Source organism: Vibrio tritonius (genome assembly GCF_001547935.1).
In the GTDB taxonomy this organism is placed as follows: Bacteria; Pseudomonadota; Gammaproteobacteria; order Enterobacterales; family Vibrionaceae; genus Vibrio; species Vibrio tritonius.
Window position 1 is genome coordinate 3,283,039 of the sequence record NZ_AP014635.1, and the last position, 57,671, is coordinate 3,340,709.

Here is a 57,671-nt window from a genome sequence, read left to right on the forward strand (position 1 = left end):
TGTCGCTGCCGCTCGACTTGCATGTGTTAGGCCTGCCGCCAGCGTTCAATCTGAGCCATGATCAAACTCTTCAATTAAAAGTTTTTTCGGCTCAATGAATACTGAATACATTACTAAGTAATGTTGAATTGACTGTGCCGATAATAAATTATCGATTGGTCACTCAGTTCATTGAAACCATTTTGCTTCCTAAGAAGCTATGATTATCATCAACGAGTGCCCACACAGATTGATAGGTTTAAATTGTTAAAGAGCTTTGCTTTCAGTGTCTTAGCACTTAGGCAGGACGCGTATGTTACGCTACCCACTTTGAAAGTCAACATAAAATTCTAATCAACTTAAAACTTTATGGTGACTTGCTTGATATTTCATCAAGCAAGCGAGATTAAAGCCTGGCGATGTCCTACTCTCACATGGGGAAGCCCCACACTACCATCGGCGCTAATTCGTTTCACTTCTGAGTTCGGCATGGAATCAGGTGGGTCCAAATCGCTATGGTCGCCAAGCAAAATTTTGTCTGGAACAAAATTTAACGCACTTTAGTGCGGCCCGAAGGGTCAACTACAAGGATGTAGTTGATAAATTCTATTCCTAAATCTGGAAAACTGATTTTATAAAGTTCAAACACAATCAAATGTCTTAATCGAGTCCGTCAAAACCCTTTTGGTGTTGTATGGTTAAGTCTCACGGGCAATTAGTACAGGTTAGCTCAACGCCTCACAACGCTTACACACCCTGCCTATCAACGTTCTAGTCTCGAACAACCCTTTAGGACGCTTATAGCGCCAGGGAGAACTCATCTCAAGGCTCGCTTCCCGCTTAGATGCTTTCAGCGGTTATCGATTCCGAACTTAGCTACCGGGCAATGCGTCTGGCGACACAACCCGAACACCAGAGGTTCGTCCACTCCGGTCCTCTCGTACTAGGAGCAGCCCCTTTCAATTCTCCAACGCCCACGGCAGATAGGGACCGAACTGTCTCACGACGTTCTAAACCCAGCTCGCGTACCACTTTAAATGGCGAACAGCCATACCCTTGGGACCGACTTCAGCCCCAGGATGTGATGAGCCGACATCGAGGTGCCAAACACCGCCGTCGATATGAACTCTTGGGCGGTATCAGCCTGTTATCCCCGGAGTACCTTTTATCCGTTGAGCGATGGCCCTTCCATTCAGAACCACCGGATCACTATGACCTGCTTTCGCACCTGCTCGAACCGTCATTCTCGCAGTTAAGCGGGCTTATGCCATTGCACTAACCTCACGATGTCCAACCGTGATTAGCCCACCTTCGTGCTCCTCCGTTACTCTTTGGGAGGAGACCGCCCCAGTCAAACTACCCACCAGGCACTGTCCTTATCCCGGATAACGGGACCAAGTTAGAACATCAAACATACAAGGGTGGTATTTCAAGGATGGCTCCACAAATACTGGCGTACTTGCTTCATAGCCTCCCACCTATCCTACACATGTAGGCTCAATGTTCAGTGCCAAGCTGTAGTAAAGGTTCACGGGGTCTTTCCGTCTAGCCGCGGGTACACTGCATCTTCACAGCGATTTCAATTTCACTGAGTCTCGGGTGGAGACAGCGTGGCCATCATTACGCCATTCGTGCAGGTCGGAACTTACCCGACAAGGAATTTCGCTACCTTAGGACCGTTATAGTTACGGCCGCCGTTTACCGGGGCTTCGATCAAGAGCTTCGACCTAAGTCTAACCCCATCAATTAACCTTCCGGCACCGGGCAGGCGTCACACCGTATACGTCATCTTACGATTTTGCACAGTGCTGTGTTTTTAATAAACAGTTGCAGCCACCTGGTATCTGCGACTCTCAATAGCTCCATCCGCGAGGGACTTCACCGTCGAGAGCGTACCTTCTCCCGAAGTTACGGTACCATTTTGCCTAGTTCCTTCACCCGAGTTCTCTCAAGCGCCTTGGTATTCTCTACCCGACCACCTGTGTCGGTTTGGGGTACGATTCCTTACAATCTGAAGCTTAGAGGCTTTTCCTGGAAGCATGGCATCAATGACTTCACATCCTTAGATGCTCGACATCGTGTCTCGGCCTTAAGAGTATCCGGATTTGCCTAAATACTCAGCCTACGCACTTGAACCTGGACGACCGTCGCCAGGCCCACCTAGCCTTCTCCGTCCCCCCATCGCAATTGTAAGAAGTACGGGAATATTAACCCGTTTCCCATCGACTACGCTTTTCAGCCTCGCCTTAGGGGTCGACTTACCCTGCCCCGATTAACGTTGGACAGGAACCCTTGGTCTTCCGGCGTGGAGGTTTTTCACCCCCATTATCGTTACTCATGTCAGCATTCGCACTTCTGATACCTCCAGCATGCTTTACAACACACCTTCAACGGCTTACAGAACGCTCCCCTACCCAATACGATAAATCGCATTGCCGCAGCTTCGGTTTATAGCTTAGCCCCGTTACATCTTCCGCGCAGGCCGACTCGACTAGTGAGCTATTACGCTTTCTTTAAATGATGGCTGCTTCTAAGCCAACATCCTAGCTGTCTAAGCCTTCCCACATCGTTTCCCACTTAGCTATAATTTGGGACCTTAGCTGGCGGTCTGGGTTGTTTCCCTCTCCACGACGGACGTTAGCACCCGCCGTGTGTCTCCCGGATAGTACTTACTGGTATTCGGAGTTTGCAAAGGGTTGGTAAGTCGGGATGACCCCCTAGCCTTAACAGTGCTCTACCCCCAGTAGTATTCGTCCGAGGCGCTACCTAAATAGCTTTCGGGGAGAACCAGCTATCTCCGAGTTTGATTGGCCTTTCACCCCTAGCCACAAGTCATCCGCTAATTTTTCAACATTAGTCGGTTCGGTCCTCCAGTTGATGTTACTCAACCTTCAACCTGCCCATGGCTAGATCACTCGGTTTCGGGTCTATATCCAGAGACTGAACGCCCAGTTAAGACTCGGTTTCCCTACGGCTCCCCTAATTGGTTAACCTTGCCACTGAATATAAGTCGCTGACCCATTATACAAAAGGTACGCAGTCACCCCACAAAGGAGGCTCCTACTGCTTGTACGTACACGGTTTCAGGTTCTATTTCACTCCCCTCACAGGGGTTCTTTTCGCCTTTCCCTCACGGTACTGGTTCACTATCGGTCAGTCAGGAGTATTTAGCCTTGGAGGATGGTCCCCCCATGTTCAGACAGGATATCACGTGTCCCGCCTTACTCGATTTCACTGAATATACGCTAACGGCTACGGGGCTATCACCCTGTATCGCGGTCCTTTCCAGAACCTTCGCCTGACGCATATAAAGCTTAAGGGCTAATCCAATTTCGCTCGCCGCTACTTTCGGAATCTCGGTTGATTTCTTTTCCTCGGGGTACTTAGATGTTTCAGTTCTCCCGGTTCGCTTCATTAACCTATGTATTCAGTTAATGATAACTGCTTATGCAGTTGGGTTTCCCCATTCGGAAATCGTAGACTCAAGTGGCTCTTACTGCCTCATCTACGCTTATCGCAAGTTAGTACGTCCTTCATCGCCTCTGACTGCCAAGGCATCCACCGTGTACGCTTAGTCACTTAACCATACAACCCAAAAAAGTTTCGAGTTGATGAATCAAATCACCAAGGTTTGTCTGCATAACTCTTTGCTTTCACTTTGAAAAGTGAAGACAAAAAGGACATGTTGCAGACTCGATATTGCCGGACTCAATTTTGAACATTTACTTAAAAAGTAAATCCAAGAACACTTGAATGTGTTTTTGTTTGTCTTCTTAAAGAAGACAATTGAGAACTTTACAAACAATCTTCTATTTCATTGAAATAAAACATTGTTTTGTCAGCTTTCCAAATTGTTAAAGAGCAAAAGTACATTTAAGCACTTTCTAAAGATTTTCGGCGTCACTAATTCTAACCACGTACGTGTTACTGAAGTGGTTTGGAATTCGTTTCCAAAAATATTTAGAGAGTGGTGGGCGATACCGGGTTCGAACCAGTGACCCCCTGCTTGTAAGGCAGGTGCTCTCCCAACTGAGCTAATCGCCCACATTATTTGATTTCCTGTGGTAGGAAATGGTGGGTCGTACAGGATTCGAACCTGTGACCAATTGATTAAAAGTCAACTGCTCTACCAACTGAGCTAACGACCCGTGGTATCCCGTAGGGGAGTCGAACCCCTGTTACCGCCGTGAAAGGGCGGTGTCCTAGGCCTCTAGACGAACGGGACACTAAGATACTCTTTGCTTTTTCTAAACCGTATCAATCTGTGTGAACACTCATCGCAATAATCTTTCGTATTAAGGAGGTGATCCAGCGCCAGGTTCCCCTAGCGCTACCTTGTTACGACTTCACCCCAGTCATGAACCACAAAGTGGCAAGCGTCCTCCCGAAGGTTAAACTACCTGCTTCTTTTGCAGCCCACTCCCATGGTGTGACGGGCGGTGTGTACAAGGCCCGGGAACGTATTCACCGTGGCATTCTGATCCACGATTACTAGCGATTCCGACTTCATGGAGTCGAGTTGCAGACTCCAATCCGGACTACGACGCACTTTTTGGGATTCGCTCACTTTTGCAAGTTGGCCGCCCTCTGTATGCGCCATTGTAGCACGTGTGTAGCCCTACTCGTAAGGGCCATGATGACTTGACGTCGTCCCCACCTTCCTCCGGTTTATCACCGGCAGTCTCCCTGGAGTTCCCGACATTACTCGCTGGCAAACAAGGATAAGGGTTGCGCTCGTTGCGGGACTTAACCCAACATTTCACAACACGAGCTGACGACAGCCATGCAGCACCTGTCTCAGAGTTCCCGAAGGCACCAAAGCATCTCTGCTAAGTTCTCTGGATGTCAAGAGTAGGTAAGGTTCTTCGCGTTGCATCGAATTAAACCACATGCTCCACCGCTTGTGCGGGCCCCCGTCAATTCATTTGAGTTTTAATCTTGCGACCGTACTCCCCAGGCGGTCTACTTAACGCGTTAGCTCCGAAAGCCACGGCTCAAGGCCACAACCTCCAAGTAGACATCGTTTACGGCGTGGACTACCAGGGTATCTAATCCTGTTTGCTCCCCACGCTTTCGCATCTGAGTGTCAGTATCTGTCCAGGGGGCCGCCTTCGCCACCGGTATTCCTTCAGATCTCTACGCATTTCACCGCTACACCTGAAATTCTACCCCCCTCTACAGTACTCTAGCCTGCCAGTTTCAAATGCTATTCCGAGGTTAAGCCCCGGGCTTTCACATCTGACTTAACAGACCACCTGCATGCGCTTTACGCCCAGTAATTCCGATTAACGCTCGCACCCTCCGTATTACCGCGGCTGCTGGCACGGAGTTAGCCGGTGCTTCTTCTGCAGCTAACGTCAAACGAATGCGCTATTAACACATCCGCCTTCCTCACTGCTGAAAGTACTTTACAACCCGAAGGCCTTCTTCATACACGCGGCATGGCTGCATCAGGCTTGCGCCCATTGTGCAATATTCCCCACTGCTGCCTCCCGTAGGAGTCTGGACCGTGTCTCAGTTCCAGTGTGGCTGATCATCCTCTCAGACCAGCTAGGGATCGTCGCCTTGGTGAGCCCTTACCTCACCAACTAGCTAATCCCACCTGGGCATATCCTGACGCGAGAGGCCCGAAGGTCCCCCTCTTTAAGCCGAAGCTATTATGCGGTATTAGCCATCGTTTCCAATGGTTATCCCCCACATCAGGGCAATTTCCCAGGCATTACTCACCCGTCCGCCGCTCGCCGCCCATAATCGCCCCCGAAGGTTTGTTTATGTCGCTGCCGCTCGACTTGCATGTGTTAGGCCTGCCGCCAGCGTTCAATCTGAGCCATGATCAAACTCTTCAATTAAAAGTTTTTTCGGCTCAATGAATACTGATATTTCAACCGAAGTTGAAATGAATTGACTGTGCTAAGTCCGAAGACTTAATTGGTCACTCAGTTCATTGAAACCATTGTGCTTCCTAAGAAGCTATGATTATCATCAACGAGTGCCCACACAGATTGATAGGTTTAAATTGTTAAAGAGCTTCTAGCTGAACCAAGGGTTACATCCTTCGTTGCTAGGGGTGCGTATGATACGCTTTAATTTTTATGAGTCAACAACTTTTTAAAAGTTTTTTCTCATCACCTTTTCACTATTTGTGAATCACGTTGTTAATTGCTTACTCCGTGTCGGTGAGGCGGCATTATAGGGAGCTCACCATGAATGACAAGTGTTTTTTTGAAAAATAAAACTGTTCGATTAAAAAGGCATCAAATCACGTTTTATCGAATAAAATATCAACATTTGAGGGGGGTCACAGCATTTGGTTGGAAAAAAACCAAGCATATACGTAAGATTCATGTGTCTATTTTGTTAATTATGTACACGCCTCTTACATTTATCAGATAAGTAGCATTCAATATGAACTCTAAAAAATCTCTTTTGATTACTGTTGTTTTTGCATTGGTAGGTGCGTTTCTATTTAGTCAAATAGAAATACAACCTGCTGTTAGTTTCTTGATTGGTGTGATCGTCACCTTTTTTATTTGCAATTTTTTATTCAATACCAACAACGCACCTCAAACAAACACAACACTTGGTACAACAACTCTCTATGTGGGAAACCTACCTTATAAAGCAAACGAATCGAATGTCCGTGATTTATTTGCTGAGCATGGAGAAGTCTTCGCCGTACGATTGATGAAGGATAAACGCACAGGTAAACGTCGTGGATTTGGTTTTGTAGTGATGTCATCGGTTACTGCTGAGAACGCCATAACAAAATTAAATGAAGCCGACTATATGCAAAGAACCTTGAAGGTTCGCGTTGCTAATGACCCTAAACATCCGAATGAAGATATGTCTGAATAGGTTTAAAGCCCAATAAGGACAAACGTTCATTTAGCGCACCTTCTTCCCAAGCTGGTGCGCTACTGTAGATCTTATTGAGTAATTTGCTTGGAGGGTTATTATCAGGACTTCGCTCAGGGCAAAGCAGTGACTCAACCCTTCTTGCTATTGCTTCCCCTGAATCCACCAGCGTCACGCTATTCCCAAAAACCGATTGAATTTCATTTTTAATCAATGGGAAGTGAGTACACCCCAGTACTGCTACATCAATCTTTCCAATAAGTGGCAGTAGTACTGATCGCAGCTCTTGCTGGTTAACTTCTTTTCCTCGTAGCTTTTCTTCAGCCATATCAACAAGCCTTGTGGAACCGAGTAGCTCAACTTTCTTATCTTGAGAAAAATGGCGGATCAATTCATGAGTATATTGCCTAGTCACTGTCGCAGGTGTCGCAATTAGGCCTACGGCAAGATTTGCAAGTAAAGAAGCCGGTTTTATTGCAGGAACAACCCCGACAATAGGCATTGTTAATTTAGCCCTTAATCGAGGCAAAACAATCGTACTCGCCGTATTGCAAGCAATCACGACCAAATCGATTCTTTCTTTGTGCACCAACTCCGTGACAAACCGTTCCACTCTTTCAAGTAAAATATCTTGTGTCAGCTCTCCATATGGATAAGCCGCATTATCGAAAAAATAGACAACATCTAATTGGGGTAAGCGTTCTTGAATCTGCTGGTAAACAGATAGCCCCCCGACTCCAGAGTCAAAAATCAGAATTTTGTGTCGATTGGTATTAGTCACAGTTTATAGGCTCAATCATTAAATCCGCGTTGATCATACTCTCTCTTTTCCCTATCGCAATGGTCAAGCTGATATAAAAAAACCGCCCAAAGGCGGTTTACTTAGTTAAAACTTATACTCTGCGCTAGCAAAAACATTTCGGCCATCAGCCATGTAGTAATAACTACCAGAACCTAAGCCTGTCACATATGACTCGTTAAAAGCATTGCTGACTTTTACACCCATACTAAAATGGTCTGTAAAGTGGTAACGTGTCGCCAGATCAACAGTGGTATATGAACCCATCTTATCGTTATTATTATCTCTGCGGTCACCCACATAATTAGCAACCATCGATAGGTCAAATTTAGCGATGTTGTAGCTCACCAGCCAACTAAAGTTCTGCTTACCACGACGTGCCAACTGCTCATGCGTTTCTTTATTAATTGGATCTTTCCATTCTGCCGATAATTTATGCTCTATTGACCATGTATCAAAAATAGCTGAGACTTCCAAACCTTTTATTCGAGCTTTATTCACGTTAGCAGGGATCCAAGCGCCACCAGCCCCAACTGGAGCCCATTCAATTAGGTTGTCAATGTCTGTTTTATAAACGGAAACTTCCCAATCAATCCAGTCTGAATAACCACGTAACCCTAGCTCATTGGAGATCGATTCTTCCGGTTTTAGTTCCGGATTACCCTGACCAGGCCAGTACAAGTCGTTAAATGTTGGTGCTTTAAACCCAGTACCTGAATTTGCCACAACCTGAAGGCTATCCATTAACTGATATCCCAGCCCAACATTCCAAGTAGAATGTCCGCCAAATGAACTGTCATCATCATGCCGAACACTTGCCTCAGCGGTAAATTCATTAACACTGATTAGTGAAGTAAGGAAACCTGCTTTGTTATCCTTACTGGTATCGTCGTAATCCGTAGTACTGGTACCACCACGATGCGCTTTAACTTTTGTGTAATCCAATCCAATATTCACAGCAACTTCATCAACTGGGGTCAGTGTATTCAGCCAAACAACATTGTTACGACGAGTAAACAGCGCACTTTTTCCTGAGGAGCCATTTGCATCGCCATCCCACGCTTCGTTGTGCGCAGTAGATACCGTCAATTTCGAATTATAATTGTCGACTTGAAAATTCACTCCACCGATTAGACTGTAAAAGTCGTTATTACTCTCTTGCTTTGGACCACCATACTGACTGGCATATTCATTGTCTGATTCCTGCTTATAAGCACTCCCTTCCAAACGCCACTGGTCATTGAACTGATGGTTTACGCTACCAAAAAAGCTCGTTGAATCATAACCGTGCTTATCTTCACTTGGTGCAAGTTGATACACACGGTGACCATCACTCTTTTCCTTCGCAGCAATAAACGAACCATGTGTTTGTTCATTAAGTTGGCCAGAAGAGTGCCAACCTAACAGCTTATGGTTGTTATCACCGTAGCCTATCGTCGCTTTATGCAAAGATTTTCCTTTACCTGCAGTCGTAATACTAATCACACCACCCAGAGCATCAGAACCATAGATAGCCGCTCTTGGCCCTCGGATCACTTCGATTTTTTCAATTGCAAAAGCAGGGATTAACCCAATAGATGCACCACCAGAAGTAGCAGAATTAATTTTAACACCATCAACCAGTACTAAAGTATGCTGCGTTGAGGTGCCACGTATGTATATAGACGTATCCTGAGCTTTACCTCCCAAAGAGTTGATCTCGACACCGGGTAAGGTTCGAAGCACTTCAAGGGCACTATCAGCTTGCATGCTTTCTATGTCTTGGCGGGTTATAATGCTTACAGATGCTAAAACAGCAGACTGGGGCTGTTCAAAACGGTTCGCAGTAACGACTACCGTCTCATTTATTGAAGAAGATTGACTATTTGCCGCATGTACATGCGCCGCAGTTGACACCACTGCCACTGCAATAAGAGATTTTTTCATGACTTTACTTGGTCCTAAATCGCGTAAAAAAGCTGAGCAGGATCTATGTGTCCTTTTATGTGCTCAGTTGTTGGCAGGTATTCGGACTTAAGAGCTGTTATCCTACTTACTCGACTTCCCACAAAAAGCAGTGTCATCAAATGAGCTTTCGTTCTCTATTACCGCTGCGCGTCAGTTCTGGAGTTACACCAGATTCCCTTTTAAGTGCAAACGAGATTTTCTCGTTTGCACACCAACTCAATTGGATAGTAAGAACCAAATTAAAGATTGTCTAATAAAGTCTATTAGACTTTACTTTTTTATTGATAAAACGAATTAGATTAGGACAAAACTGGACATAAGCTTTGTATTGAATAAAATCTGCGCTCTGAAATCACGCACACCATAAAAAGGTAATGTAATGGCGACTCTTGATGTCAACCCTAACCGCTACTCTGAACAGTTAGCCGAAAAAGTATCACGTCTAAATGAGATGTTTACTCCGTATAACGTACCCGAGTTAGAAGTATTCGAGTCTCCAAATCAGTTTTATCGTATGCGCGCAGAGTTTCGTGTATGGCACGAAGGCGACGATCTTTACTACATCATGTTCAACCAAGAAACTCGTGAAAAATATCGAGTTGACCAATTCCCAGCAGCAAGCGAATTGATCAACGAGCTTATGCCATGCCTTGTCGAAGAACTAAAGAAAGAAGATGTCTTACGTCGCAAGCTTTTCCAAGTCGACTTTCTCTCAACTCTGAGCGGCGAAATCCTTATTTCGCTACTGTATCACCGTCAATTAGAACAAGACTGGATTGATCAGGCTAAAGCGTTAAAAGAAACGCTGACGAAAGAAGGTTATAACATCAACCTGATTGGTCGTGCCCGAAAAATGAAGATCGTGCTAGACCGCGATTACGTCGTAGAAAAACTGCATGTAAATGGTCAGCCATATATCTATCAACAGGTAGAAAACAGCTTTACGCAACCCAATGGTCAGGTTGCTCAGAAAATGCTGGAATGGGCTGTAGATTGCACTCAAGGCAGCAAAGGCGACCTTCTTGAATTGTACTGTGGTAACGGCAACTTCTCTTTAGCGCTAGCACAGAACTTTGAGCGAGTATTGGCAACTGAACTGGCTAAACCATCGGTTGACTCAGCACAATACAACATCGCCGCAAACAAAATCGACAACGTACAAATCATTCGTATGTCTGCAGAAGAATTTACTCAAGCAATGGAAGGCAAGCGAGAATTCCGTCGCCTAAAAGACAACGGTATCGATCTAAAAAGCTACAACTGCAACACTATTTTTGTCGATCCACCTCGTGCGGGCATGGATGAAGATACTTGCAAAATGGTCCAAGGTTACGAACGTATCATGTACATTTCATGCAACCCTGAAACGTTAAAAGAAAACTTAGATATTTTGTGTGAAACACATAAAATCACACGTTTTGCGCTATTTGATCAGTTCCCATACACCCACCATATGGAAGCTGGTGTGTTCTTAGAACGAAAATAGTTTGCATAAAAAAACGAGCCAACGGCTCGTTTTTTTATTTTTTATCCTTGGGTGAAAGAAAACCAAGTTTCTTGCCTACCCACAGCACTAACACCAATAAAATAATTAGCGAAAAGAAATTTGACCCGGATTCAGGGTACTGAGCTTTAATGAAAGCCGAATGCCCAAACGCGCCAACAAAAAAACACGCCAAACCAACTAAAGGTACATCCTCAGCAATAGGATGACGTAAGTATTCCTGATACAGCGCCTGCAGAGTTAACACTAAAGCAATTAGAGGGAAAATTGAAAATGAGACTTCATTCATCGTAAGCCACGAAAGAATGGCATCTGCACACATCCCTGCAATGAGCGCAAGAACTAACGTTTTTCTCTCCGAACCTGGATTGGACTTGTCATTTTGCGTCGACATTTTTTTCATCCTTTACTAGATTGTGTTCACGTTCTTTCCGATACCAATGTGCACCTTTGGCAATCATTCGTAACTGCCGTATCAAACGAATTGCCAGTTCTTCTCGTTCTTGACGATTAAGATCTAACGCCTCTGCACCGGAAGAAAATACCAAAGTAACCGAAGCTTGTGCTTGAGTTTCTGCTTCACTGCGATGCATCCCCATCACAACAAGGTACTCCGCTAATTCAGCGGAGAAGTGCTGAATTTCTCTGGCAACAGCGGCGCGGAATTCAGCAGAAGTGCCGGAACGTTCACGAAGCAACAAGCGAAATACGTTTGGACTATTAGAGATAAACTCCATGAAAGTTTCAACCGATGTGCGAATCACACTGCCTTCTTTCACAATCCGTTGGCGAGCTTGGCGCATAAGTTGACGCAGCAGTAAACCACCTTCATCAACCATAGTTAAACCCAATTCGTCCATATCTTTAAAGTGACGATAAAATGAAGTCGGTGCAATTCCGGCTTCTCGAGCAACCTCTCGAAGACTTAAATTCGAGAAACTTCTCTCGGCGCTCAATTGACTAAATGCCGCGTCAATAAGCGAACGACGAGTCTTTTCTTTTTGCTGGGCGCGGATTCCTGTGGATTTCATAGGGAATCATTTCTCGATTAAGGAAACTATGGACCATACTATAACCTGATTATGCACATTGTCTAAGTAACAAAATAAGTTGCCTAATTCGAAAAGGGCCTTATCTGCCAACTAAGACAACTGGCTGTTATTTACCATCAAAACATGATGTTAAACGAACAACTAAGATAATGCTTTTCCAGAATCATTATCCATCGTAGCAGGTGATGTAACAGATTAAATAACCGAGAACGCGTGATCCTCGCCACTGTGCTACGTCTGTTACGTTTTCATACTTTTCAAGTGAGTTAATATAAAGAAACAATAATGTAAACAGCAAGAAAGGATTTCCAATGACACCCAACAACCATTTTGACGTAATTGTCATCGGCAGTGGCCCTGGAGGCGAAGGTGCCGCTATGGGTCTAGCTAAAGCAGGAAAGAACGTTGCCATAATTGAAAAAGAAAATAGCGTTGGTGGCGGGTGCACACACTGGGGAACAATACCTTCCAAAGCGCTACGTCATGCTGTTAGCCGCTTTATTGAATTCAATAATAATCCCCTATTTTGTAAAAATCGTTCCAGTCTGCACGCTTCCTTTTCCGATATTCTCGGCCATGCAAAAAGTGTTATCGATAAACAGACTCGCCTAAGACAAGGTTTTTATGATCGTAACGACTGTAGTCTAATATTTGGCTCTGCGAAGTTTGTTGATGCAAACACCATTGCAGTTCAAGACATCGAAGGCGGTATTGAACACTATTCTGCAGACAAATTTGTCATCGCAACAGGCTCACGCCCATACCGGCCTAAAGATGTTGATTTCAATCACCCTCGAGTTTACGACAGTGATTCCATTCTTAGCCTTAACCACGACCCACGCCATATCATCATCTATGGCGCAGGCGTTATTGGATGCGAATATGCCTCTATTTTTCGCGGTTTAGGGGTTAAAACAGACCTAATCAACACTAGAGATAGACTACTTTCTTTCTTGGATAACGAAATATCAGATGCACTTTCTTACCACTTCTGGAATAGCGGCATCATTATCCGTAATGATGAAACCTATGAATCAGTGGAAGCCAAAGATGACGGTGTGATCTTGAACTTAAAATCCGGCAAGAAAATGAAAGCAGACTGCCTTTTGTTCGCTAATGGTCGCACTGGTAACACAGATCAGTTAAATCTATCGGCGGTTGGAATTGAAGCCGACGCTAGAGGTCAATTGCACGTAAATCAGAACTATCAAACTGGGGCAGAACACATTTATGCCGTCGGCGATGTGATTGGTTATCCGAGTCTGGCAAGTGCAGCTTATGATCAAGGGCGATTCGTTGCTCAGGCTATTGCCTTTGGCCAAGCATCAAGCCAACTCATTGAAGATATACCCACTGGTATTTACACTATTCCTGAAATTAGTTCCGTTGGCAAAACTGAACAAGAATTAACAGCCGCAAAGATCCCTTATGAAGTAGGTCGTTCATCATTTAAACATCTCGCTCGAGCTCAGATTGCAGGTAAAGATGTCGGTAGCCTAAAAATCCTATTTCATAGAGATACTAAACAGATTTTGGGCATCCACTGTTTTGGTGAGCGTGCGGCAGAAATCATCCATATCGGCCAAGCAATCATGGAACAAAAAGGCAAAGCCAATACCATCGAATATTTCGTTAACACAACGTTCAACTATCCAACGATGGCAGAAGCTTATCGTGTTGCAGCTCTCAATGGTCTAAACCGCTTGTTTTAACCATATTTCTAATTACAGCCCTCGCCTAACTAAGTAGTGAAACGGGGGCTTATTTTTCTTATATCAAAAAACGTTGCCGACGCCATTGAAGCGTCATTACCACTCCAAGAGTTAAACCTCGCAAAGCCATAAAGCTTAGCATGGCAAACCACAGACCATGATTACCCCATGACAATGTTGCACCAAAAGCAATAAAGAAAGCCAAAGCCGCAACAAACATACTATTACGCATCTCCTTTCCCTTCGTCGCACCAATAAACACACCATCCAAAAGGAAACACCACATACTGATTAAAGGCATCGCTACCAACCAAGGAAGGAAGATCATTGCTCGTTGATGCACAACAGGTATATCCGTAATCAACCCAACTAAATGATCTCCCATAAAGCCAAATAAACAGGTTAAACAAAGGCAAATCACTAAACTCCAAAATGCAGTGCCAATCATTGCCTCTTTCAATTTCTCAGCGCTTTTCGCACCAATGGCTTTCCCCACCATTGCCTCCATAGCATAGGCAAACCCATCCATACCGTAGGAGATGAACATCAGGAAACTCATTAACACGGCATTGGCGGCAACAGTTTGGTCACCCATCGCCGCTCCCCTAAATGTCATGAAACTAAAAACCAACTGCAAACAAAGAGTACGAAGAAAAATGTCTCGGTTTAACTTGATAAAACGCCCTAGCCCATGACTGACCTGCTGCCACAAAGCGCTAGGCATTGGCAGGTGTTTTTTTCGCCAATAGCGAATCACACAACACAGAGCAAACACAGTCCCTACGTAATCAGAGATCACAGAAGCAAGAGCAGCCCCTTCTACTTTCCAATCCCAAGCCACCACAAACAAAAAATCTAAGCAAATATTGACGACGTTAGTGATAATGACCATCCACATAGGCGCTTTCGCATTTTGGGTTCCCAATAACCAGCCGAGTAATACATAGTTAGCTAACGCGGCTGGTGCGCTCCATGCACGAACAGTGAAATACTCGAAACCATAATGTTTGACTTCATCACTGGCTTGGCTCCAATCAAAAATGACTTGAGCAACCAAACGATGAATAAGCAAAAAACCTACAGCTAGCACCAGAGACATCAACAAACCTTGCACCAGAACACGAACCAATTGGTGGGCATCATCTCCCCCCACAGCTTGAGCGGTGAGTCCCGTAGTCGACATACGCAGAAAGCCTAACAACCATAAGGTAACACTGATCATGGTGCTACCCAGAGCTACTCCGCCCAAATACCAGGCATGCTCTAAATGACCAATAACGGCAGCATCGATTAATCCCAATAAAGGAACAGTAATATTGGATAACACCATAGGGATCGCAAGCCAGAAAACTTGCTTATGCATGGTTCGGTTCGCTAATGTTTGAAGAATAAATTGCACACTTTGCCCTCTTATTTGTTAAGCAAAGTGTATCGAAGTAATAAGAATTACACTATGAATGTCGTTACCAACGCAAAGTGGTAACGATAGGCGTTAATCGGTACTTATAATGAGACAACTTACTAAGCCATCGTTGCCACAGCTTCCATCGAGGGCAATAACGATCAAATGGAGAAAGAACTGCGACGCTCGTCAACCAAGGCAAACAGTTAAGCATGGCATCTTTGGCACTCGCAAAACCATGCTGATACTCGCCAGAGCCCATCCTTTGGCCAAGATAAGAGGCACTCTTATCCCCTGCCAACACAACACAAGCAACGGCACTCGAAAAATGCAGACCTAACGCATGAACAAAATCGGCTACCTGTGACGCATTACAGTCGAGTAAAGCATGCTCACATACGATCATTACTGGGGCATATTCTGGAACAGGAAGAGAATCAAACCAATTTAGCTGAGTCACACTACCACAGACATTATGATATCGCTCACTAGCGTGGAAAAGTTTCTGACGCCACAACAATGTTTCACTAACATCTAACTCAATCCAATGACAACGGCCATTATCAATACGATAAAAACGAGTATCTAAACCAGCACCGACATTGACTATCCAGCCATCTGGATGAGCCTCTAGGAAACAACGAACTTGTTGGTCACAGAGTTGTGTAAGCGTAGCATGAAGTAATTGCTTTTGATTAATATCGCCAGCTAAGCATTCAGGAGCAAGCTGACAACGCAAACATGCTGTCGCAGCAATGGGATCATAAATCAGTCCATTATCCGCCAAGCTCTCTCTACTGCGTAACCACAAAGGTTGGACGAGATTAGTTGGGATCTGATAACGTTTGAGGGATGAATTGAAATCAGTAGACATTATCATCTTCCTTATGAAATCACAGAAAGATGATAATGAATATCAATTAGATTGGCAAGTTAATGAGAATAGATCTCAGATAAAAATCACATCCAATCCGTATTACGGATAATACCGACAGCAATACCTTCGATGGTAAGTTGCTGACAGGTAAGATCGACTTCGATAGGTGAAAAATCGTCATTTTCTGCATGCAGTAATACAGTGGAACCATTACGTTCTAGCCGCTTAACTGTCACGTCATCCTCAACACGAGCAACGACCACCTGACCATTACGCACATCTTGTGTTTTGTGTACTGCCAACAGATCACCATCCATGATCCCAATATTTTTCATACTTTCACCATGAACGCGCAATAAAAAGTCGGCGTTTGGTCTAAACATATTAGGATCAACTTGGTAATGGGCTTCTACATGTTCCTGGGCCAGAATAGGTTCACCAGCAGCCACTTGGCCAATCAAAGGTAAACCAGAACTATCTGACGAATCATTGGCAGAAGACTCTAGAAGAATTCGGATGCCGCGAGACGCTCCGGGAACAATTTCAATGGCTTGCTTTCTTGCCAAAGCTTTTAAATGTTCTTCAGCAGCATTCGCTGAACGGAACCCCAGCTCACGAGCGATTTCCGCACGTGTTGGTGGCATTCCTGTTTCATCGATTTTGCTTTTGATCAGGTCAAAAACTTCTTGTTGGCGTGGCGTTAACGGCTTCATAATTCACCTGTCTGTTTATACAGTTGCCTGTGAGTATATCCAGTATTTGGCGAAATGAAAAGCCAATTGGTTACTTTTTAATTGATCGGCTTAAAAGAACACAATATCAATCCAAATGTATCCGGCGATCAGCATGGCAATAAACACCGCTGCCGATCCCATATCTTTTGCTCGACCAGCAAGCTCACTGTATTCACTACTGATTCGATCGACAACTGCTTCGATAGCACTATTCAGTAGCTCAACTAACATCACGAGCAAAATTGAACAAATCAATAGAATGCGTTCAATGTGCGTCACATCTAACCAACAAGCTAATGGAATCAAAATACACGCAAGAATCACTTCTTCACGAAATGCAGCCTCATTTTTAAATGCAGCCATCACACCTTGATAAGAATATTTTCCTGCCTTGATTATTCGCTTTAATCCTTGGGGATTTTTTTTGTACACAGATGACTCCATAAAACGCAAAACAATAACAACATTTCACTACATGTTGACTTAGATATTCGCCAATTAAGTTAACAGGTTTGACCAGTTCTGCTATTCTTGCACCACAAAAACCGTCAAATTCGCGCATATTATGATGTACCCTGCTACATAAGCAAGGCTCTGATATGCATAAAGAATAATAGCAATTTCTTGAGGCTCAGAACTTTATGTCTTCTGGACACACCTTAACTCGTTCACTATTAGCATTTCCGTTAAAAGCACTGGTGAAAGGCTCCGTTATACCATCGAAACCTATCGATGACTTGGGTATCAATACTATCAAACCCATCGTCTATGCCCTACCATTTCGTTCTAACGTTGATCTGCTAACCTTGCAACGATATGCGTTGTCGCTCGGTTTACCTGACCCACTAGAACCTCTTGAAATCAATGGCCATACTTTCAGACGTTATGTCTATATTTCCTCTCGACCAGGTGTATTCAAAAAACATAGTCATATTCCAAGTAATTCGATCCAACAGTTCTCTGCGCTGCTAAAAGAGCATCAAAACGACAGTGAGTTGGATGTGCAAGTCTTACCAATCACGGTACTGTGGGGACGAAAACCTGGCAAAGAAGGACAACACAAGCCGTATCTGCAAGCATATAACGTTTTGCAAAAAGGCTATGTTGTGATGAGTTCAGGTCGTGACTGCCTAGTCAGATTTAGTCCTGTCGTATCGATGCGTTCCATGGCCGACACCCATGGTACTGACACAGCTATCGCCCATAAATTGGCCCGCGTTGCCAGAATCCATTTCTCACGGCAAAAACTGGCGGCCTCTGGTCCTAACTTGCCAGAGAGATACCGCTTGTTTGAACGCTTGATGAACTCACCTGCGATCGTCAAAGCGATTGAAGATGAAGCAAAAAGTAAAAATATCTCCTTAGATAAAGCCCGTGCAGAAGCATTAAAGATTCTTGATGAAATAGCGGCTAACTTCTCCTACTCATTAGTAAAAAAAGGCGACAAATTATTAGGTTGGCTTTGGAACCGTATTTACCAAGGTCTAAACATTAATAATGCAGCCTCCGTGAGACGACTTGCTCAAGATGGGCATGAAATTGTTTATGTCCCTTGCCATCGTAGTCATATGGACTATTTGCTGCTTTCCTATGTTCTTTTCCATGAAGGCATGGTTCCACCACATATTGCAGCGGGGATTAACCTTAACTTTTTCCCTGCAGGCCCTCTATTTCGCCGTGGCGGTGCGTTCTTTATTCGTCGCAGCTTTAAAGGCAATAAACTCTACTCTTCAATTTTCCGTGAGTACTTGGCCGAGCTTTTTGCTAAAGGCTATTCGGTAGAATACTTCAGTGAGGGAGGACGCTCTCGCACAGGTCGTCTACTTCCAGCGAAAACAGGTATGTTGGCTATGACGATTCAAGCGATGTTGCGTGGCTTGAATCGCCCAGTCACCCTAGTCCCAGTGTATATCGGGTATGAGCATGTGATGGAAGTCGGTAGCTATGCCAAAGAGCTGAAAGGCAGTCATAAAGAGAAAGAAAACGCAGGCTTGGTTATTCGTACCATTCGTAAATTACGTAATTTTGGCCAAGGCTATGTGAATTTTGGCGAACCTATTACGCTTAATCATTTCTTAAACGAAAAGTGTCCTGATTGGGCGCAAGAGATTGACCCACTGGGTACCAGTAAACCACAGTGGATGACACCTGTAGTTAACGAACTCGCAGACAAAATGATGACTCACATCAACAGTGCTGCTGCCGCGAATGCAATGACACTCTGTGCCGCCGCCTTACTAGCCTCTCGCCAACGCGCATTGTCACGGGATAATTTAATCAAGCAGATCGAATGTTATCTTGAGTTATTACGTCAGGTGCCCTACTCATCAACATGCACTATTGCCCAAGGCAGTGCTGCTGAGTTAGTTGAGCATGCCTTGTCGCTTAATAAATTTGTCGTCGAAACAGACAACATCGGAGATATCATCTCATTAGATCGTAAACAATCGATTCTAATGACTTACTACCGTAACAACATTATTCATTTACTGGCATTGCCTTCGCTTATTGCCCAAGTTGTCATTCGTTATCAATCTATACCAAAACAATCCGTTATTGATACCGTGCAACGAATCTACCCGTTTTTAAAACAAGAACTGTTTATTGCCCACGACAGTACCGCGATTCCAGGTTTGGTTGAAAATTATCTTCTTGAACTTGAGCGACAAAACCTAATCACGATTGAGGCAGAAAGCGTCAATCTCAATCAAAGTCATACTCAAGTCTTGATGCTACTTGGCCGTACTATTTCAGAAACACTGCAGCGCTATGCGATTACGTTGAACTTACTTGCAAGTTATCCAGAGTTGAGTAAAACCAATTTGGAAAGCCATAGCCAAGAAGTTGCTCAGCGATTAGGACGATTGCATGGTATTAACGCCCCTGAGTTCTTTGATAAGGGTGTGTTCTCTGCTTTATTTGTAACGCTAAAACAACAAGGTTATATCGATTCTGATGGTAACTGTCAGTTAGAGCACAGCAAAAAATTTGCTGATGAACTCAATCAACTGCTTTCCCCCGAAGTGCAATTAACGATTCAAGAAAGCATTTACCAAGTAGAGCTTAACTGATTAATTAAAAGAAAAAAAAGGCATCTCAATTGAGATGCCTTGTTCTTTAGATTGCTAAATTCAATACAAAAATGAGATCAATAAACCCACTGCTATCGCCATGCCCACATAATTGTTATTGAGGAAAGCGGTGAAACAGAGTTCTCTGTTACGATGACGAATCAAGTGTTGCTGATAGACAAATAAGCCTCCAGCCACCAATAGAATCCAGTAATAGATAACCCCCAATTGCAACTCCCTACCGAGCATAATCAGCATCACTAAAGTGATCAATTGCAGCACCCCAATAATCAGTTTGTCGAATCGACCAAACAGAATCGCGGTTGATTTGATACCTATTTTCAAATCATCATCTCGGTCCACCATTGCGTACTGTGTGTCATAAGCAATCGTCCAAAGTACATTAATAGCAAACACAAACCATGCAAGCGTAGGCAGTTCACCAGATTGTGCAGCAAATGCCATCGGGATTGACCAACTAAACGCAAGACCCAAAAACAGTTGAGGTAAGTTAGTGTAACGCTTCATAAAAGGATAAATAAACGCAAGAACAATACCAAAAAACGACAACTGAATCGTTAGTGAGTTCATGGTTAGAACGAGAAGAAAAGAGAGTAAAGAGAGCCCCAGAAATAGCGCTATCGCCTCTTTTGAACTGACCACTCCAGAAGGTAAAGGACGATTGCGAGTGCGCTTAACAAAACCATCCACTTTTCTATCGGCAAAATCATTAATCACACACCCAGCAGAGCGCATTGAAAAAACACCAATAATAAATACCACCAATACTTTCCAATCTGGAATTCCTTTTGCCGCCAGAATCAAAGCCCAGATTGTTGGCCACAATAACAACAAAGAACCTATTGGGCGATCCATACGCATTAACTGCCAATATGCGCGAGCCTTAACCAAGGACATCAGATTCTCTCCTTTGAATACACTGGGGATTTCGGCAAAAACAGTTCTGCCACCAACATAGGTTTATGATTCATCCATAACCGGGAGCGTCGAGCTAACAAACGGCCGTGTGGGGTCTTCACCCACCCAACTTGTAGCGCGTCACGATAGACATTATCAGCACTGAAAACAGTAAGTCCAAGTGGCCTATCACCTTGCTTAGAGAGATCATGCTGTGGATCACGAATTGTGCTTTCGGGAATCAAAGTTCGCCCGATCACCCAAGGTGTATTATCGCCTTGCAAAACCACCTCCCTTAACCAACAATTTTCTGGTAACAACAGTGATTGTTCATCATCCGATAAACAATCTTGTGCAATAGGTTGATTATTTAACACATTCACTTTAAGTTGTTGGCAATGCTGAGCTAACAGGCGCGATAAAGAACCTTGTTCCAAGACAGTTTGCACGTGTATACCCTCCGGAAAAGAAAAACCTTTAGGTTCTTCCCAGAGTATCGAGCGTATTGCAGATAGATAGAGCGAAGTTGACTGATTCATACTAATATTTCTATATGACGGATAACCCGCCATATGGCAAAGTTCAATAGTGCCGAAGCACTGCTACACTTTGTCTATTTTAATGGATTAATAACCCTTATTGTAACAAGACTCGAGCCTTTCGAATATCGCCAACCGACTAAAGAAAAGACGACAATTATGTTAAAACGTTTGCTAACTGGAAGTTTACTCGCCATCACTCTGGTTGTTCCTTTTACCTCGATGGCAGAACAAGAATCATCGACCCCTAAGTTAGCCTACTTCACTTTAGAGCCTGATCTTACGACTAACTTTTATACCAAGGGCAAAAAGCTTGGCTATATCCAAGTAAGAATCGACATCATGGTCGCTAGTGATGCGGACCTCCCGATAGTAGAAAGGCATCAACCACTCATTCGAGATGCCGTAGTGGAGTTACTAGGCGAACAAAGTGAAGACAAAATTAAATCACTAGCGGGTCGTGAAGACTTACGTAAAACACTAGTGGAAAAACTCAATAATATTCTACTCCCAGAAACGGGTAGAAGAGTTATCGCCGATCTGCTGTTCACTAAATACATGTACCAATAAATCCAGTCTCCCCTCTAATACTCTTTTGCATTAGAGGGGGTCTTCATCCGCCATGCATCACCTAACCCAAGGACAATACCAGCGACTAAACCGGCTAAATGAGCGGTGTTGGCGATTGCCATAAATGGCTGAACAAACCCTAAAACTAACCAAATCAGCATAAAAACAATCACCGAGTTAGGTAAATTTAAGCCACGATTAGGCGCTTTCCAGTTCATCATCCAGATGTATCCTAGTAACGCATATACAACACCTGATAAACCACCAAAATTAGCACCATCAACCCAATACTGTGCGGCACCTGATACTGCGGCAGACACGACAAAAACTTTTGCAAGACTCAGGCTGCCAATCCGTTTTTCAATGTTCCCACCAAGATCCCACCACCAAAGTAAGTTAAATGCGATATGCATTACCGAAAAATGCAACAATGCATGACTCACCCAGCGCCACAATTGCCACTGTTGATCTTCATACGCGGGAAAATGAAGTTGCTGAAAAATAACTCGTCCCAAGCCAAACTGCTGCAAGAGAAAAATAGCAATTGCAACGATCATAATAAGCAAGGTAAGTGGCCCTGCTCGGTTTTTTATCATACCTATTAAACTAGGAGACCGATAAGAAAATTGGGGAGCTTGATCGTGAGTGATCGTCCACGACGCTTCCTGATATTTAGGATCATCAGGGTGATGCAAAAAATGCTGCAATTCGGAAACGACATCATCCTGAACGGTATCATCCATTAACCATAACGAAAACTGATCGGCTCCTTCAGAAAATAATTGAATCTTAATATCGCGCGTCGCCATATAGTCAATAAAGGCTTGCGCCATACGAGGATTATTTAGAGTGATCAGTTTTATCATAGTGACTACATGCTCTTTTCTACGGGTAAGTTTGCTCGGTGCCAAGCTTCAAACCCACCATCAACACTATAAACGTGCTCAAATCCTTGATTAACAAGATATTGAGCTGCGCCTTGGCTACTGTTTCCATGATAACACATGACCAAAACCGGTTGGTCAAACTCAATACCTTCCATGAAAGCATGTAATGTTTCATTGGTTAAGTGAAATGCTGTCTTAGCATGCGCAACTTGATAAGACTGAGGATCGCGAATATCGACAAGAACCGCACCATTACTCTCAATTAAGCTTTGTGCATTCTCTACATCAATATGTTTAAACTGGTCCATGAGCTGACTCTCAATATTAGAATTTTGATGGGACACATTGTAACCTATCCAATCATCAACAAGTACACTGGCATAGTAAGGTTATCCTCACTCTAAAACTTTAGTCTAAATTGTGGATAAATCTGTGGATTGCGTTGATAAGGTGTCTAATTGAATTTCGATCCACAACATCTTGTAATGATCCTTATTTTGTTGTGTGTAAAACAAAAAATATCCCCAAATAAAAATCACCGTTAACCCCTTTATTTACCCTGTTTGATGACAGTTCACAAATAATTTTGTCACAGACTTATCCACAGACTTAACGCGAATTTTTGATCTCATTTTGTGATCGGAAAATAAAAAAGGCTGAGATCAACGATCTCAGCCTTTTAAACATGTTGAGCTTGTCAGTAGAAACTAAAACTCACCAACAGCTTCTTTCAATTTCTTCATAGCGTTCTTTTCAAGCTGGCGAATACGCTCAGCGGAAACACCATAGGCATCAGCCAAATCTTGTAATGTTGCTTTTTGGTCGTCTAACCAACGTGAACGTACGATATGCTGACTACGTTCATCTAGAGTAGCAAGAGCAGCGGTTAAACGTTGTGTTGTATGATCTTCCCAGTTTTGTGCTTCGATATTGTCAGCAAGATCAGAATTCTTATCTTCTAAATACAACACTGGTGCCGTGTAAGACGAACTCTCATCATCATCAGCAGACATCTCAAACGTCGCGTCTTGAGCAGCTAATCGAGATTCCATCTCACGAACTTCCGAAGGTTCAACACCAAGTTCTTTTGCTACCGTTTCGACTTCACCATTATTGAACCAACCTAAACGTTTTTTCGATTTACGTAGGTTGAAGAACAATTTACGTTGAGCTTTAGTGGTCGCAATTTTCACAATACGCCAGTTACGCAAAACGTATTCGTGAATTTCAGCTTTAATCCAGTGCACAGCAAACGAAACTAGCCTTACCCCAACTTCAGGGTTAAACCGTTTTACTGCTTTCATAAGGCCGATGTTACCTTCCTGAACCAAATCTGCCATAGGTAAACCATAACCAGAGTAACCTCGAGCCACATGAACAACGAATCGAAGGTGAGAAAGGATTAAGCCTTTCGCTGCCTCAATATCACCTTTGTAATGTAACCGCTCTGCCAGCGACCGCTCTTCCTCTGCCGTTAGCATTGGGTAGCTATTCACTGAACGAATATAGCTATCTAAGCTATCTTGCGTTACTAGAGCCATTGGATACGTTGGGTTAGTCATTCAATTCCTCATCAATTTCTGATCTGGAGCTACTATAAACCAGTTATGCTGAACTCAAAATGAATAGAGTTCAAGCTCAATCGGTTATTATGCATAAACAATTATAATAAACAAGTCAACACTTGTTAACATATTGTCTGCACTTCCACTACTAAGACTCAAAATGCTTAAACTGGTTCAATCTCTTTTAAATGGCGATTCGCTGACACTTTTGCGGCGACACAGCCAATCAAAGTGCCTAACATTAATAGCAACAACGACTCGTCCCAACCCAATCCAAGTAAACGAAAATGGCTATCGTAGAGTCGGGCTAAATCTTCAACAGCACTATTCAAGAGTAATGTAATAATCGCTGTCATAAACCAAGCAACAATAGAACCTAAAAAGCCAAACCACATCCCTGAATAAACGTAAGGACGCAAGATAAAGCTATCTGTCGCTCCAATAAGCTTCATGGTTTGAATTTCATTTTTATTCGATTGGACATTAAATCTTAGGGTATTACCTACGATCAAAAACACCGATGCTAGCATTAGAACAGAAAGGCTAAGCACCAAAATGCTCGCAAGATTTCGAATCGCATCTAACCGTGATAGCCAATCTTCATCAAGTCTAACGTCGGTGACATTTTCCTGCTTTTGGATATCAGTCGCGATCGCTTTAATTTGTTGTTTCTGCTCCACCTTTGGAGTAATTAACAGCACCGCTGGCAATACATCTGCATCAAGCAAACTGATGGCTTGCTCGAAGCCAGCATTTGAACTGAGATCCTTAAGACCTTGTTCTGAAGAGATATACTCAACTTTAGCTACATCATCACGCCGCTCTAAATCATCTTTTAGCAGCATGATCCGCGCTTCAGGAGTACCTTCAGCTAAATAGACACTGATTTGCGAAGAACTTGCCACTTGATGAGAAACCGACGCGATATTTTTACTAATAAGATAAAAACAACTCGGCAACGTTAGGGCCATTGAAATCACAGCCAATGTCAGTAAATTGCCTAAAGGTCGCTGCCACAACTGATGAAACGACGCTTTCGCCTGTTTTATCTGAACTTTAAAGTAACCATCCGTTTTCATCCGCTTACCTGGATTAGACTTAGGTCCTTTTCTTGATTTCAACTTATTGGCCATAATCTTGCACCTCACTCAAAAAGCCTTGGTTTAACTCAAGGTGTCGATATTGAGGACGAGTGTTAACCAAATTAATGTTATGCGTAGCGAGGAGAATGGTGACTCCTGCACGATTGAATTCTTCAAATAACCGCAAAATACGATTAGATAATTCTGAGTCAAGGTTTCCGGTTGGCTCATCAGCCAATAGCAACGTGGGTCGGTTTACGACAGCACGAGCAATACCAACTCGTTGCTGCTCACCACCCGACAGCTGGCTAGGGAGGCAACGGGCTTTATCGAGTAAACCCGTTTTATCCAAGGCCGCAGAAACTCGTCGCTTAATCTCAGCTTCACTAGCTGATTCAATTCGCATAGGGAGAGCAACGTTTTCAAAAACCGTGCGATCCATAAGCAAGCGATGATCTTGAAAAACAATGCCAATATTTCGCCGTAAAAAAGGAATATCCCGGTTAGGAATACGAGTGATATCGTGATTATTGAAGCTAATTTTGCCATCGGTTGGACGTTCAATCGCACAGATCAGTTTTAACAACGTACTTTTCCCTGCACCAGAGTGTCCTCCTAAAAAGGCCATCTCTCCCCGGCGTAAGTGGAAATCTACTTTTTGCAGAGCTTGCCGCCCACCCCTATAGGCTTTACTCACTTGCTGAAATCTAATCACACATTATTCCTCATAGGCCCGCGTCAGGAATTCCTATTTAATTATTCGTCTCGGCTAAATAGCGCATCGATAAATTGCTGAGTTTCAAAAGGTCGTAGATCGTCTATCCCTTCACCGACACCAATGTAACGAATTGGAATCTGGAACTGATCTGCCAACGCAAAAATAACCCCGCCCTTAGCAGTACCATCCAATTTCGTCAGAGTAATCCCCGTGAGTGGTGCAGCTTCAGTAAATAACTTGGCTTGGCTAATCGCATTTTGACCAGTACCGGCATCTAACGTCAGCATGATCTCATGGGGAGCGCTATCGTCGATTTTCTTCATGACGCGCACAATCTTACGCAACTCTTCCATTAGGTTGCTCTTGTTTTGCAAACGACCTGCAGTATCAGCAATCACCACATCGTAACCACGTGCTTTTGCCGCTTCGATAGCATCGTAAATGACAGAGGCACTATCTGCACCTGTATGTTGCGCGATAACAGGAACGTTGTTACGTTGACCCCAAACTTGCAACTGTTCCACCGCAGCAGCGCGGAAAGTATCGCCTGCCGCTAACATCACTTTCTTACCATCCGCTTGGAACTGCTTAGCAAGCTTACCGATGGTGGTCGTTTTACCTACACCATTTACACCTACCATCAAAATGACATAAGGAGTTTTGGCTTGGTCGATAACCAGAGGCTGTTCAACCTTAGCAAGAATTTCAGCCATCTCTTCTTTAAGCAGGCCATATAAAGCTTCACCGTCACGCAACTCTTGGCGCGATGCTTTCTCTGTCAGGCTATTAATGATTTTGGTTGTGGTATCCATGCCCACGTCAGCAATCAATAACTGCTCTTCCAATTCTTCAAAGAGATCGTCATCAATTTTTTTACCTTTAAATAGGCCAAAGAAGCCAGCTCCAATATTGGCTTTGGTACGGCTCAAACTGCGTTTTAAGCGCGCAAAAAAGCTCTCCGTCGGCTTTTCTTGTTCTTTAAGTTGAACTTGAGGCTCTTCAATTTCTTCATTTTTCTCTAAAGATTCGTCACTTAACGCATCTCCAGATTCAGACAATGCTTCAGAAACCTCCGTTAATGGCTCCTCCGCAAGAGACTCCTCAATAGCTTGTGGTGCGTTTTCTTCTACTTCAGTCGACTGAGGTTGTTGCGATTCTTCATCACCAAAGCCGAGCCACGACAGTAAGCCACGCTTCTTTTTTTCGGTCATCAGGGAATATCCTAGATTTGCTTAACTAACTATGACTCTTTTCCTAGAGAATTATCCCCTAAAGAAAAGAAATAATGACAAAGCAGTGAAAACTTTTACGTTCACTTGGTACACTTTGCCATAATTTTTAATTCATTTGCCCATTACCAGCCAAATTACTGGCAGGGTGGCTATAGTAACACTTAATTAGCGGTCAAAAAATCTATGGCAAGACGTCCTCAACAAAAACCGGTAGCGAAAGCGGCAACAACCGGTCAAGTTAGAATAATCAGTGGGTTATGGCGAGGTCGAAAACTTCCCGTACACGATGCTCAAGGCCTACGTCCTACAACTGATCGAGTTAAAGAAACTTTATTTAATTGGTTAGCAATGGAAATACCAGCAGCGCGCTGTCTGGATGTTTTTGCAGGTTCTGGCGGTTTGGGATTTGAATCTGCTTCTCGCCAAGCAAAGCATGTCACAATGTTGGAAATGAACCCTCAAGCTTATCAGCAGCTAAAGAAAAATGTGGCAGCACTGAAAGCAGACAATATTGAGGTTCACAATACTGACGCATTACAATTTTTAGCGAAATCTGGCGAACCCTACGATATCGTATTTATTGACCCACCATTTCGCCAAGGATTATTAGACACCACCATTGAACATTTAGAAAAAAATGGTTGGCTAAGCGAAAATGCGTTTATCTATATTGAATGCGAAAAAGAACTGCCCTTACCAAACTTACCAAGTCATTGGGAATTACACCGTGAAAAAGTGGCAGGACAAGTGTGTTATCGACTGTTCGCAAGGAGCCAAGCATGAAAGCACTCATAGTCGCAGCCAAAATATGTATCGGATTAGTTTGGTTAGTGTTACTGCTAAATATCGCCATGCCCTTTCCTGGGAAAGCGGCAATTGCTTTGTATATCATGACCGTTTTTCTCTTCATGATGCACGGTCTACAAATGCTGATATTCATCGGCGCTTTTGGCGATAAGGTGACAACATCTCGCTGGGAAAAGTGGTCAATCTTATTGTTTGGCATCTTTGCTTTACTCGACATTCGTCGTAAACACATGATGTAAAAAAACCGCCGAATGGCGGTTTTTTAATGCAGCGATCATCAACTACATTCCCAGATAAGCTTTAACACCATCTAAAAACATCTGCGTGGAGATCATAACCAATAGTAACCCCATTAAACGTTCAACCGCTTTAAGTCCTCGTTCACCCAATATTTTATGGAAAAAGCGATAGAACATTAAAACCCCTGAAGTACCAACCCAAGCTAATAACACCGCCAACGAGAGCTCAAACATTCGCGTTGGATATTGACTCGATAACAGGAGTAATGCGGCAATAACAGAAGGACCGGCTATCATAGGAATCGCCATCGGTACAATAAAAGGTTCTTCCCCTGCCGCTAAACCAGTGATGCTACCAGCACTCGGAAATATCATTTTTATTGCGATAATAAATAAAATCACACCACCAGAAATGCTGAGAGTCTCTGGCTGAACATGTAAGAAACTTAGAATCGATTTCCCTGCAAAAAGGAACAACATCAAAATCACCAAAGCTGCCAGCAGTTCCCTAATGAGAATGGCGCGTTGGCGTTTTTTATCAAAGTGCTTAAGAATTGAAAGAACCACTGGCAAATTACCTAGTGGATCCATAATTAAAAACAGCATAGTTGCCGCTGATATAACTTCCATAATGCCTCAATACTGCATACAGTTTGACGCAGTATAGCAATGGAATATGAAGAATTCGATCTGGTCGCTTACGCTCAGTTAATGCTGGCAGATTTTCTCTTTATTAAGCGACCATATCCCCTCTTCAACTAGCACCTTGTTGTGCTCTTGAAGAAAGGTAAACAAGGCATCAACGGAAAGATTTTGTAATCGACAGGTATGAAACACCACGTCATCACCGAACTCTTGGCTAATCCATTCACGAAGCTGTGCTTCATTCATAGGATTTACATCCAGCTGATTCAATACCTTATGGGCATGTACATTTCTGGTCATCATATTTCCTCATCGAGAGACTCTTACTGAGTCCCGCCATCTAGTTGCTAAAGCCACTTACTTGTCTAACAACAAGTCGCCTGAGGGTAAATTACGTAAAATCGCAACAACTTACCTTGATGTAACTCAGTTAACGATGAGAACCGCTTGAACAACAAAGCACTGGGCCAAGAAATAAAATCCGGAAATAAGATATACCGCTCCTTTAATTTCTTGTCGTCGCTCATGAATCGCAACCGTAAGCCAAGAAATAATAAAAGCAATCGAACCTAAGAAACCAAATAAAGACGTTGTTGTGCCGATTTTTAACCAAGCTTCTCCAGCAGCCCAAGCCATTTGCAACAGAACAAGTCCCATGACCATCACTGGAAAGATAAGCTTATCAAGCTGAGGGAGTAATAGAAAAAACGCCACAATACCGGTAGCGATCAACAATGCAGGCATCCACCAAACAATCGTACCGGAGAGCTGTAACCAAAATGCTTTGCTCACCATTAATTGAGCGACCAAAAATGAACAGAAACTGACTTTTGAATAAGGACGAAAACAGTGCAGCCAATCAGCCACAATTGACACTATCAAACTAGCAAATATCCATTGCCCAGACGCAGAGACGGTAGAAGAGTGTGTTATTAATAACAAACACAGCAATCCCAACGCAACAACCTTAAATATAAGACTTTGTTTTTTATCATTTTTTTTAAATGAGTAGATACTTACATATCCAGCTAATGCAACAGAAATCCAGCTCCACATGCCCATTGCCTCTTCACTTCGATGTCGCCAGTGTAGAGATGCAACCGCGTAAGTCCAGCAAAGAAGAGAAAAACTTCGATCTCAGTAGCTAAGCTTTCCGCCCTTACCTATCGCACTTTATCCATAAGAATGGCTTACCACTTAGTAAACATACACAAAAAGCAATCAGAACAAGAAAAAATAGCGAAAAACGAATAAATATTAATTTATAATGTTAATCTTTGCCTTTTAAGCGCCAAAAACAAAATAAAAAAAGAAAACAATTTAATAAAAAACCAACTTAAAACAATAAGTTAAACAAAATAATAATCAAGCAAACGTTTACTTGGATGCACATATAAAAAATAAAGACTAAAAAGATAAAAAAACAACATAACTGCACAAACCCAACATATAGATGATAATTAATATCATTTGTTGAGATTGTAACCTCAAAAAGTCATCATTTTCTACATTACCAACCTAGTTAGGGAAGCAAGCTTTAAAAAGGCAATCATTAAGATTAAAACAATAATTAAGCAATATATTTTATTATTTAAAATCATAAAGTTAAAAACAAAAACCATTCCTAAAAAAGAAAGTGAACAAATTAAGAACAGAGCAAAAATAGCAGTAAACTTGTCGCATGAGTCGCATTTTTAGCATGTTACTGTAGTTATTTTTACCTAATTTTTACCTGATGACTTGATCAAATGAATAAAGTAATGCTATTCTTCTATTCATATTATGAACAGTAAAAAGGAGCGGTGTTATGATTTCTTCATCTCAAAAACAGGGATTAGTCATGATTGCAGTGATCATTGGCCTAATGACACTGCCAATGATGTACTGATCATCTGTTTTCAAAATAAAAAGGACGCTGAGCGTCCTTTTTTATTTCCTGTTCATTATTGCGTTTTTTAAATCAAATGCATGACTTACCAACGAACATGCTGGTTCAATATATCCCAATGCAAGTAATAGAAAGCTAAAGCAATCAACGTCATAATCGTCATCAAAGAAACCGCAATGCGCCAAACAAACCGCCCACTTCTCGGTGTTAATTCTTTTTCACATTCCTTATAAGCCACGAGAAACCGATCTGGACTCGTCAAATGAAAATCCTGATTCTCATCCAGCTCTCTCTCCACTTGTGCGATGAGATGAAGTTGGTTACTAATTCGATTAGGTAAACGCTCCTGACAACTATCAACTAGCTGCTCTAACCCTTCCCCTTGAGCGTGATATTGCTTACGCAACAAGGTCTCAAGCTTATGTATTCGTCGAACGATGTGTTCAATATCAGACATATATCCTCCTCTCGACCCCACCTATATACGCATTAAGCCGCGTAAAAGTATCAGAAAGAGAGTTCCATTCTCTCTATTCGAAGTGTAGATAAGATTTTAGAAGTTGGGATGTGACATAAGACCCAAAGATGAAGTGTATTTAAAATATGAACAAAAGAAGCCGACCTATGAACGATCGGCTTATGTTCTTTATGGCAATAGCCAGCGTGTTTTGCTCGAGCGGGAAAAGAGCCAACTCACCGCTAATGCACCTGCACCACTTAGTAGAATCCACAGAGGAATCACCCACGCTGGGTGACCTTGGTGCCAACCATAAGCCTTCATTGGCCACAGAAAGATCGGATGCAGCAGATAAATACCCAAACTGTGCTGACTGATGAAACTCACCCACCGCTGAGCGCCCTCAGATAACTTAGGTGCAAGAGCACGCCCCACCATGAAGATCATACTTGCCGCAAGCACAACATTAAGTGTTTTATAAGATAGCCATCGCCCAACAGAATAGTGCCCTTTCACGGCACTCAAATCGACAACACTATGAATGGTCAGATAAATCGAAGCACAACCCAATAGAATCGAAATAGCAACAGTGAAGCGAGTAATCGTGACCTTTTTGAACAACAGGTATCCCAAAGGTAAATAACCTGTATAAAGCCAGATTTGTGAACTCCATGGACCATCAATATGCAGTAAGAACAGAGTCGTTGTCAGCAGCCATAGACCAACAAAGAGTGACCATACTTTTTGTTCTTGATTCTCATCCATTTTATTATTGAGCCATTGCAAGAATGGGATAACGAAATAGAGCGGGATAAAGTAATAGAAGAAACCTAAGTGATAATAGGTAGCATGATGAGGACTATTGCTTAACGTTTCCATTGCAGTGTCTTGATGAAAGCCTTGAGCATCCAAGCCAGATAACAAAGCGTAGAACAGTGACCAGACAATAAATGGCACAACCACTTTTCCCAGCCGACGCTGAACATAATGACCGAATTCAAACGGCCGACGATCGCTCAGTAACAATGCACCAGAAATAAGAATAAAAACGGGAACCGCCCAACGAGTTGCACCGTTTACCGAGACAGCAGTTAACCAATGACTGTCTGGAATAACGCCCATTTGGTCTCGATAAGGCGCAAGTACATGAATTGCGATAACAGCCACTGCCGCCACACAACGCAACAAATCAAAAAACAGCACGCGGCTTTCTTTTTCCATTCTCATATCTCTAATACTCATCATGCCACTACTATAGTGTCCACCCTAGTTTGCTGTGTAAGACGGACGTCAGTGGCAAGTTAACAATCCTTGTTCATAGTTACAGCCTATCAGATTAATAAATAAACTCTATTTTTCTTTCTCCATGTGTCGCCGTATTCTGAATCTAACGAAAACATTCCCCATCATATTATTTAGTGAGGTGAGCATATGAACATGAACTTAATCGGTTTAGATAAACAACAGAGTCAGCAACTAGCACAATCACTGAATCACCTATTGGCGAACTACCAAGTGTTTTATATGAACACACGGGGCTATCATTGGAATATCAAAGGCAAAGAATTCTTCGAGTTGCACGCTAAGTTTGAAGAGATCTACACCGATCTTCAGACAAAAATAGATGAGATAGCAGAACGTATCTTAACCATCGGAGCTCAGCCCCTACATAGCTTTAGCAGCTATTTAGAAAGCGCTGAAATTCAAGAGCATACCAATGTCACCGATGGGCAAAACACAATGCAAGGGTTAGTCGAGGGATTTAGTCATCTAATTAGCCACCAGCGTAAAGTGTTAGAACTGGCCACTGAAGCTGATGATGAAGGGACAGCTTCGCAAATGAGCGATTACATTCGCGAGCAAGAAAAACTCATTTGGATGTTGAACGCTTGGCTGCAATGATATACCCAAATGATCTTCCAAAGACAACAAAAGCCCAGAGATGGGCTTTTGTTTTTTGTATTAATACACTAAATGAGACGATGTATGTCTTGGCTCCAACGTAATGCTTCGGTTAGTTCATAAGTGACCGTATCGACTTTCACCCCCATGCGCATGCACAAAGTCGACAACTGCTGCCAATCACCTTGCTCATAACATTCTTCAATATCAAGCAATGCCCCGATTTTACCAGAGCGGTTAATCAGCGAATCCTTAATATCTTCAGTTAATGGTAATTCAGTAATCAGTTCATCTAGAGGAGCATCAAGTAATGCATCCAACACCGAGAACAAACCAATCAAAAAAGCATGATCTTGGTGCTGTTGGAAAGGTCGATAACGTGACATCAAGTAGCAAAATTGCGCACGTTGCAAAGCCAAACTATACAGCTCTTTCGGCTTATGAATCGAAATATAGGAAGCCACAGCAAGCGACACGAAAATACGTAACCTATCCTGCCCTAAATACACTAATGCTTGTCTAAAAGAGGAAATCGGCACAGCAAGCCGATCGGACATTGAATTCACAAATCGCAGCAGCTTATAAGACAAAGCGACATCTTGAGAGACAATCTCTTCAATACGTTTGAAATTTACGTCATCACGACACACTTCTTTGAAAAGACGCATCGTAATCACCTGCTCGGGGCTGATATCTCGTTGCGATATCATCTCCGGCTTACTAAAGAAGTACCCTTGGAAGAATTTAAATCCTGCGCTTCTAGCCTGTTCAAATTCTTCTTTGGTTTCAACTCGCTCCGCTAGGAATTTACGCTTACTGCCGTTCGCAAGACGCTTACGCACAAATTCGCAAGCTTTATCCATCCCCATTAAGCGTATGTCCAATTTTACAATGTGGACAAAAGGAAGAAACCGCTCCCACTCAGCAGAATAAATAAAGTCGTCTAGAGCAAGCAAATACCCTTTTAGGTACAACTCTCGCATTGCCTCCCAAAGTTCATCTGTGGGTTTGCATGTTTCTAAAACTTCAATAACGACCTGATCTTTGGGAAGTGTAAGAGGAAGGCGGCGAATCAAACTATTGTAAGGGAAATTAATAAAACAGCGGGAACGACCAATCGCAGGGTTACGGCCTATCGAGAGAAAATTCTCTGCTATCAGTCGGTAGGTTGCTCTATCTGAGTCAACATGTTCTGGAAAAGCATTTGTTTCACCATCCCGAAAAAGAAGCTCATACCCTAAAGTATGCCTCTTGGCATTCAATATTGGTTGGCGTGCAACATACGTTGTATACATGTAACCTCAAATAACTTTGATGAATGTTCGCGGAAAACAAAACGGAGACGAAAAGACAATGTTGGACAACTATTGACTAAGCCCTATAGTAACGGTTGAAGCTCATACCTCCAAGGGGGTAACAAGAAACTTTTACATAATTTGAGACAGATTAATATTTACTCGGCATGAAAAGTGTTTTCGAATTGACATGTCAATTGCATTTATCTTCCAGTTGCTTATGCTTGAACCCTCAGCGGTATTTATTTAGGTTCAGCTATGTCCACTACCCAAACACTCTATTCATTCACTCAAGAAGACCAATTTTTAGCTCGTATGAATAGCGAGGTAGCGGATCTTTGGCAACAAAGAAATGAGGGGTTCTACCGCGCCTTCGACAAAAAGAAAGTCTACTGGTGTAGCCTTACTAACCCAAATCATACTAAAGCAATTGTGATGGTAAACGGCCGAATTGAATCCACTTGGAAATACCAAGAGTTATTCTTCGACCTCTACCAAAATGGCTATGATATTTATTCCTTTGATCATCGTGGTCAAGGCCTCTCACAGCGTTTAATTGATAACATTGAAATGGGCCATGTTGGTGAGTTCAATGATTACATCACAGATTTAATAGCACTATTGGAACTGTTTGATTTAGAGAAATATCAACAACGTTTTTTACTTGGTCACTCCATGGGGGGCGCTATTGCAACCCGTTATGTGCAAATGACCCCTCAGCATCCATTCCACGCATTAGCCGTTACCGCACCAATGTTTGGCGTGAACATGCCTTGGCAATTAAGACCGATAGCCATACCACTCACTCAAGTTATGACGGCAACGTCTTCCACTCCCAAATACGCACCGGGATTTGCAGGATATTACGCTAAGCCTTTTGACATCAACCCACTGACCCATAGTGAAGTTCGCTATCAGTGGTTCAGAAAGCTATATGAAGAACGTCCTGAGTTGAAATTAGGCGGCCCTAGTACCCGCTGGGTATGGCAAGGTTTAATGGCTGCCAAGCAGTGCTTACAACTGACAAGGCAGGTCAAATTACCGACACTTGTTGTACAAGCCGAAGCCGATACGATTGTTGACAACAAAGCTCAGACTCGGTTCATCACCAAACTAGCGAAAACTAACACTCAATGCCACATTGAATTGATTCATGGTGCAAAACACGAACTGATGTTCGAAAGCGATCAATATCGCAATCAAGTACTCACTAGCATTCTCGATTTTTTCCAACAGGTAACCAGCAAATAATAGAGGAAATGGAGTCTCATTGATTTTGCCCTCTTTTCTTGATGGATTTTGCAGTACACTGTTGCGTGTCTTCATCTGCCGTTAGCAATGACATTAACCAAGAGGGTTATATGACCACTGAAAGTAAACCGACACCGTACAAAATTGTTGCCTCTGATCTCGACGGCACCTTACTCGCACCAAATCACCAACTAAGCTCTCAAACAAAACGTACACTCAAAACCCTCCACGATAAAGGCTTTACTTTTGTTTTTGCAACCGGTCGCCACCACGTGGACGTGGCAGGAATTCGTGAGATTGCAGGTATTCCTGCTTACATGATTACAGCGAATGGCGCTCGCGTGCACAATCAGCAAGATGAATTGATGTTTAGCAAGGATGTACCTGAAGAACTAGTACAAGAGATCGTTGATGTTCTGAAAGATGACCCAACCATCTTTGTTCATATCTATCGCCATAACGAATGGTATTTAAGTGGTGAAGACACCGAATCAGCTAAATATCATAACCAATCAGGTTTTACCTTTACCTCTTTCAACACCAACCAAGCGCCAAAAGATGGTGTGGCAAAAGTATTTTTCACTAGCCGTTTTCAAGACCACGAACACTTAGCCGAGTACGAAACAAAATTACGTGAACGTTTCCAAGATAAATTAAGTATCGCATTCTCGTCACCATGGTGTTTAGAAGTAATGGGACCTGATGTATCAAAAGGCGATGCATTGAAAGCAGTCGCTGAATCAATGGGATTAAGTTTAGAAAACTGCATTGCTTTTGGCGATGGCATGAACGACCAAGAAATGCTAACCATGGCGGGCAAAGGACTGGTGATGGGAACAGCTCATCCCAAAGTTCTGCAAGTCTTACCGACCATTGAACGTATTGGTAGCAGTGCAGATGATGCTGTGGCTCACTATTTGGAAAACAACCTTCTCTAAATTCAATAACAGGGGACACACCTCTTGTTCCCTGTTATTAACATCACTGTAGCAGCGCACTTATCCCGCCTATTCTCTGTCCGGTGTTTGTCAATAGAAACACCAGCCCGTTGTCGACTTATTAAGCTATGTCATAATAGCAATACTACCGATTGCGATGAGGAAAGAGATAACATGAAATTGTTGAAGACTGCAGCCTTAGGGTTGGGCTGTATCACATTGGCCGCTTGTACTTCTGTGTCTCAAACTCCAAAACAATCCGAAGTTGCCAGCTTAAATAACCCCGAATCCATTAAGCCACAATTATTCATGCTACGTGGCGATATCACTATTGGCACTCAAACTCAAACACTAACGCCATGTGGTAGTCAGCAGCAATTTGAGTTACAGATTCCCGCAGAAATAAGAACCTCCGCAGAACAAATAGCGACAGCACCTTATGAGCCCATGTATGGCGAAGTGATGGGGTATCTCGTAGCCCCTAGCCAAACAGGTTACAACGGGGATTACGCCGGTAAATTTATCGTTACCCAAATCAACACCCTTAATGGCAAAGAAAAAGACCGATGTCACCTCTATCCAATGCCAACTAGAGCGTTTGGCACTAAACCAACAGCATGGTCTGCACAGTTTACCGACCAAGGCGTAGTATTTGCTCCCTCTGTAGGGGCGCAACACACCTTAGCCATTAAAGGCGGTCAGCTCTCAGGCGCAAAGAGGGTCTATCAACTAAACGGTGGTAAAGTCACGCTGCAAGCAACCTCTTGCGTCAACAACACGGCTAGTGCACTCTATGGCTGGCAAGCAAACATGACTGTAGGTACTCAACAGTACCAAGGTTGCGCTGTACTGGGTAATACAGATACCAGCCAAAATTGGAGCGGCATTTATTACGCAACCTCAACGACTGACGCTGGTTTTAGTGTCAGTATGCAGCTTGGACAAGACCACACCGCGATTACTCGTTATAGCTATACCAATGGCGATCCAGATGTCATCGAAAAAGGGTTCTGGCAGCCCCTTAATACGGATCAAATTCAAGTGGTCATGACACGCCATCAGCAACAATACCTCGTGACTCAACGTATTTTTACTCGCAATGGAGAGCAACTTACCGCGACTCAAGAAAAGGTAGGTTCGACGATTTATCCTATTGCCTCTGGTGGATTAGTTTTATTTAAAGATTTTCACGAATCAGCCCCGCATCACCAGGCTAAACACCCCAATGGAAAACAGTTCAACTCAACAGATAAATATGACGAGCAAGTAGATCAAGCGGTACGTGGTTATTTAGCCCAACACCACCAGTCATCTGAAGGCAGTCACTATCGATGGTTAACGTATGATCTCAATGGTGATGATAATCCGGAATTATTAGTGCAAATGGATTGGTGCCATAGAGAGGACTGCACCCTGCTTATTTTCAAAAATGAGCAACACCAATGGCAATTTAATAGCCGCTTAAAATCCGTAACCCCATTCTACTTGGATACATTATCGACAAATGGTTGGCATGATCTCATTATTGCCAAGCAAAAACCAACGACTGCAGATAAACTGCACCGTTTACACTACGTCGATGGACACTATTCCGAGCTGGGAGAAAAAATGGACCAACGCCCAACACAAAACTCAACCGTACTCTTTGCTGATGGCATCTCGCCGGCACAACAAGGCGTAGCCCTGTAATGGCGTTGCCCTGCCCCCGCTGCGGTTTAGTGCATCAATGTATTTGCTCGCAGATCCCCAATTTGAGCGACAGTCATCTGTTGCTCTCATTACTTATGCACCCTGAAGAAATAAAGCGCGATACCAACACAGGCCGTTGGCTTAAGGAAGCATTACCAAATTGTGAAACGTATATTTGGCAAAGAACACAGGCCAATCAAGACCTATTAGATCGTATCAATCAAAAGAATAGAACGTCGTTTCTTGTGTTCCCTGCTGAGGACAGCCTAACCGATACTCAAGCAATTGAACAATGTGAAGCACAGGGGACAACACCTCACTTTATTATTCTTGATGGGACATGGCAGGAAGCGCGCAAGATGCGCCGTAAAAGTGCATGGCTAGATAAGTTGCCGACCGTCACTTTATCCACCTCGAATATAACATCTCAATACCAACTACGTCGTAACCAAGAAAGCGGACACCTATGTACCTTAGAGGTGGCTAACGTTCTACTGTCGTCTCTGGGTGAGCAAACCCTTGCCAATCAATTGGAACAGTTCTTTCTCAACTACATGAAGGTATATCAAGCCGACAAAAGTGGTCATATTTGGCAAAAGAAGCAATAGAACAGAAACCCCGATCATCAAATAAGACGAGCCGGCTCGGCAAGATAAAACCCTTGTAGGTAATCGACGCCAATATCTTCACAGATTTGACACACCTGTTGATTATGCACAAATTCAGCCACAGTTTTTGCATCCAAAACATGACATAATTTCACCAACTGCTCCGTAATCTTGCGCTGCTTATCATCTGTATCTAGCTGTTTAATCAAACTACCATCAAGTTTAATAATTTGAGGCTCTAGCTTAACGATTTCATCGATATTGGAATAACCCGAACCAAAATCATCAACAATAATCTTAGCCCCGAGCCCTCGAAAATGGTTACACACTTCAGCCATGCGCCCATAATCCTTAATCTGTTCCGACTCCAGCACCTCTAAACCAATGCGAGATGGGTTATTTAACCGCTTAATCATCTCCTCAATGAGCACTAACGTACTATCACTGATTAAGTCTTGTGGTGACAGGTTAATAGAAAAGGAGTCGTCTCGATCTTGCATATACTCGCCAATACGAGTAATCAATTGATGACTTAAACGCGTGTAAAGGTGGGTTCCAGCAATAACCGGGAGAAAACGCCCTGGAAGAATAACCTTTCCTTTATCTTCCAAGCGCACAAGACATTCTTGTGAAATTTGCTCTCGAGTATGCGCTGCGAAAATCGGTTGGCTATACACCAGAACATTATTGTCCATTACCGCTCTACTCACGCAAGAAAGCCACTTTAGCTGCTCTTTGCGTACTCTATCTTGTCCGAGTAGCGTCTTAGCATTACAAAAATGTTCGTTATTCTTATAAGCATAACGTCGCGCTTCGATCGAACGTAACAGTAACTCGTCCCCCTCTTGCGTAGGAAAGTCACGCCGACTAACTAACCCCGCGCACATAGAAACTGATAGATAATCAAGCTCAGGCAAACCATAAGGTTCAAAATTGACGTGCTCTAGCTCATCAACAAATTCACCAAATAATTTATGAATTTTACGCTCTTTAAAATTGGATGAAAAAATAGCGGCCCACTCTCCGACCCCAATAGCGTAAAGGTGACAATTAGCGCTAATGTGCTGATTAATATGCAGTTGAAAATGAACGCTCAAGTCAACCAAAAGCTTATCTCCAACTTTATAACCATACTTTTCATTAATTTGGCTAAAGTTGGTGACTTTTATCGTCAGCAGGTGCTCATCTAACTGAATACTGTGGAGGTGCTCCTGTAATACCGATCGATTTGGCAAGCCTGTGCGCGCATCAATACGATAACTTGCAGTAAGTAACGAGGCTTGGCGTTGCACCTTCTGCTCAAGATTACGATTCAGTAAATCCACATCATCAAAAGCATTACGAATTAAACTAAACAATGGTGCGGTAACGCCTTTGTTTGCAACATAACGAGCCGGCTCTTGCTGCACCTCAAACTCACCTTCTCGAATCGCAACATAACTCATACTATGGTGCATGACACGTTGCTTACTGCCGTCATGCCAAAACTCCCCCATACAGTAACAGCCACAAATATCACTTACCTCCTGCAAAGGAAGAAGCTCCTGATTGTGTTCCATGAACTGTAAACGGGTAACACAGTTGTAGACAAAAATTTTATCCGGCTTTTGCTCTCGTAAATAATGCGCCCCACTGCGCACCTGCTCGAGCGTCAAAGAGGGGTGATCGAAACAAAAACGAACTTCATCACCAATCATTAGCGGAGCATTAAACTCGATGGCACCATCGATAAACCGTTGCGGGATATAGACCTCTTGGTCTTCTTTCCCTTCTTTTACCAAAGGAAAACTCTTCACCAACTGGCAATCGAGGCTTTCACCATGACTTAAATAATGGCGATACACATCGTCAATCGGTTTATTATCCAATCCATATACGTAAGAGTTATTCGCTTTGGTTACTCTAAAAGCGCGGCCAATAGGATTCCACTGCTTATATCCTCCCACACGACATAGCAATTGCTCAGCATGCACTGCGACAGCCACCATCGCATTTTCATAGCATTGCTTACCACAAATTACCCATTGCCCCTGATCCGTCGGTACGGAAGTGCCGCCGGAAATCGGAACTGAATGAGGGTGCTGATCGAAAACAGAGAAACGTTCACTTCCCCCCACATTCATTCGGTCTGCAAAACAGAAAATCAATTGGCTTGAGGAAGATAAATCTAAATGATTCATCATTTGATAGCCGTCATCTACCTCGTCATTACCATATTCAACAAGGGCACTGGTTAACTTGGCATTATCAAACTGACTGATGGCAACTAAGGTCTGATTATCAAAAATATCGCCATGACGAATCACTTGCGTCGTACTCATTCCAATCAAATGAGCCTGAGGAATGGCACTTAACAGCAATTCGGCTATTTCTTGAACCTGAGAGCGGGATTGAGCAGAAAAAAGCTGAATAAGAACCTGCCCAGATGGAATATCTGGATAATTCGCTAAGATATTTTTCAACTCTTTATGAGCTGAGTCTGGCTGTAAAACAAATGAGGAGGTGTACATCCTGTTCAAAGACCCCAGCAATGCAGTAATTCATATCAACATTGCTCATTAGTATAGTTAACTCATTACATTATGGTTTTAATAAGTTTATCAATTGTCCCAAGTGATGGACTTCAACGTGCGGTAGCGTATGTAATCGATTGCTTTGCATAGCAGTAATGCCTCGGTCATTAAACCAACAAGCTTGGAACCCATTATTGATTGCACCGAACACATCCGTAACAGGATGATCTCCAACGTGCAAAATAGAACAAGGTGGTAAACCTAAATAAAGTGACGCTTTATTGAATAAATCCGCATCTGGTTTTGAGCGACCATCTGGGCCTGCACAAAATACCTGCTGAAAATAGTGTTTAAGACCGATTTTCTCGGCGTTCACGTTGCCATTCGTTATAGCAACTAACGGGATCTTTTGGGACAAAAGAGATAGCACACGATGCGTTTCTTGTGGGACGTCGACCAAATTACGCAAGTAATTCACTTCAACCATAGCATCGCTCGCTGCCGCATCAGCTGCAGATTCACTATACCCAAAATCAATAAGCCCTTGTTTGATCTGAGTAAAACGCCACAAAGAAACATCATGACGTAAATCACCATTTTGGTACAGCAGCTTCATCTTTAATTCATACCACTGCCGTGCATCATACTTCGCAGTGACCGGATGGTTCTTATGTAACCAAAGCGTAATTTGTTCATCTAAATGCCGAATGACCGGACGGTTATCGTAAAGCGTGTCATCTAAATCAAATGTCATCGCTTGAATCGGTAACAGGTTTCGGTATACCAGCATTAGGACTCCTTAGGTTTTTTGTGGGCACGCGGATGAGCTTGGTCGTAGGCTTGTGCTAAATGTTGAAAATCGAGGTGAGTATAAATCTGCGTCGTAGAGATATTTTCATGCCCCAATAACTCTTGCACGGCACGCAAGTTATTGCTCGATTCAAGCATGTGGGTCGCAAACGAATGGCGCAATTTATGTGGGCTAATATGGCTGGCTACCGCTTGTTTTTGCCCCCACTCCGACATGCGCTTTTGCACATTGCGATGCGAGATTCTTGCGCCCAATTTCGAGACAAACAGAGCTGGTTCATCATTCTTAGCAAAATCAGAGCGAAACTTCATCCACTTGGCAACCCACTCTTTGGCTTGCCCAGAAAAAGGGGCAACACGTTCTTTATCACCTTTACCAATGACACGGATCTCTTCAGCGCCAAAATTCACATCACGAACATCAATGGCGACCAGTTCGGCCAAACGCAATCCAGCACCATACATCAGCTCCATCATGGCTCGGTCACGAATAGCAAGAGGATCATTATCATCCACTTCCAGTAGCTGGGAGATTTCATCGACATCAAGATTTTTCGGTAAAGGACGTTTCTTACGTGGCGCAGAAACACCTTTTGCAGGATTAGCGGATAATTCACCACGTAGAATCAAGAAATCAAAGAAACTACGCAACGATGAGAGGCGCGTTGCCAAACTACTGGCTTTCATCCCATCACGCATGCCTTTACTGGCTAATTGGCGAACCCATGCCGCATCCACCTGCTGCCACTGACGCAACCCCATTTGGCATAAATGCTCCCCCATTGTCTCTAATTGTTGCTTGTAGTTACGTTGAGTATGAAGGCTTAAACCTTTTTCGCTGCGCAGAAACTCATAAAAACGGTTTAGAGGAGCCTGTAAACTACTAGGCAGAGGGTTGACTGATTCGTTCTTCATCGGAGTTATGCCATGGTAAAGTGTCAATCACGTGTGATAAAACAAGCGCTAAATGACGTAAAAAGAGCGTATCCATACAGGGTTGGTAATGACCACCATCATCACTAGCAAAGGCAAGAATACCAAGCGGGTTTTGTTTTGCTAAGGGCAAGATCACATAAGAACCAAGCTCTGGAGCCCTGTCGTCATCGCCAAATAACAACTGACGGTCCGCTTTTCGTAAGCGTCCAAGATAAGTATCTTTCCCATTAAAGTGATTGATAGCAAAACGCTGCCAGTGCTCTCGGCTGATAGCGTAACGGCTATCAACAGGCTCCAATAAGCGGATAAATACCGTTAACCCCAACTGGCGAGCCATTTGTCGCACTGCCGCGAACACATCAACTAAAGAGTCACAGTGCAACACCTTATCCTGCAACTCCATAAACTCATGAAAAGTTTTATCATTACTTGCCGCCAAAGACATCAAGGTGGTGATCTCTTCTTCTAGCTCTTCAATTCTCTGTCTTTGTCTCGCCAACTGAATATGCACAAGAGACACAGACCCCATCTGTTGATGAGGTAGTGACAAACGATCGACTAGCTCCGGGCGCTCGACAAAAAAGTCAGGGTGATCACGTAAATAATCTTCAACAATTTGCGCCGTTAACGCATCTGCTTCAGGGTGTGACAAAACAGTTCCTCATTAACAAGAAAGTTGGCCATCGAATACATGGACAGCAGGTCCTGTCATAAAGAGAGGTTTACCTGGTCCTTTCCACTTAATGATAAGTGTACCACCGGGTAAATGCACTTTAACTTCTTCATTTAAAGCACCTTGCATGATGCCGCTAGCAACTGCTGCACACGCTCCGGTTCCACATGCCTGTGTTTCACCTGCGCCTCGCTCATAGACGCGCAAATTAATTTCATCACGACTAACGACTTCCATAAACCCAGCGTTCACTCGTTCAGGAAAACGTTCATGAGACTCAAGCAATGGACCAAGATGCTCAACATCTGCAGTCTTAACACTATCCACCACAGTGACGACGTGAGGATTACCCATGCTTACGGCGCCACAAAACAAGGTTTGCTCTGCGACACGCATGATATAGGTTTTTTCCATCTGTTTAGCACGAAAAGGAATCTTGCTCGGCTCAAACTCTGGAACCCCCATATTCACGGTTATCTGATCATCGTTTTCCACATCCAGCAAAATCTTACCTTTTTTGGTACTTACATTAATGCTGAACTTATTGGTTAACCCTTTCATACGCACAAACGTAGCAAAGCAGCGTGCTCCATTACCGCACTGTTCTACTTCACTGCCATCCGCGTTAAAAATACGATAATGAAAATCAGTTTCTGGATCGTAAGGGGCTTCGACTATCAATAATTGGTCAAAGCCCACACCAGTGTGTCGATTCGCCAAACGGCGAATCAACTCAGGAGAAAAAAATACGTTTTGAGTAATGCAGTCCACCACCATGAAATCATTACCCAAACCGTGCATTTTTGAAAAATGGAAATGCATCTACTACTCCGGCAAGATACTTTCTAAAGCCCAAAGGCTGGCAAGTTCCTCGCGCTGACGAACAACGTAAGATTTTTCGCCATCAACCATAATTTCTGCGGCACGAGTACGAGTATTGTAGTTTGATGCCATCACAAAACCATACGCACCAGCAGAACGAACCGCCAGTAAATCTCCAGCTTCTAACGCCAATGAACGATCTTTTCCAAGGAAATCCCCGGTTTCACAGATAGGCCCCACTAAATCGTAAGTTTGAGCCTCGCCTTCACGAGGAACGACAGGAACAATATCTTGCCACGCTTGGTATAGCACCGGACGAATCAAGTCATTCATCGCTGCATCGATAATAGCGAAGTTTTTGTGTTCAGTGTGTTTTAGAAACTCGACTTTGGTTAGCAAAATGCCTGCGTTAGCAGCAATGGCTCGGCCAGGTTCAAAAATCAGTTCAAGGTCTTGGTGATTACTCAAGCGTGAAAGTAGCGCTTTAGCATACTCTGAAGGCTGTGGAGGCAATTCATCACGATAGATAACGCCAAGGCCTCCACCCACATCAAGGTGCTTAATTTGGATACCTTGTTCAACAAGATTATCAATCAGGGCCAACAAACGGTCTGTTGCATCGATAAAAGGCTCAATCTCTGTTAATTGAGAACCGATGTGACAATCGATACCTTTAACTTCTAGATGAGGAAGCGTGCTTGCTAATTTGTACACTAGTGGTGCACGATCAAAAGCGATACCAAATTTATTATCACGTAACCCTGTCGAAATATAAGGGTGCGTTTTCGCATCGACATCTGGGTTGATACGCAGAGATACAGGTGCAATTACATCCATTTCAGATGCAACTTTATTCAATCGTTCCAGTTCTGGTTCTGACTCCACATTAAAGCATTTAATCTTTAATTCGAGAGCGCGTTTGATCTCAGCTTCCGTTTTACCGACGCCAGAAAAAACGATTTTCGCAGGATCACCGCCAGCGGCAATAACACGTTCAAGCTCACCACCAGATACGATATCGAATCCAGATCCCAAGCGAGCTAATGTATTCAAAACACCGATATTTGAGTTTGCTTTAACGGCATAACAAACCAAGTGAGGATGCTCACCAACCGATTTATCAAACGCATGCCAATGGCGCTCTAACGTTGCTCTCGAATATACGTAAAGTGGAGTGCCATACTGCTCAGCCAATTGAACCAGTGGAACATTCTCTGCCCAAAGTTGGCCATCATCCTGATAATTAAAGTAATCCAAGATTATTTCCTTTTTCGATTTGTATTGAATTTACTGTGTTTGCGAAGTTTGTGAATCCTGCTGAGTATCACTAGGCATATACAATGGTCCAGTTTGGCCGCAACCTACTAGAGTCAGCGCAGATAACAAAAACAGTGTGGTGATGGTCTTTTTCATTTTGCAATTCGTGATTATTTAATCAATGCCCCCTATAATCGCACCACAGTCAGGAAAAGCAATAGGATAGACAAGATGAATGAAACTGAATTTCATCAACTCGTTGACATTCAACTTCAAACTGTTGAAGAAATGATAGATGACTCACAAGCAGATATCGATTACGAAACGGTTGGTAATGTTATGACATTGGAATTCGAAGACCGTAGTCAGGTCGTAATTAACCGCCAAGAGCCAATGAAAGAAATCTGGTTAGCATCTAGATCAGGTGGCTTTCATTTCCGCTATGACGGGTCACAATGGTTATGTACCAAGACCGGTGTTGAGTTCATTACTATGGTGAAACAAGAGTGTGAAAAACACGCCGATGAAGAGATTAGCTGGTCTTAAATCGCAAAAAAGAGCATCTCGATGCTCTTTTTTACTTTTGAATAATGGCAGGCTTAAGCATTCACTGCTTTGATGGGCTTGGAGTAAACCACTGAATCATTTCGATAAGGAACTACGTAGCTATCCCCTTCTACAGGATGAACCACTTGATAATATTGCGGCAAATTAAAGTTGATAAACTTAGACGCTAAGTTGTTTTCATCTTTAATGGACGTATAGAAGCCATTAACCGAAGCGATCATTTCATCTTTTTCACCACTGAACTGGTGATACACCTCAACGCGGTTAACTTCATCTAATACATAGATATTGAAGCCTTTGTCGGTGTCTTCAAAGAAGAACTGCACTAAACCTTCACTAGCAAAACCATCGACAACGTCTGGTAACTGATAGTCATGCTCTTTATCGAGCATCAACAGCGGAGAACCACTCAGTTTATTACTGGAAATACTGCGGTAAAAATCGACCGAATTTTCAAGCTTCTGCACAGAAACGCCACGACGTTCAAAAAACAGACCATACATTTGACGTCCAATTCGTAACGCTTTAAAACGACGACGTTTTTCTTGCTCCATTGGCTTGAGACGCAAATCAATACATTCAGCCAACAATTGGTACACCATATTGCGCATTACGCCACGAAAGTTTTTGCTATAGCAGAAAACATCAACAGACTCCGGAGGCAAAGCATCTTGGTGCATCTTACCCAACACCGTTTTGAGTGCATCAATCATCGCCGCCTCACCCTCGAAGTGCAACGTCCGCACCTCTTGCCATGAGTTTCGATACACTAAGTCCACACTACCAATCAGGCTATATTGCTCATCGCCAAAACTGAGAATATCCACATTCTTTAAATCAATTTTCAGAGTTTTCCCCGCAAGCTCTGCGGTAGGATCTTTCTCAAAATTGATGAACATTGCCATTTGGCTAATCTCACAAGGACTGGCCAGCGCTTGCATAGTCGGACGGCGTTTATGCAGCGAAAAGGTATTACGCAAATCACTGACCATTTGATAGAACTTGTCGATATCAAGGAAAGCATCACGAATGACTGCATGCAATCGCGTCGACTCCGTAATCAAGCCGTTAAAAAAAGCCCATGCCACCAGCTTACTTAAATACTCGTTATGTTCGAGATAATGCTGGCCAATCATACGTTTTGGCTGAAGAGGCTGCTTATAGAGATACCATCCAGGCTTATTAGCTCGACCAGAAAGTACTTCAATAAACGACAAATCTGGCTCATGTAAATCTGGCGAAATTTGTGGATTGAGTAAAGTGACTTTGCCAGGTAATACTTCAAAAGCGGCATACAGCTTACGAGCAAGGATAGAAATATCCTGCGGACTGATCGCAGAGGTAATATCATTACGACGCGCAAACTGAATCAAGTTACGATAGCTTTGCATCAATGCATCAAGTAATGCATGGTGCATGATCTTTACTTGCTCAACTTTCCAGTGACGGCGGTTATCTAACTCACGAATCAACTCTGGCGACCAATGCCAGCTTTGAGTCAATTCTTGCATGGCTTCGCGACGCCAAGCAACAGATCCAACACCAGGCTCACGAGACAATTTTTCGTGGGTTTTTAGATAGAAACAACGTCTAACTAACTCTAGGCGCGTTTCATCTCCGATACGCTCCAAATAACGCGTCACTTTTTCCAGCATTAAGTAATACGCATCCATCCCATAAAGATCAGGCTCATGAGTAAAGAAGCGTCGTTTTGTATCAACACTTAAAAGCTGGGTATGAGGGTACTCCCACGAATATGCTTCGAGCAAAATGGCCTTCAGCACTGATTTGTACGGCGAGTCGATACTCTTGTATAACTGCCATAAATTAGCGCCAAAATACTCTTGAGCAGGGATGCCATTTAATTTACCGAAATCGATCCAATCATCAATTTGGATATAGCCATTTTGATTTAGCTGATTAACATATTCGTCGTAGCACTCTTCCATTTCAGGGGGAACGATATGCCATAAAAGACGTTTACCCGCTAGGCGCATTGCTGAGCGGTAAAATTCATCTAAGAGCAAAAGATGTTGTGAAGAACCACAATTTTCACCCGTCATCGCATCAGACTGATTATGCCTAAAACGCTCTTCGTCCATGATAAAGAAGTTCGCTTCGACCCCTTGACCTTTTGCCCACTCAGTAATCAATAAGCACTTATTACCTAGGTTTTCTCTTTCTTTACAAGGCATAGAAGAAGAAACACAAACCCAAATATCTAAGTCACTTGAAGTACTTTGTCCGATAGAAGAGGTACTGCCCATGGTGTATAACGCAAGAATATCGGGCACATCTGCATTAATAAGGGGCTTCGACGCGGTAAGATGAAGATCGGCAACGAATTGCTCTTGAACATCATTAAATTGGAAATGTTGGATACCAAAAGGCACTTTGTCATCGTAATACCCTGGAATTTGCGGGTGATTAAAATGAAGCAACATTGGGATCAAATGAAAGACACGTTGACTCTGCAAATTCATAAGCGCCAGCGCTCGCTCTGTGCGTTGCTGGTTAAGCTTATCTACTCGTTTGATTAAAGTCGCTGTGTAAGACCGCAAGGTAACGTCCTAATTGATACACTAAACAAGGCCTCTTTGTTCATTTAATGAGCAAACAAGCCAATAAAACGTGATCAATTTAACACTTTAATCAATCACGGTAAAGCTATCTTGAACGAAGTTAGCCCAAAGTTCCATAGCCAAACAGAGAGTGGCTAATTCCGTTTGCCAAATTGAGCTTACAACGTTTGTGGAATAATCATAGTGCATATTTTAAACGAGATACAAATCACACTATTTTGTTTAATGAAAATAATTGGGGCACCTCTTAGCGTCTAACACATCAAATAGTAAGAATTTCCCCTCCAAAATGGTAGGATGTGCTTAATTTTTACAGCCAGTTTCAATGGATAAGTCATGACTCGAACTACACCGATACGTATTGCAACTCGTAAAAGCCCTCTTGCGCTTTGGCAAGCAAACTTTGTCAAAGACGCGTTAGAACAAGCTCATCCAGGTCTCGCTGTAGAGCTAGTTACAATGGTGACTCGCGGTGACGTTATCCTAGATACGCCCCTTGCAAAAGTTGGTGGGAAAGGCCTGTTCGTTAAAGAACTTGAAGTCGCAATGCTCGAAGGTCGCGCCGATCTTGCTGTTCATTCAATGAAAGATGTACCAGTAGAGTTTCCAGAAGGTCTTGGTTTAGTGACTATCTGTGAACGTGAAGACCCTCGCGATGCGTTCGTTTCAAACACCTACCAAAACATCGATGAACTACCACAAGGTGCCATTGTTGGCACTTGCAGCCTGCGCCGCCAATGCCAAATCAAAGAAGCACGTCCAGATCTTGTTATCAAAGAACTGCGCGGCAATGTAGGCACCCGCTTAGGTAAATTAGATGCGGGGGAATATGATGCGATCATACTTGCCGCAGCCGGTTTAAAACGTCTAAATCTTGAAGAACGTATTCGTAGTTTCATCGAACCAGAACAGTCCTTACCCGCAGTAGGCCAAGGCGCGGTAGGCATTGAGTGCCGCCTCGACGACAGTGAATTACTTACCCTTCTTGAGCCGCTAAACCATCGAGATACAGCCGATCGCGTCACGTGCGAACGCGCCATGAATATCACTCTTGAAGGTGGCTGTCAGGTGCCTATCGGCAGTTATTCTATTTTAGAAAATGACCAACTTTGGTTGCGCGCATTAGTTGGCGAGCCAGATGGTTCACAGATCATTCGTGGGGAAATTCGCGGCTCACGTAACGACGCGGAGCAATTGGGCATTACTTTAGCGAAACAATTGCTAAATGACGGCGCGGCTGAAATTTTGACTAAACTCTATTCAGAGCACGAATAATCATGCCAATTGTGTTGGTAACTCGCCCAGAGCAAGCAGGAATTGAGCTGTGTCAGCAGCTCAACCAGCTTGGAGTGGCAACGGTTTATCATCCACTTATTGATATTATCCCTGGTTCAGATTTAGCTGACCTTAGCGAAGCATTACAAGCTTGCGATCTGGTGATTGCCGTTAGCCAACACGCGGTAGAACAGAGTCATCACTATTTACAAACCCATCAACATAGTTGGCCAGCAACCTGTCACTATGTCGCCATTGGTCAAAAAACCGCTCAGTGTCTAAGCAAAGTAACCGGACAAGCGGTAAACTACCCTCTCATCAGCGATAGTGAACATTTACTTGCCCTCGAAGAGTTTCAATCGATGACTCAAGCTCGAGTACTTATTCTACGCGGTAATGGTGGTAGAGAATTGATTTACGATACTCTGACGCATCGTGGGGCTAAGGTCAGCTATAAAGAAGTTTATCAGCGCGTGGAGCGCCCTTTTGATGCTCAAGCGTGTCTTTCTGAGTGGCAAAACGCTCAAGTCGACACCATGATTGTGACCAGTAGCCAACAGTTAACTTATTTTGTGAGTCAATTTGGCTCTCAGCTATCACAATGGATAACACAGTTACGCCTTTTGGTTCCTAGTGATAGAACCGCCCACGAAGCTCGGCTTATGGGTTTTAATGATGTAATCGCGACTGGCAGCGCGAGTAATTCAGCTTTAGTGGCAGCTCTGCAGCCCTAACCGACAGGACTCTAGCAATGACAACAAACAACAATTCGCAAACTGAACCTGAAAACGACAGTCTAAGCACTTCTATTCCTGAATCGTCACCGACCACATCCCGCCAAGATGCCTCCTCGCCATCATCAAATAAAGACAAAAAGGCGATACGTCTGGGAGCCGTTGCTATCGCACTATCCCTTGTTCTGAGTGGTTCTTTAGCTCTTTATAGTCAATATCAACAACGACAATACCAAGCAGAATTAACCCAACTGCAAACTCAATTGCTCTCTACTCAACAACAATTGCAACAGCAAATGGCACAAAATAAAGAGCACTTGGATAGCACAGCAAAAACCATTTCCAGCCAAACCGAAACACAGTTAGGCCAACAACAAAAAAGCATTGAAAGCTTGCAACTAGCCATTGCCGATGTAAAAGGTCGCCGACCAAACGACTGGCTACTGGCTGAAGCGGATTATTTGGTGAAAATGGCGGGACGTAAGCTCTATCTTGAGCATGACCCAGAAACCGCGACTCAATTGATGGAGAGCGCTGACCAACGAATTGCCGCACTCAACGACCCTAGTTTGACTACATTACGTCAGGCGATGTCGAGTGACATCACCGCTCTTAAATCCATTCCCTTGATAGATAGAGATGGATTAGTTTTGCGCTTAGTCAGTTTAGAACAGCAAATCGACCAATTACCGTTAGCAAACGCTATCTTGCCTGAAGCGCAACAAGAAACCCATGAGGTGGTATCGCAAGACATCAACGATTGGCGACACAATTTGATAACGTCGCTAAAAGATTTCGCGTCCAACTTTATTACCTTCCGCAGTCGCGATGGTAATGTCATTCCTTTGTTGTCACCGAAACAAGATTTCTACCTACGAGAGAACTTAAAAGCAAAACTCGAAACCGCTATCCGCGCCGTTTACGATCGCCAACCAGAGGTATTCACTAGCTCTCTCACTACCGCAGAAACATGGTCAGGTTCTTTCTTCAACCCAGATGACAAAGGGGTAAAAAGCTTCCAAAACACTATTGCTGAGCTTGCAAAACAACAAATCAAGGTCACTTACCCAGTGAAGCTCGTGTCGCAAGAACCACTATCTGACCTGATTCGTGAGCGTTTACGTCGTGAGGTTACCTCAATGACTGGGGAGGAAAACTGATGATAAAAGCAATACTGCTCTTTATTATCCTTGGTGCAGGACTGTTTGTCGGTACTGAGTACTCTGGTCAACAAGGCTATGTGCTTATCTCTATCGCGAATAAAACGCTAGAGATGAGCGTGACAACACTCGTAATCATGTTCATTGCCCTGCTCGCAGTCGTATTTCTCATTGAATACATAGTGAAAAAAGTCTTAAGTACCAGCTTTAATACTCTAAACTGGTTTAGTTTACGTAAGATGCGTCGCTCACGCCGCTTGACCAATGAAGGCATCATAAAACTGCTCGAAGGGGATTTTAAACAAGCGGAGAAAAAGGTTGTTCGTTGGGCTAAGCACCATGATAAACCCCTACTTTGCTATCTGATTGCCGCTGAAGCAGCAGAAAGCGTAGGTAACAATGACAAACGCGATCGCTACCTTGCCTTAGCCAGTGAACAAGATGAAGCGACATTAGCAGTAGAACTCACTCGAGCCAGAATGTGGGTGAAAGAAAGTGAATGGAAGAAAGCACTGACAACCTTGCAATCACTGCAACCATCCAACCCTAACAATCCAATATTACTCTCTTTGCTCAAACAGATTTATTTGGCATTAGAGGAGTGGCAGCCACTCATTGAACTGCTACCTAAACTTCTGAAATACTGTCAGCTATCTGCACTAGAAGAGCAACAACTCACCATTAAAGCCTATCAAGGAATGTTGGCGCATACTGCAACCCGCCAACGTAGTGATGATTTGCTTGAGTATTGGGATAGCATGCCGCGTAAAGCGAAAAAAGAGCCAGCATTAGTGGCAAGTCTGGCTCAGCAGTTGATGACCATTCATCAAGATGCGGTTGCTTATAACTTCATTCGAAAGCAACTCAAATCAGCACCATCTAGTGAGTTGTATGCAATGCTACCAGAACTGCCCAGTGACTATCACTCTGCATTACAAACTATGCTGCTAAAGATTATTGATAAGTCACCAAACAACGCTGAAGCTCATAGCGCTCTGGGACGCATTTATTTACAGCAGCAACACTGGTCGAAATCCCAAAGCCACTTCGAGCATGCTCTGTCAATGCGCTCAAGTGTGTCGGACTATGCTTTACTGGCACAAGCGCTGGATAAACAAGACATGACGCAAGCAGCTCATGATGTTACGCAAAAAGCCTTATCATTACTGCCGTAAATTCGCATCATAAAAAAACCAGCGCAAGCTGGTTTTTTTATGGTAAACAATTAGATAAAGATTAAATAACTCGCGAAAACTGCTGCTGACGCGCTCGCATTCGCAAATATTTATCAAAACACATGCAGATATTACGAATCAGTAAGCGACCGCGCGGCGTGACCTCGATATAACGCTCATCAACAGTGACTAGCTGATCATCAATGAAGGTTTGAAGCAGTGCTAAATCTTGTTTGAAGTAATCATGAAAACGTAAGCTAAAGCGAGATTCGATACTTTGCTTGTCGAGTTTAAAATTACAAATCAATTGCTTAATCACTTCACGACGTAGCAAATCATCTCCATCAAGCGATACACCTTTCCACAGCGCATGACGCATTTCATCCACTTGAGCATAGTACTTTTTCAGTTCTTTCTGGTTCTGTGCGTAAGCATCACCAATCATAGAAATAGCAGACACCCCAAAACCCACTAAATCGCAATTACCTTGCGTTGTGTAACCTTGGAAATTACGGTGCAACTTACCTTCGCGTTGAGCGACGGCTAATTCATCATCAGGCAAAGCAAAGTGATCCATACCTATGAACTGGTAGCCCGCACCAGTTAACATTTCGATCGTTTGCTGCAAAATCGTCATTTTTTCTTCGGCTTTGGGCAAATCATCGTCTTTAATTTTTCGCTGAGCAGCGAAAATATTAGGCATGTGTGCGTAGTTAAAAGCAGAGACCCGTCCCGGACGAATATCGATAATACGCTGTAATGTTTTGGCAAAGCTTTCTGCGGTCTGTTTAGGTAGCCCGTACACTAAATCTAGGTTTGTTGAGCGAAATCCTAACTGTTTTGCACGCTCGACCAAATCAACAATAAACTGTTCATCTTGCTCACGGTTAATGAGTTTTTGCACTTCCGGATTAAAGTCTTGAACACCAATACTGATGCGATTAAAACCTTCATGCTGCAAATGGTCTAAGATGGTCAACTCTATTTCACGGGGATCGATTTCGATACTGATTTCAGCGTCAGCATCAAAATCAAACTCTTCATGCAATAGCGTCATGACTCGTGTAATTTGTACTGGCGTTAAGAAAGTTGGCGTGCCGCCTCCGAAATGAAGCTGCGTAACTCTTCGGCCTTGTAACAACGAAGCGCGTTGGCGAATCTCCAACTCCAGAATATCGAGATACTCATCAGCTTTTTCTGCATGACGAGTTACGATTTTATTACAACCACAGTAGTAACAAAGCTTATGACAAAACGGGATGTGCACGTACAGCGACAATGGTCGCTCCGGGTATTCGGTGCATGCCATGTCGTATTCAGCAATAGTGAACGCTTCATGAAACTCTAGCGCCGTCGGATAAGAGGTATAACGGGGGCCAGAATAGTTGTACTTGTCTAAAATGGCTTGATCCCAAACGATCTGTTGACTCGACACGACTGACAACGACATGATAATTCTTTCCGCTAAATAACCAGTGAAAAAATATTTTGCCACACGACGCGGATACGTCGGGTGGCAAATTAGATAAATGATGAGTTAATGTTCGAATTTGTTAGCTTGATCACTAACCAAGGCTGGTCTGTATAACTTAAATCATCTGAATAGAGATTTGGTTATTCAGAGGAGCAATACGCTTTTGTAAACCTTTGAGCTCATCAACAATGGCATCTGATAATCGGCTTTCTGCTTTCATTCTTGCCAAGTTTTGAGCCATACGCTCACGCTTAGGAAGCTCATTACGCGCATCACCACGAGCCATATCTTTGACAATATGGTACAGCTCAGACAGCGCAGGATATTCCTGTTCAAAGTCCGCAACGCGTTGCTCACCTTGAACATAATCCATAATGTTATAGATACGGATGCTCGCTTCAGAAACATCACATTGCCCCTGAATCACTGCTAAGCAAAGAATATTTACGCTATCAAAGATATTGGCGTTGCGCTTTTCAATGGCTAACGCCTTATGCTGAGCTTGAAGTACTTTCTGCTTTTTCAATTGCAGTAAAAGGTAACCCGCGTAGGAGGCCAGGCCAATTATAATCAGAGCGCCAGCGATAGCTAATAGGGTTACATTCATCTTCTCACCTTAGTCTTTATATTCATCCAAATCAGTGTCTTCAAATTGCGCAAGCAACTCTTCATCACTGTATGAACGACGTGATTTTTCTTTTGAAGCAGGAACGATTGCAGGTTCTTCGAACTCTTCCTCGTCATCTTCTTCTACCGCATCATCGTACAGACCAAGTTGCTTCATCAACACTTCAATGCGATCAAGTTTTTCATCTACGTATTTTTGTAGGCCCGCACCCAATTTTTCGCCATTGTCGATACGGTCTAGTAGCACGTTCAGTTGTGCATCATTTTCCAACATCTCCAACTCTTTTTCTGCAGACTCGCGACGTTGTTGTTTGTTTGGCTTTTTCTTCGCCTCAACGACAAGTGGAATTGGCTTTTTGCTACCAATGCGAGGGTCTTTACCTTGAGCAGAACCTTTAGCTGCGTGTTCTTGAGCAACAGAATGACGACTACCAGACTTTAAGCCTTTATGTTTTTTCTGTTTCTTGCGTAGGCGACCTTCTACATCGGCTTCGCTACGGTTACGAACGACGATGACATCAGGAGCACCATTGCTACCAGGTTTTCTGGATTTTTTTGAGCGACTCATTACTGGGGTTTCCTCAGTAAAATTACATCATTGCCTATAAATTCAAGTTCGAGCTTATCCCGCTCAGCCAGAAACTGGAACGTTTCGCGACTAAAGAACACCACATGGGTTAAATCGCTCTTATAGTGCCATCCAGCAAACGCCTCTACGTTTTTAACCATCTTGGTCATCAGACCAATCCAGCCACCCGGCTTAACTAAATTCAACCATTGCTGCCACACAGTGTGAGGATCATGCAGATGCTCAATCACTTCTGTCGCAGTCATAAAATCATACGTTACATTCAAAACGTCTTTATCAGGATGGAAAAAAATATCGTACAACGCAACCTGATGCCCAGCTTCTTCCAACATTAATGATAATGTGGGGCCAGGACCGCAACCAAAATCCAACCCATAAGATTGAGGGGCTAAACGCTCAATCATAGGATCACATACACGGGAAAGAAATCGGCGATACCCTGCATCAGCAGGATCGTTTTCATGTAAATCGTAAAATGCTTTTTCCCGCTCAGAGCTTAATCGCTGTTCGGGAGCCACAAAGACCAGCTGGCACTGTGGACATTGAAGATAAGAACGAACTTTATCTTCAAAGTATGCTTGTGTCTCTTCATGATGACATAAAGGGCAAGTATGCATAGCTGACCTCCTTTCATGGGATGCGCAACATACCAGAAATCCCTCGTTTAGTGGAGAGTTTACGTACAAATTCCCAAAAATTGATATAAAAATAAGAAAAAGCGACAGTCACATCTGCCGCTTTTTTGTGGTCAATGGTTATTACAATAGGCTACCTTACTTATAACCCTCTATTTTACTTCAATAAAAGTAGCATCAGCGCTATCTGATATATCCCCTTTGGGAGAGAGCTTAAGTTGATAGTACTGGTGACGAATGTAGTAACCTGGATAATTGTAAGATTCGTACGATACATTCGCATCACTTGCTAGACCCTTTCTTCGATAGAAAGTCGCATCTTCAGTAAAAGTATCACTGCCATTATCATACTCAAGGTAGAGCACAAAATTACGATGACGCAGGTAATAGCCAGGGTGTTGCACCGAAGCAAATGACACCCCACTTCCATCGGCCAAACCAGCAACCATACGGAACTCACTCGATTCTACAGGATCAGGCGTCGATTCTAGCCACACCCCATTCGCACGATACGATAATACATAATCGGGGTAATTAACCGGTTCAATTTGCACCGTATCGGCTCGTAGTAGCCACCATTGTTGCTGTTGGGAATGGGGGGTGGCTTGCCCCTTGCGAGCTTGAGGAGCAGAGCTTAATGACTGGCCAGTTTGAGCATTGGTAATGGCATAAAGATCATC

At 43.3% G+C, this 57,671-nt stretch carries 52 protein-coding genes, 3 tRNA genes, 4 rRNA genes and 1 riboswitch (2 of these 60 only partly in view); of the genes, 17 read left to right on the top strand and 42 right to left on the bottom strand.

The genetic code is table 11. The features are described 5' to 3' along the window. From JCM16456_RS14610 to JCM16456_RS14640, 7 genes are all read right to left on the bottom strand, one after another. A 16S ribosomal RNA gene (locus JCM16456_RS14610) occupies positions 1-77 on the bottom strand; it reaches 1,476 nt to the left of the window's first position. Between the two features lie 313 nt (positions 78-390). Further along, positions 391-506 (bottom strand): 5S ribosomal RNA (gene rrf / locus JCM16456_RS14615). Between the two features lie 167 nt (positions 507-673). Beyond that, positions 674-3,564 (bottom strand): 23S ribosomal RNA (locus JCM16456_RS14620). A 383-nt stretch (positions 3,565-3,947) separates the two neighbouring features. Then, positions 3,948-4,023: transfer RNA gene (locus JCM16456_RS14625), tRNA-Val, on the bottom strand. 28 nt (positions 4,024-4,051) lie between these two features. Further along, positions 4,052-4,127: transfer RNA gene (locus JCM16456_RS14630), tRNA-Lys, on the bottom strand. Position 4,128: 1 nt separating this feature from the next. Continuing rightward, a tRNA-Glu gene (locus JCM16456_RS14635) sits at positions 4,129-4,204 on the bottom strand. Positions 4,205-4,275: 71 nt separating this feature from the next. Further along, positions 4,276-5,828 (bottom strand): 16S ribosomal RNA (locus JCM16456_RS14640). The 16S, 23S and 5S rRNA genes sit together here with 3 tRNA genes alongside, the layout of an rRNA operon. Positions 5,829-6,384: 556 nt before the next feature. On the opposite strand from JCM16456_RS14640, the gene JCM16456_RS14645 reads away from it, so the two are divergent. Beyond that, positions 6,385-6,834: an RNA recognition motif domain-containing protein gene (locus JCM16456_RS14645; protein WP_068715593.1), complete on the top strand. Its 450-nt coding sequence runs from the start codon at positions 6,385-6,387 to the stop codon at positions 6,832-6,834. On the opposite strand, the gene murI is transcribed toward JCM16456_RS14645, so the two are convergent. Continuing rightward, complete coding sequence (gene murI / locus JCM16456_RS14650; protein ID WP_068715595.1) at positions 6,803-7,615, bottom strand: glutamate racemase; 813 nt, start codon at positions 7,613-7,615, stop codon at positions 6,803-6,805. The two genes, JCM16456_RS14645 and murI, sit on opposite strands and share 32 nt — an antisense overlap. Positions 7,616-7,720: 105 nt before the next feature. Continuing rightward, a complete protein-coding gene (locus JCM16456_RS14655) occupies positions 7,721-9,559 on the bottom strand; it encodes a TonB-dependent receptor domain-containing protein (RefSeq protein ID WP_068715597.1) in 1,839 nt (612 codons plus the stop codon). 55 nt (positions 9,560-9,614) lie between these two features. Further along, a riboswitch (cobalamin riboswitch) is annotated at positions 9,615-9,811 on the bottom strand. A gap of 148 nt (positions 9,812-9,959) precedes the next feature. Here JCM16456_RS14655 and trmA point away from each other — a divergent pair. Then, complete coding sequence (gene trmA, locus JCM16456_RS14660; RefSeq protein ID WP_068715598.1) at positions 9,960-11,066, top strand: tRNA (uridine(54)-C5)-methyltransferase TrmA; 1,107 nt, start codon at positions 9,960-9,962, stop codon at positions 11,064-11,066. Between the two features lie 34 nt (positions 11,067-11,100). Here the strand turns inward: trmA and JCM16456_RS14665 are convergent, their stop codons facing one another. After that, on the bottom strand, positions 11,101-11,478 hold the full coding sequence (locus JCM16456_RS14665) for a YijD family membrane protein (protein ID WP_068715600.1): 378 nt from the start codon (positions 11,476-11,478) through the stop codon (positions 11,101-11,103). Beyond that, positions 11,462-12,115 carry an HTH-type transcriptional repressor FabR gene (gene fabR / locus JCM16456_RS14670; protein ID WP_068715602.1) on the bottom strand — a complete coding sequence of 218 codons (654 nt, stop codon included), beginning with the start codon at positions 12,113-12,115 and terminating at the stop codon, positions 11,462-11,464. Before fabR ends, JCM16456_RS14665 begins: the two co-directional genes overlap by 17 nt. Positions 12,116-12,447: 332 nt before the next feature. Between fabR and sthA the strand changes: the two genes are divergently transcribed. After that, on the top strand, positions 12,448-13,848 hold the full coding sequence (gene sthA / locus JCM16456_RS14675) for a Si-specific NAD(P)(+) transhydrogenase (protein WP_068715604.1): 1,401 nt from the start codon (positions 12,448-12,450) through the stop codon (positions 13,846-13,848). Positions 13,849-13,906: 58 nt separating this feature from the next. Here the strand turns inward: sthA and dinF are convergent, their stop codons facing one another. From dinF to JCM16456_RS14695, 4 genes are all read right to left on the bottom strand, one after another. Next, complete coding sequence (dinF, locus tag JCM16456_RS14680; protein WP_068716096.1) at positions 13,907-15,211, bottom strand: MATE family efflux transporter DinF; 1,305 nt, start codon at positions 15,209-15,211, stop codon at positions 13,907-13,909. A 100-nt stretch (positions 15,212-15,311) separates the two neighbouring features. Next, on the bottom strand, positions 15,312-16,130 hold the full coding sequence (locus tag JCM16456_RS14685; protein WP_179946783.1) for a class I SAM-dependent methyltransferase: 819 nt from the start codon (positions 16,128-16,130) through the stop codon (positions 15,312-15,314). A gap of 80 nt (positions 16,131-16,210) precedes the next feature. After that, positions 16,211-16,840: a transcriptional repressor LexA gene (gene lexA / locus JCM16456_RS14690; RefSeq protein ID WP_068715607.1), complete on the bottom strand. Its 630-nt coding sequence runs from the start codon at positions 16,838-16,840 to the stop codon at positions 16,211-16,213. A gap of 90 nt (positions 16,841-16,930) precedes the next feature. Next, complete coding sequence (locus tag JCM16456_RS14695) at positions 16,931-17,293, bottom strand: diacylglycerol kinase (protein WP_068715609.1); 363 nt, start codon at positions 17,291-17,293, stop codon at positions 16,931-16,933. 209 nt (positions 17,294-17,502) lie between these two features. Here JCM16456_RS14695 and plsB point away from each other — a divergent pair, with 209 nt between their 5' ends. Next, positions 17,503-19,932 carry a glycerol-3-phosphate 1-O-acyltransferase PlsB gene (gene plsB, locus JCM16456_RS14700; protein WP_068715611.1) on the top strand — a complete coding sequence of 810 codons (2,430 nt, stop codon included), beginning with the start codon at positions 17,503-17,505 and terminating at the stop codon, positions 19,930-19,932. A gap of 60 nt (positions 19,933-19,992) precedes the next feature. Here the strand turns inward: plsB and ubiA are convergent, their stop codons facing one another. Then, a complete protein-coding gene (gene ubiA, locus JCM16456_RS14705) occupies positions 19,993-20,850 on the bottom strand; it encodes a 4-hydroxybenzoate octaprenyltransferase (RefSeq protein ID WP_068715613.1) in 858 nt (285 codons plus the stop codon). After that, a complete protein-coding gene (locus JCM16456_RS14710; protein WP_068715615.1) occupies positions 20,850-21,389 on the bottom strand; it encodes a chorismate lyase in 540 nt (179 codons plus the stop codon). Before JCM16456_RS14710 ends, ubiA begins: the two co-directional genes overlap by 1 nt. A gap of 159 nt (positions 21,390-21,548) precedes the next feature. Here JCM16456_RS14710 and JCM16456_RS14715 point away from each other — a divergent pair, with 159 nt between their 5' ends. After that, entirely contained in the window at positions 21,549-21,959 is a 411-nt protein-coding gene (locus JCM16456_RS14715; RefSeq protein WP_068716098.1) for a flagellar basal body-associated protein FliL, read from the top strand. 14 nt (positions 21,960-21,973) lie between these two features. On the opposite strand, the gene glpG is transcribed toward JCM16456_RS14715, so the two are convergent. The 6 genes from glpG to ftsY all read right to left on the bottom strand — a co-directional run bounded on the left by glpG (position 21,974) and on the right by ftsY (position 27,422). Beyond that, positions 21,974-22,825 carry a rhomboid family intramembrane serine protease GlpG gene (gene glpG / locus JCM16456_RS14720; protein WP_068715617.1) on the bottom strand — a complete coding sequence of 284 codons (852 nt, stop codon included), beginning with the start codon at positions 22,823-22,825 and terminating at the stop codon, positions 21,974-21,976. A 5-nt stretch (positions 22,826-22,830) separates the two neighbouring features. Beyond that, positions 22,831-23,154, bottom strand: coding sequence for a thiosulfate sulfurtransferase GlpE (gene glpE, locus JCM16456_RS14725; protein ID WP_068715619.1), 324 nt, complete (start codon positions 23,152-23,154; stop codon positions 22,831-22,833). Positions 23,155-23,553: 399 nt separating this feature from the next. Then, positions 23,554-24,408 (bottom strand): RNA polymerase sigma factor RpoH, encoded by an 855-nt coding sequence (rpoH, locus tag JCM16456_RS14730; protein WP_068715621.1) that lies wholly within the window; start codon positions 24,406-24,408, stop codon positions 23,554-23,556. Positions 24,409-24,575: 167 nt separating this feature from the next. Continuing rightward, on the bottom strand, positions 24,576-25,544 hold the full coding sequence (ftsX, locus tag JCM16456_RS14735; RefSeq protein ID WP_068715623.1) for a permease-like cell division protein FtsX: 969 nt from the start codon (positions 25,542-25,544) through the stop codon (positions 24,576-24,578). After that, on the bottom strand, positions 25,534-26,208 hold the full coding sequence (gene ftsE, locus JCM16456_RS14740) for a cell division ATP-binding protein FtsE (RefSeq protein ID WP_068715625.1): 675 nt from the start codon (positions 26,206-26,208) through the stop codon (positions 25,534-25,536). Before ftsE ends, ftsX begins: the two co-directional genes overlap by 11 nt. Before the next feature lie 41 nt (positions 26,209-26,249). Then, positions 26,250-27,422 carry a signal recognition particle-docking protein FtsY gene (gene ftsY, locus JCM16456_RS14745; protein WP_068715627.1) on the bottom strand — a complete coding sequence of 391 codons (1,173 nt, stop codon included), beginning with the start codon at positions 27,420-27,422 and terminating at the stop codon, positions 26,250-26,252. Positions 27,423-27,626: 204 nt separating this feature from the next. On the opposite strand from ftsY, the gene rsmD reads away from it, so the two are divergent. Together rsmD and JCM16456_RS14755 are read left to right on the top strand one after the other, a co-directional pair. After that, positions 27,627-28,226, top strand: a complete 600-nt coding sequence (rsmD, locus tag JCM16456_RS14750; protein WP_068715629.1) for a 16S rRNA (guanine(966)-N(2))-methyltransferase RsmD — start codon at positions 27,627-27,629, stop codon at positions 28,224-28,226. Continuing rightward, entirely contained in the window at positions 28,223-28,489 is a 267-nt protein-coding gene (locus JCM16456_RS14755) for a DUF1145 domain-containing protein (RefSeq protein ID WP_068715632.1), read from the top strand. Before rsmD ends, JCM16456_RS14755 begins: the two co-directional genes overlap by 4 nt. Positions 28,490-28,531: 42 nt before the next feature. Here the strand turns inward: JCM16456_RS14755 and JCM16456_RS14760 are convergent, their stop codons facing one another. The 5 genes from JCM16456_RS14760 to JCM16456_RS14780 form a co-directional block, all read right to left on the bottom strand. After that, on the bottom strand, positions 28,532-29,119 hold the full coding sequence (locus JCM16456_RS14760; RefSeq protein ID WP_068715634.1) for a YhgN family NAAT transporter: 588 nt from the start codon (positions 29,117-29,119) through the stop codon (positions 28,532-28,534). Positions 29,120-29,197: 78 nt separating this feature from the next. Further along, positions 29,198-29,437 (bottom strand): YecH family metal-binding protein, encoded by a 240-nt coding sequence (locus JCM16456_RS14765; RefSeq protein WP_231894407.1) that lies wholly within the window; start codon positions 29,435-29,437, stop codon positions 29,198-29,200. Between the two features lie 123 nt (positions 29,438-29,560). Then, a complete protein-coding gene (locus JCM16456_RS14770) occupies positions 29,561-30,196 on the bottom strand; it encodes a lysoplasmalogenase (protein WP_331710506.1) in 636 nt (211 codons plus the stop codon). Between the two features lie 911 nt (positions 30,197-31,107). Next, a complete protein-coding gene (locus tag JCM16456_RS14775) occupies positions 31,108-31,479 on the bottom strand; it encodes a hypothetical protein (protein WP_068715638.1) in 372 nt (123 codons plus the stop codon). Positions 31,480-31,668: 189 nt separating this feature from the next. Further along, on the bottom strand, positions 31,669-32,700 hold the full coding sequence (locus tag JCM16456_RS14780) for an acyltransferase (protein ID WP_068715640.1): 1,032 nt from the start codon (positions 32,698-32,700) through the stop codon (positions 31,669-31,671). 210 nt (positions 32,701-32,910) lie between these two features. Here JCM16456_RS14780 and JCM16456_RS14785 point away from each other — a divergent pair, with 210 nt between their 5' ends. After that, positions 32,911-33,381 carry a Dps family protein gene (locus JCM16456_RS14785; RefSeq protein ID WP_068715642.1) on the top strand — a complete coding sequence of 157 codons (471 nt, stop codon included), beginning with the start codon at positions 32,911-32,913 and terminating at the stop codon, positions 33,379-33,381. Between the two features lie 68 nt (positions 33,382-33,449). On the opposite strand, the gene JCM16456_RS14790 is transcribed toward JCM16456_RS14785, so the two are convergent. Then, positions 33,450-34,676, bottom strand: a complete 1,227-nt coding sequence (locus JCM16456_RS14790) for an EAL and HDOD domain-containing protein (protein WP_068715643.1) — start codon at positions 34,674-34,676, stop codon at positions 33,450-33,452. A gap of 258 nt (positions 34,677-34,934) precedes the next feature. Here JCM16456_RS14790 and JCM16456_RS14795 point away from each other — a divergent pair, with 258 nt between their 5' ends. The 4 genes from JCM16456_RS14795 (at position 34,935) to JCM16456_RS14810 (ending at position 39,162) form a co-directional block, all read left to right on the top strand. Next, positions 34,935-35,927 (top strand): alpha/beta fold hydrolase, encoded by a 993-nt coding sequence (locus JCM16456_RS14795; RefSeq protein ID WP_068715644.1) that lies wholly within the window; start codon positions 34,935-34,937, stop codon positions 35,925-35,927. A 110-nt stretch (positions 35,928-36,037) separates the two neighbouring features. Continuing rightward, positions 36,038-36,865 (top strand): Cof-type HAD-IIB family hydrolase, encoded by an 828-nt coding sequence (locus JCM16456_RS14800; RefSeq protein ID WP_068716103.1) that lies wholly within the window; start codon positions 36,038-36,040, stop codon positions 36,863-36,865. Between the two features lie 174 nt (positions 36,866-37,039). After that, a complete protein-coding gene (locus JCM16456_RS14805) occupies positions 37,040-38,554 on the top strand; it encodes a hypothetical protein (RefSeq protein ID WP_068715646.1) in 1,515 nt (504 codons plus the stop codon). Further along, positions 38,554-39,162, top strand: a complete 609-nt coding sequence (locus JCM16456_RS14810) for a tRNA-uridine aminocarboxypropyltransferase (RefSeq protein ID WP_068715648.1) — start codon at positions 38,554-38,556, stop codon at positions 39,160-39,162. The genes JCM16456_RS14805 and JCM16456_RS14810 overlap by 1 nt, the downstream gene beginning before the upstream one ends. Before the next feature lie 17 nt (positions 39,163-39,179). Here JCM16456_RS14810 and JCM16456_RS14815 read toward each other — a convergent pair whose 3' ends face one another. The 7 genes from JCM16456_RS14815 to lptM form a co-directional block, all read right to left on the bottom strand. After that, a complete protein-coding gene (locus JCM16456_RS14815) occupies positions 39,180-41,672 on the bottom strand; it encodes a bifunctional diguanylate cyclase/phosphodiesterase (protein WP_068715650.1) in 2,493 nt (830 codons plus the stop codon). Positions 41,673-41,742: 70 nt separating this feature from the next. After that, positions 41,743-42,465: a 5-amino-6-(5-phospho-D-ribitylamino)uracil phosphatase YigB gene (yigB, locus tag JCM16456_RS14820; RefSeq protein ID WP_068715652.1), complete on the bottom strand. Its 723-nt coding sequence runs from the start codon at positions 42,463-42,465 to the stop codon at positions 41,743-41,745. Further along, positions 42,465-43,400, bottom strand: a complete 936-nt coding sequence (gene xerC, locus JCM16456_RS14825; protein WP_068715654.1) for a tyrosine recombinase XerC — start codon at positions 43,398-43,400, stop codon at positions 42,465-42,467. Before xerC ends, yigB begins: the two co-directional genes overlap by 1 nt. After that, positions 43,369-44,073 (bottom strand): DUF484 family protein, encoded by a 705-nt coding sequence (locus JCM16456_RS14830; protein ID WP_068715656.1) that lies wholly within the window; start codon positions 44,071-44,073, stop codon positions 43,369-43,371. Before JCM16456_RS14830 ends, xerC begins: the two co-directional genes overlap by 32 nt. 12 nt (positions 44,074-44,085) lie before the next feature. Further along, positions 44,086-44,916, bottom strand: coding sequence for a diaminopimelate epimerase (gene dapF, locus JCM16456_RS14835; RefSeq protein ID WP_068715658.1), 831 nt, complete (start codon positions 44,914-44,916; stop codon positions 44,086-44,088). A gap of 3 nt (positions 44,917-44,919) precedes the next feature. Beyond that, positions 44,920-46,173: a diaminopimelate decarboxylase gene (gene lysA / locus JCM16456_RS14840; protein WP_068715660.1), complete on the bottom strand. Its 1,254-nt coding sequence runs from the start codon at positions 46,171-46,173 to the stop codon at positions 44,920-44,922. Positions 46,174-46,203: 30 nt separating this feature from the next. Then, the gene (gene lptM / locus JCM16456_RS23335; protein WP_082712308.1) at positions 46,204-46,329 is read right to left on the bottom strand and encodes an LPS translocon maturation chaperone LptM; all 126 of its coding nucleotides are present in this window, start codon (positions 46,327-46,329) and stop codon (positions 46,204-46,206) included. 75 nt (positions 46,330-46,404) lie between these two features. Between lptM and cyaY the strand changes: the two genes are divergently transcribed. Beyond that, positions 46,405-46,719 (top strand): iron donor protein CyaY, encoded by a 315-nt coding sequence (cyaY, locus tag JCM16456_RS14845; RefSeq protein ID WP_068715662.1) that lies wholly within the window; start codon positions 46,405-46,407, stop codon positions 46,717-46,719. 53 nt (positions 46,720-46,772) lie between these two features. Here the strand turns inward: cyaY and JCM16456_RS14850 are convergent, their stop codons facing one another. Further along, complete coding sequence (locus JCM16456_RS14850; protein WP_068715664.1) at positions 46,773-49,301, bottom strand: class I adenylate cyclase; 2,529 nt, start codon at positions 49,299-49,301, stop codon at positions 46,773-46,775. Between the two features lie 357 nt (positions 49,302-49,658). Between JCM16456_RS14850 and hemC the strand changes: the two genes are divergently transcribed. The 4 genes from hemC to JCM16456_RS14870 are packed head-to-tail and all read left to right on the top strand — an operon-like array spanning position 49,659 to position 53,666. Continuing rightward, positions 49,659-50,597, top strand: coding sequence for a hydroxymethylbilane synthase (hemC, locus tag JCM16456_RS14855; protein WP_068715666.1), 939 nt, complete (start codon positions 49,659-49,661; stop codon positions 50,595-50,597). 2 nt (positions 50,598-50,599) lie between these two features. Continuing rightward, positions 50,600-51,331, top strand: a complete 732-nt coding sequence (locus tag JCM16456_RS14860; RefSeq protein WP_068715669.1) for a uroporphyrinogen-III synthase — start codon at positions 50,600-50,602, stop codon at positions 51,329-51,331. A gap of 17 nt (positions 51,332-51,348) precedes the next feature. Continuing rightward, positions 51,349-52,491: a uroporphyrinogen-III C-methyltransferase gene (locus JCM16456_RS14865; RefSeq protein WP_068715670.1), complete on the top strand. Its 1,143-nt coding sequence runs from the start codon at positions 51,349-51,351 to the stop codon at positions 52,489-52,491. Continuing rightward, positions 52,491-53,666 (top strand): heme biosynthesis protein HemY, encoded by a 1,176-nt coding sequence (locus JCM16456_RS14870; RefSeq protein WP_068715672.1) that lies wholly within the window; start codon positions 52,491-52,493, stop codon positions 53,664-53,666. Before JCM16456_RS14865 ends, JCM16456_RS14870 begins: the two co-directional genes overlap by 1 nt. Before the next feature lie 61 nt (positions 53,667-53,727). Here the strand turns inward: JCM16456_RS14870 and hemN are convergent, their stop codons facing one another. From hemN to JCM16456_RS23340, 5 genes are all read right to left on the bottom strand, one after another. Next, positions 53,728-55,116 (bottom strand): oxygen-independent coproporphyrinogen III oxidase, encoded by a 1,389-nt coding sequence (hemN, locus tag JCM16456_RS14875; protein ID WP_068715674.1) that lies wholly within the window; start codon positions 55,114-55,116, stop codon positions 53,728-53,730. Between the two features lie 139 nt (positions 55,117-55,255). Beyond that, complete coding sequence (locus JCM16456_RS14880; protein ID WP_068715676.1) at positions 55,256-55,747, bottom strand: DUF2489 domain-containing protein; 492 nt, start codon at positions 55,745-55,747, stop codon at positions 55,256-55,258. Between the two features lie 9 nt (positions 55,748-55,756). Continuing rightward, positions 55,757-56,335, bottom strand: coding sequence for a Der GTPase-activating protein YihI (gene yihI / locus JCM16456_RS14885; RefSeq protein WP_068715677.1), 579 nt, complete (start codon positions 56,333-56,335; stop codon positions 55,757-55,759). Continuing rightward, a complete protein-coding gene (locus JCM16456_RS14890; protein ID WP_068715680.1) occupies positions 56,335-56,973 on the bottom strand; it encodes a class I SAM-dependent methyltransferase in 639 nt (212 codons plus the stop codon). Before JCM16456_RS14890 ends, yihI begins: the two co-directional genes overlap by 1 nt. Before the next feature lie 170 nt (positions 56,974-57,143). After that, positions 57,144-57,671, bottom strand: partial view of a family 43 glycosylhydrolase gene (locus tag JCM16456_RS23340; protein WP_082712309.1) — the 3' end only. The gene runs 1,254 nt beyond the window's last position; only the last 528 of its 1,782 coding nucleotides appear in the window; its start codon lies off the right edge, out of view — the gene reads right to left on this strand; the stop codon is at positions 57,144-57,146.

Coding starts and splice junctions, on each gene's coding strand:
- JCM16456_RS14645 (WP_068715593.1), top strand. CDS start 6,385: ATGAACTCTAAAAAATCTCTTTTGATTACTGTTGTTTTTGCATTGGTA.
- JCM16456_RS14655 (WP_068715597.1), bottom strand. CDS start 9,559: ATGAAAAAATCTCTTATTGCAGTGGCAGTGGTGTCAACTGCGGCGCAT.
- trmA (WP_068715598.1), top strand. CDS start 9,960: ATGGCGACTCTTGATGTCAACCCTAACCGCTACTCTGAACAGTTAGCC.
- JCM16456_RS14665 (WP_068715600.1), bottom strand. CDS start 11,478: ATGTCGACGCAAAATGACAAGTCCAATCCAGGTTCGGAGAGAAAAACG.
- fabR (WP_068715602.1), bottom strand. CDS start 12,115: ATGAAATCCACAGGAATCCGCGCCCAGCAAAAAGAAAAGACTCGTCGT.
- sthA (WP_068715604.1), top strand. CDS start 12,448: ATGACACCCAACAACCATTTTGACGTAATTGTCATCGGCAGTGGCCCT.
- dinF (WP_068716096.1), bottom strand. CDS start 15,211: ATGCATAAGCAAGTTTTCTGGCTTGCGATCCCTATGGTGTTATCCAAT.
- JCM16456_RS14685 (WP_179946783.1), bottom strand. CDS start 16,130: ATGATAATGTCTACTGATTTCAATTCATCCCTCAAACGTTATCAGATC.
- lexA (WP_068715607.1), bottom strand. CDS start 16,840: ATGAAGCCGTTAACGCCACGCCAACAAGAAGTTTTTGACCTGATCAAA.
- plsB (WP_068715611.1), top strand. CDS start 17,503: ATGTCTTCTGGACACACCTTAACTCGTTCACTATTAGCATTTCCGTTA.
- ubiA (WP_068715613.1), bottom strand. CDS start 20,850: ATGTCCTTGGTTAAGGCTCGCGCATATTGGCAGTTAATGCGTATGGAT.
- JCM16456_RS14710 (WP_068715615.1), bottom strand. CDS start 21,389: ATGAATCAGTCAACTTCGCTCTATCTATCTGCAATACGCTCGATACTC.
- JCM16456_RS14715 (WP_068716098.1), top strand. CDS start 21,549: ATGTTAAAACGTTTGCTAACTGGAAGTTTACTCGCCATCACTCTGGTT.
- glpG (WP_068715617.1), bottom strand. CDS start 22,825: ATGATAAAACTGATCACTCTAAATAATCCTCGTATGGCGCAAGCCTTT.
- glpE (WP_068715619.1), bottom strand. CDS start 23,154: ATGGACCAGTTTAAACATATTGATGTAGAGAATGCACAAAGCTTAATT.
- rpoH (WP_068715621.1), bottom strand. CDS start 24,408: ATGACTAACCCAACGTATCCAATGGCTCTAGTAACGCAAGATAGCTTA.
- ftsX (WP_068715623.1), bottom strand. CDS start 25,544: ATGGCCAATAAGTTGAAATCAAGAAAAGGACCTAAGTCTAATCCAGGT.
- ftsY (WP_068715627.1), bottom strand. CDS start 27,422: ATGACCGAAAAAAAGAAGCGTGGCTTACTGTCGTGGCTCGGCTTTGGT.
- rsmD (WP_068715629.1), top strand. CDS start 27,627: ATGGCAAGACGTCCTCAACAAAAACCGGTAGCGAAAGCGGCAACAACC.
- JCM16456_RS14755 (WP_068715632.1), top strand. CDS start 28,223: ATGAAAGCACTCATAGTCGCAGCCAAAATATGTATCGGATTAGTTTGG.
- JCM16456_RS14760 (WP_068715634.1), bottom strand. CDS start 29,119: ATGGAAGTTATATCAGCGGCAACTATGCTGTTTTTAATTATGGATCCA.
- JCM16456_RS14765 (WP_231894407.1), bottom strand. CDS start 29,437: ATGATGACCAGAAATGTACATGCCCATAAGGTATTGAATCAGCTGGAT.
- JCM16456_RS14770 (WP_331710506.1), bottom strand. CDS start 30,196: ATGGGCATGTGGAGCTGGATTTCTGTTGCATTAGCTGGATATGTAAGT.
- JCM16456_RS14775 (WP_068715638.1), bottom strand. CDS start 31,479: ATGTCTGATATTGAACACATCGTTCGACGAATACATAAGCTTGAGACC.
- JCM16456_RS14780 (WP_068715640.1), bottom strand. CDS start 32,700: ATGGAAAAAGAAAGCCGCGTGCTGTTTTTTGATTTGTTGCGTTGTGTG.
- JCM16456_RS14785 (WP_068715642.1), top strand. CDS start 32,911: ATGAACATGAACTTAATCGGTTTAGATAAACAACAGAGTCAGCAACTA.
- JCM16456_RS14790 (WP_068715643.1), bottom strand. CDS start 34,676: ATGTATACAACGTATGTTGCACGCCAACCAATATTGAATGCCAAGAGG.
- JCM16456_RS14795 (WP_068715644.1), top strand. CDS start 34,935: ATGTCCACTACCCAAACACTCTATTCATTCACTCAAGAAGACCAATTT.
- JCM16456_RS14800 (WP_068716103.1), top strand. CDS start 36,038: ATGACCACTGAAAGTAAACCGACACCGTACAAAATTGTTGCCTCTGAT.
- JCM16456_RS14805 (WP_068715646.1), top strand. CDS start 37,040: ATGAAATTGTTGAAGACTGCAGCCTTAGGGTTGGGCTGTATCACATTG.
- JCM16456_RS14810 (WP_068715648.1), top strand. CDS start 38,554: ATGGCGTTGCCCTGCCCCCGCTGCGGTTTAGTGCATCAATGTATTTGC.
- JCM16456_RS14815 (WP_068715650.1), bottom strand. CDS start 41,672: ATGTACACCTCCTCATTTGTTTTACAGCCAGACTCAGCTCATAAAGAG.
- yigB (WP_068715652.1), bottom strand. CDS start 42,465: ATGCTGGTATACCGAAACCTGTTACCGATTCAAGCGATGACATTTGAT.
- xerC (WP_068715654.1), bottom strand. CDS start 43,400: ATGAAGAACGAATCAGTCAACCCTCTGCCTAGTAGTTTACAGGCTCCT.
- dapF (WP_068715658.1), bottom strand. CDS start 44,916: ATGCATTTCCATTTTTCAAAAATGCACGGTTTGGGTAATGATTTCATG.
- lptM (WP_082712308.1), bottom strand. CDS start 46,329: ATGAAAAAGACCATCACCACACTGTTTTTGTTATCTGCGCTGACTCTA.
- cyaY (WP_068715662.1), top strand. CDS start 46,405: ATGAATGAAACTGAATTTCATCAACTCGTTGACATTCAACTTCAAACT.
- hemC (WP_068715666.1), top strand. CDS start 49,659: ATGACTCGAACTACACCGATACGTATTGCAACTCGTAAAAGCCCTCTT.
- JCM16456_RS14860 (WP_068715669.1), top strand. CDS start 50,600: ATGCCAATTGTGTTGGTAACTCGCCCAGAGCAAGCAGGAATTGAGCTG.
- JCM16456_RS14865 (WP_068715670.1), top strand. CDS start 51,349: ATGACAACAAACAACAATTCGCAAACTGAACCTGAAAACGACAGTCTA.
- JCM16456_RS14870 (WP_068715672.1), top strand. CDS start 52,491: ATGATAAAAGCAATACTGCTCTTTATTATCCTTGGTGCAGGACTGTTT.
- hemN (WP_068715674.1), bottom strand. CDS start 55,116: ATGTCGTTGTCAGTCGTGTCGAGTCAACAGATCGTTTGGGATCAAGCC.
- JCM16456_RS14880 (WP_068715676.1), bottom strand. CDS start 55,747: ATGAATGTAACCCTATTAGCTATCGCTGGCGCTCTGATTATAATTGGC.
- yihI (WP_068715677.1), bottom strand. CDS start 56,335: ATGAGTCGCTCAAAAAAATCCAGAAAACCTGGTAGCAATGGTGCTCCT.
- JCM16456_RS14890 (WP_068715680.1), bottom strand. CDS start 56,973: ATGCATACTTGCCCTTTATGTCATCATGAAGAGACACAAGCATACTTT.